Genomic DNA, 57,671 nt, shown 5'->3' with positions numbered 1-57,671 from the left:
CCCAGAATTCGAAGTGAAATTACAAGTACAGCTTGCTTTACATCGAATTGAGAATGGTGAGGAAGCACTAGGTTCAGTTTGGAAACAAATGACTGAACGTAATAAAATAGAAAATGACAAAGGAGAAACAAACTAATGAATGCATATGATGAGTACATGAAAGGGATTGTAAAACCAATGAGAGAGGAATTAACTTCAAATGGTTTTACAGAATTAACTACTGGGGAAGAAGTCGAGTCATTTATGAATGAATTAAATGATACTGCTTTTTTTGTAATCAATTCAGTTTGTGGTTGTGCTGCTGGACTTGCTAGACCTTCTGCAGTTCAAGCTGTTATTGAATCAGAAAAGAAACCTGCTAATGTTATGACAGTATTTGCTGGACAAGATAAGGAAGCTACTGCAACGTTAAGAGAATATTTAGCTGACTTCCCACCATCTTCACCATCTATGGCAGTATTTAAAGGTAAAGAGGTAGTTGGATTTATTCCTCGTGAACAAATCGAAGGCTCAACTCCTGAAGATATTAAAGCAAGAATTCAATCGATATTTGCACAAATGTAAAAAGAGGATTTTTCCTCTTTTCAGTGTATAGACAAAATCCAAAAATTTGACTTTCAGACTGATTGCTAGCGCTTGTCTTTCGAGGCGCGAAGCCTGGTGAGGAGCGGAGTTACCCTTACGCGGTAATGAGCACCGCTCAACAGGCGAAGCAACGAAGAAAGTGAGCGTTTGTCAACAGTCTGAAAAGAGGATTTTTCCTCTTTTTTTCTTAATTAAGGAGACATATGATTATTACAACTTGCTTAAGACCAGATGTTTATTTAGAAAAGGAAGCAGAGATCATTGCTTCAGACTTAAATGGACAGCTAATTCTCCGGAAAGAATTTAGCATTGAAGAAATCTATGATAAATTTAAAAAACCTATACTTGTTTTAGGTAAAAATAGATTAGAATGGTATGAGGATGATCAAGCAATTCCATATTTTTTTCACCCGAACTCCTCAGTTTTTAGAATTAGACGATTGATGAAGGGTGAACATGATCCGTTTTGTGACGCTTGCTTATTAACAAAAGGTGATTCTCTACTAGACTGTACACTTGGAATGGCTTCAGATAGTATTGTTGCAAGTTACGTTGTAGGTGACCAAGGTAAAGTTTTAGGCTTAGAGAAAAACCAGATTATTGCGTACCTAACTAAGAAAGGTTTAAAAACAAATAAACAGAACATTATAGATTGGTCGAATATCATTAACAAAATTGAAGTAAAAAATATAGATTATAAAACCTATTTGAAGACACTTCCAGATCAATCTTTTGATATCGTTTATTTTGATCCAATGTTTGAAAAAAATATTGAAGCCTCTTCTGGTATTGCAGCATTGAAAAATATAGCATCATATGATGACCTAACATATGAAGTAATCAATGAAGCTAAGCGCATTGCCAAAAAAAGAATAGTGATGAAAGATCATTTTAGAAGTGAAAGATTTAAAAAATATGGATTTAATCAATTAATTCGCAAATCATCAGAATTTCATTTTGGTTATATTGAAATTAAAGAAGAACATTAAGAGTAAACAATACATAATTAGGAGGTCAATATGAAGCAATACTTAGATTTATGTAAACACGTATTAGACAATGGCATGACAAAGACAGACCGTACTGGAACAGGAACAATTAGTACATTCGGTTATCAAATGCGATTTAATCTTCAAGATGGCTTTCCTTTAGTAACAACAAAGAAAGTTCATTTAAAATCAATTATTCATGAATTATTATGGTTTTTAAAAGGCGACACAAATATTCAATACTTAAAAGAAAATGGTGTTCGTATTTGGAATGAGTGGGCAGATGAAAATGGTAATTTGGGCCCTGTATACGGTGAACAATGGAGATCATGGAAAGCTGCTGATGGCTCAACAATTGATCAAATTACTGAAGTAATTAATCAAATAAAAACAAATCCAGATTCTCGAAGAATGATTGTTTCTGCGTGGAATGTTGGAGAACTTGATAAGATGGCATTAGCACCTTGTCATTGTTTTTTCCAGTTTTATGTGAATGATGGAAAACTTTCCTGTCAGCTTTATCAGCGTTAATTCTGAGCGCCTTTACAGAGTAATCTGTACCGAAAACCTTGCTAAACGGGGAAACTCTTAAATTAAGACAATCCCGTGCTAAATTTATTCTTTTGAGACGATAAAGAATAATAAATGCCTAACGACTATCCATATATGGAGTAGGGTGCAAGTGATTGGCACCCGAAATGCAAGGGACCTTATATGAGGTCGTGATATAGTCTCATCTGCATGGTGACATGTAGCAGTTCTTTTAAAGAACGGGCCAAGCGTAACGAACTTGGTTGAAGATTTTGTCAGCTGACATTTTCCTAGGAGTTCCATTTAATATCGCATCTTATGCGCTATTAACAATGATGATTGCTCAAGTATGTGATTTAGAATTAGGAGATTTTGTGCATACATTTGGTGATGCACATATATATACTAATCATCTTGAACAAATAAATTTACAACTTTCAAGAGAGCCTCATAAATTACCAAAAATGAAGTTAAATCCTGAAATTAAAAATATTTTTGAATTTAAATATGAGGATTTTACATTAGAAGATTATGAGAGTCATCCTGCAATCAAAGGGGTAGTAAGTGTATGATTGCTGCATTAGTTGCGATGTCAGAAAACAATGTAATCGGCTTAAATAATAAGATGCCTTGGCATCTTCCACAAGAGCTTGCTTATTTTAAGAAAGTAACTACTGGGTATACAATTATTATGGGAAGAAAAACCTTTGATTCGATTGGTAGACCACTTCCAAACCGAGAAAATATCGTTGTGACAAGACAAAAGGATTTTCAAGCAGAAGGTGTTACAGTCATTCATGACGTTATAAGTTATGTTGAAGAAAATAAAAATAAAGATTTATTTATTATTGGTGGGGCTGAAATTTTTAATTTAACATTCCCATATTTAGATACACTTTATATTACTGAAATTGAACATAACTTTGAAGGCGACACTTTTTTTCCGAATTTTTCTAAGGAAGAATGGAATGTTAAATCAGTTTCTGATGTACAAGTTGATGAAAAATCAAAAATTAAATTTAGATATTTTGTTTATGAAAAAAAGTATTGACATCTTGAATTAAAGATATTATTATGTGGTTAAGGGATTTGATTATCCCTTGATTTTTTAAAATAAATCTCGAATTAAAGATAAACGAAACTGAGAGGAAGATGTTTAAGATGAAAAAATTACTTTATATTACTGCAAATCCAAATGCAATTGAAAATTCATTTGGTCTATCTGTAGGGGAAGCATTTATTAATGAATACAAAAAAGCAAATCCTGAAAATGAAGTTGTTCATTTTGATTTATTTAAAGAAAATGTTCCTATGTTAGATGGAAATGTATTTGATGCATGGGGCAAATTAGGAAACGGTACTGCTTTTGAAGAATTAAGTGCTGATCAACAAGCTACTTTAGCTGCTATGAATCGTAACTTAGAAATTTTCACTCAAGCTGATGAGTATGTATTTGTTACTCCATTCTGGAACTTTAGTTTCCCATCAGTTGTAAAAAACTTTATTGATAATATCTCAATTGCTGGCAAAACATTTAAATATACTGAAAATGGTCCAGTTGGTTTACTTGAGAATAAAAAAGCATTACACATCCAAGCAAGCGGTGGCGTATATTCAGAAGGTCCTGCAACTGGAATTAACTTCTCTAGCCCATACTTAACAAGTATCTTAAACTTTGTAGGTGTTACTGATGTAACTACATTATTCGTAGAAGGTATGGCTGCAATGCCAGATAAAGCACAGGAAATTAAAGCGAATGCAATTGAAAAAGCTAAAGTTCTTGCTGCAGAATTCAGTGGAGAAAAAGTTTCGAACTAAAGATTCACTATATTAAGGAATCGGCAAAAGCCGATTCTTTTTTTTTGATTCTCGTTTTATTAAATATTCAGGATGGATAATACTTTTCAAGTAGTTGGGCATTTTGTATAATAATTAACATACTCAATTATCGGAGGATTAATATGTTTCGCACAATATTTGCTGCAACACGCATTGTAGTTGGTGTAATTGAAGCAAAGCTAAAATTATCATCAGTAAAAAAAATACCAAAAGAATTACCTGTACATGAGCAAGACCGTATAATGCACCAATTTCCTGATTATTTCGGGAAGATGATGATTGGCTGTACTGGTAGTAAAGTTAAGGTTGAAGGGATTGAAAATATTCCTAGAGACGAAGGAGTCCTTTTTGTAAGTAATCATCAAAGCAATTTTGATATTCCACTATTATTAGGATATTTAAATAAGCCTATTGGATTCATTGCAAAAGTCGAATTAAAAAAACTGCCGATTGTACCAGACTGGATGGAACAAATGCATAGTGTATTTATGGACAGAAAAGATCGTAGACAATCACTTAAAGCTATAAAAGAAGGCGTTGATAAGCTTAAAAACGGCCATTCATTAGTTATTTTTCCAGAAGGTACTAGAAGTAAGGGTAGTCAAATGGGTGAATTTAAATCAGGGAGCCTACATTTAGCGACGAAATCAGGGGTTCCAGTTATTCCTGTAAGAATTGAAGGGACTTATAATATTTTAGAAGCTAATGGTAATCGAATTAAACCAGCAAATGTTACACTTAAAGTATTTCCACCAATTTATCCTGAACAAATTGGAATAACAGATGCTAAAGAATTAACTAACTATATTAAAGAGATTATTGAATAATAAAACTTAAAGCGCTCATTTAAAATGAAGCGCTTTTTTTAAACAACAAATTTAAATATACAAAAAAACATAGATGCACTACCTAATAATACAAATAAATGCCAAATTGCATGACTATATGGCCAGCGTTTGACTAGAAAAAAAATTGTTCCAATTGAATAAAATAGCCCTCCTAATAATAAATAGAAAAATCCTATTCCAGATAGTCCTACATAAATAGGCTTAATTGCAAACATCATTAACCAACCCATAATTAAATAAACAATGGTTGAAAATAATTCAAACCTATTAACATATATAAATTTAAAGATTACACCTGAAGCTGCCAAGCCCCAAATAATTGTAAATAAGTACCAGCCAATCCTACCCCTTAAAGTTACGAGTAAAAATGGAGTATAAGTACCAGCGATTAATAAATAAATTGCCGAGTGATCTAAAATTGTAAATAGTCTAATTAGCTTTGGGTCTCTAACGCTATGAAGTAATGTTGAGCAAATATAAAGTAGTAACATAGACAAACCAAAGACTGTAAAAGAAATTAAATGCCAAGGTGTCCCTTTATTCATAGCCTTACTAATTAAACAAGATAGTGCTGGGATGCTAAGTATTGCACCAATCCCATGAGTAATAGCATTTGCTAATTCTTCTTTCATTGCTCTACTCATAAAAATGCCTCCTATTTTAATTGAATCATTTTCATCCATGAGAGTATTATGAACAAATCTAGAGATTTAATGTTTTCAATATTTAATAGCTGTATGTATGTTTTGATAGATTATTTTAAACAATTACAAAAAGCAAGAATGATTCATAAAACAGACAGATATGGTAATCTGAATTTATACAAAATTATCTAATTGGAGGTATATATGTTACTCATAAAAAACGGTGAAATCTTTACCCCAAAGTCAATAGGTAAAAATGATATTTTAATTTCGAATGAAAAAATTGAGTATGTCCATGAAGAAATTGACATTAACTTATCTTCGGTACCTATACAAATATTGGATGCATCTGCCTACTATATTGTGCCTGGCTTCATTGATGCTCATGTGCATCTTATTGGTGGCGGAGGTGAAGGTGGCTTTAAAACAAGAACACCAGAATTATTGTTGTCTGATTGTATTAAAGGAGGAATCACCACCGTAGTAGGAGTAATTGGTACAGATGGAACAACAAGAACAATGACTAGCCTAATAGCAAAATGTAGAGCGTTAGAAGAAGAGGGAATAACTTCATTTGTCTATACAGGCTCGTACCAAACACCTGTCAAAACGTTATTTTCTAAAATTGAAGAAGACATCATCCTAATTGATAAAATTATCGGTGTAGGTGAAATAGCAATTTCGGACCATCGATCATCTCAACCTACAAAGGAAGAATTTGCAAGAATAGCTGCACAAGCTCGAAATGGGGGCTTGCTTTCAGGAAAGTGCGGCGTTGTAAATGTACATATTGGAGATAGTAAAAAAATGTTATCAATGATCGAGGAGATTGTTGAAGAAACCGAATTACCAATTACTCAATTTTACCCAACACATATTAACCGCAATAGCTATTTATTTGAAGCAGGAATTAACTTTGCTAAAAAAGGAGGTTTTGTTGACTTTACAACTAGCTCAATCCCACACTTTTTGAATAATGGTGAAGTGAAATGTAGTGTAGGATTGAAAAGAATGCTCAATTCAGGTGTTAGCATTGAACAAATCACGTTTACATCTGATGGGCAAGGTAGTCTACCCGATTTTGATGAAAACGGAATACTCCGAGGCATGAAGGTTGGAAGAGTAAGCAGTTTATATAACGAAGTAAAAGACGCAATTTTAAATGAAGGCATCAAGATTGAAGACGCAATTAGCGTAATCACTAAAAACCCAGCCAATATTTTAAAATTACAAAAAGGACAAATCAAAAATGGATACGATGCAGATTTCGTCTTCCTAAATAAAGCCACGCTAGAAATTGAAGCTGTCATTTCAAAAGGAAAAATAATGATGCAAGATAAAGAAGTATTAGTAAAAGGAACATTTGAATGAATGTTTAAGTAGTAGAAATATTAAACGATCAATGTGAAAGCGTATTTCGTTCTTATTTGAGCTAAAAACTGATTAAAAAACAACGGTTAGTTTACTCTAAGTAAAGGCTATCTGATAAGAATTTATTGCAGACAATGTTGCTCGACTCCTATGGGATAAGCGGGAAGGCTAAAGACCCCACAGGAACGAACGTGACTTAGGGGACTCAAGAATCTCGCCCCATGGAAAGCGAGCATCGCATCTTGTATTGGAAATCAACAACACTTAACTCCTTTTACGAAAATTTGATAATTAATAATAAGAATATTTTTAGCAACGAAAGCAGGAGGTATTACTTCCTGCTTTTAAAAATTTCAGATCCAAAAACCCTCAATTTCCTAATCCCTCTTCTTTTCAACGAATAAAACAATAATCGAAAATTCATACTAGAAATAATTGTATTCGAATGAGGTGAATGATTTTGTATATAAAAAAGACTGCATTAATCTTAATTTCGATAATTGCAGTCGTCATTTCGGCTTGCAGTAATAATCAAGAGTCTAGTAATACTTTCAAAATAGGGATTGTCTCAAATTCAAATGGTAAAAATAATAGTTATTTAAACTCAATTGCTATGAAAGGTATTTCTAAATTTGCAAAAGAGGAAAATTTAAAAAAAGATAAGAATTATAAATACATTACAACAAGTAGTACTAAAGGTTTTGAAAAGAAAATTACTAAAATGGCTGATGCAAATTATGATTTGATTATTGGTATAGGTAATAATTTATCTTCTGTATTGAACAAAGTTGCAGAAAACAATAAAAGTACTAAATTTGGTGTGATTGATTCAAGAGTTGACCAACCAAATGTAATTAGTATTAATTTTACTGAACAAGACGGAAGTTTTTTAGCAGGTGTAGTAGCAGCAATGAAAACAAAAACAAAAAAAATTGGATTTATCGGTGGGGACGACAATGAAATTATAAACAGATATAAGTATGGATTTATTTCTGGAGTAAAATCAGTAAATAAAGAAATTGAAGTTCTAACAGCGTACTCAAATACCTTTAATGACGCTAAAATAGGTTCAAGAATAGCAAATGACTTTTTTATGAAAGACGTTGATATAATTTTTCCAGTAGCGGGTTTAACCAGTAAAGGCGTATTTACTACTGCAAAAAAGATTAGGAGATCAAATCAAAAAGAAGTATGGGTAATAGGAGCTGACCGTGATGAGTATAAACACGGTTTACCTGAAAACGTAACTCTTATCTCACTTGTGAAAAAAATTGATCAGGCAGTATATGATTTAGCTAAACAAACAAAATCGAATGAATTTCATGGTGGTAAAACGTTAATTTATGGTTTAAATGAAGATGGTATAAAATTAATACTGGCGGATAATAATGTAGAGGACCCAATTTTAGTAAAGGTTAATGAGTATAAGGATAAAATTCAAAGCGGTGCTTTAGTAGTACCTAGTAATAAAGAAGAGTATTTACAGTTTAAAGAAAAATTAATTTAATTTAATAATAATAAATTGAACAGATAACATAATTATGTAAACTAAAACTAAATAAGTTATTAAAATTTATTAAAATTCCTTGAAATTATTTGACGAATGATCAAATTTTTGACAATATTACTATATAAGGAAAGTTTGGTACTTACTTATTAATAGTGGATGGAAGTTGGGGGAAAATAATGGCTAACATAGGCTTTCCAGGTTTAATTTTAATTTTAATTTTAGCGTTAATTATATTTGGACCAAAAAAATTACCTGAAATCGGAAGAGCATTTGGTGATACACTTAGAGAATTTAAGCGTTCTACACAAGGATTAACAAATGATCTTTTAGAAGACAAAGACGAAAAGAACGGCAAATAAATCAGTAAAAGACTCGGTAAAGGTACCGAGTTTTTTTTTTGAAAATTCTCCATCTATCCATTTTATTCAAAAGCCTCATCTTTTCCATCGCTAATTTAAAACTCTCCCTTATGTCAATAGGATTTTTAAACAAATATTGAAATTTTAATGGAACTTTAATATTTACTGTTAACTTATAGTAAAAATGATATAATGAATTTGCTTTGCAAATTTTGTAGAATTTTAGAGAAGAAAGATGTGAATTGATTGGCAAACATTAAGATTGTAACTGACTCAACGGCCGACTTATTAAAAGAAGAAATTGAAAATTTAAATATAACAGTCATTCCTTTAACAATTCAAATAAATGGTGGAACATATTTAGATGGGGTTAATATATCTCCAAAGCAATTTATTGATGAAATGCAACAATCAGTTGAATTGCCAAAAACATCTCAACCAGCTGTAGGTACATTTGTAGAAACATTTGAAAAATTGACAGCCGATGGAAGTAAAGTCATTTCAATTCACTTATCTAGCGGTTTAAGTGGTACTTATTCAACCGCAAGTGCAGCTGCAGGGATGGTTGAAGGTGATGTAACAGTAATCGATTCAGCTTTTATAACAAGAGCAATGGCTTTTCAAGTCATCGAGGCAGCACAAATGGCTGAAGAGGGATCCACAGTTGAAGACATAGTTAACCGACTTACAGAAATTAAAAATAGTACGTATTTATATATCATGGTAGATACTCTTGAAAACTTAGTTAAAGGTGGAAGAATTGGAAAGGGTAAAGCCTTCATTGGGTCATTACTAAATATTAAACCGATTGCATCACTTGAAGGTGGAGTTTATTCTCCAGTTGGTAAAGTGCGTAGCCATCAGCAAGTAGTAAAAACTTTAACTAAATATTTTGAACAAGACACACTTGGAAAAACGATAAAAGGTGTAGGAATTGCACATGCAGATGCTACTGAGCTTGCAGAGACTCTTAGAAAATCAATACAACAGTTAACAAACCTTGAATTAGATGAAACTGATTATACAACTCCAGTAATTAGTACACATACAGGAAAAGGTGCTATAGGGTTCGTTTTTTATGCTGAATAGATTTTATATTCAACATTTCATTTTTTAATATAAGAAAGAAGAAGCTTAATAAAGAATGGCTTCTTCTTTTTTATTGCCAACCATTGAGGGGTGAAGTGTTTCACCAAGTAAAGAAATTTTAAGCTTTTCGGGTTTTATTTTTTTCCTTTTCCATTCAGAACATAATCGCTCTAGAGCCTCTAATGGAGTATCATCTGCAAGTTTAAATGTTCCGTAATGCATTGGGATAAATAACTTTGCGTTTAAATCTAAAAACGCTTGAACAGCTTCTTCAGGTGACATATGGTTGTGTTTCATAAACCATTCAGGTTCATATGCTCCAATTGGAATAATTGCAGTATCAATTTGAAATTTTTTACCGATTTCCTTGAATCCTGAAAAATAAGCACTGTCACCAACGTGATATATACAATCATTGGACGTTTTGAATACAAATCCACCCCAATGTGACTTATTCCTGTCAAATAAAGTTCTCTTCGTCCAGTGCTGAGAAGGTACAAATGAAATAATGATCCCTAAAAAGTCTTTTGACTCCCACCATTTCATTTCATGTACATTGTTAAAGCCTTTACTAACAAATTTTTGTTTCAAGCCGATCGGTAAAATAAATCGTGTTTTTTTAGGGAAATGTCGTAATGTATTAAAATCTAGATGATCATAGTGACCATGAGAAATACAAATTATGTCAATTGGAGGTAATTCTGATATAAGTATTCCTGGTTTTGACAATCGTTTTTTAAGAGCCATTTGATTAGCATAAACAGGATCAGTTAATATATTGACTCCTTTTATTTGAATTAAAAAAGTAGAGTGTCCAATCCAAGTAATTGTTGTTTTATCACGATTTTCCTTTAAATAGGAGATTTTTTTATGACTACATTGTTGAATTACACTACTATAATCCTTTTTTGCCTTACTTCTTTCGATTCCGCATTTGATAAAATCTTTAAAAGTTTTACGATAACTCGTGTCTAAATTTTCATATTTTTTATTTGCCATTATCAGTCATCCTTTCAAGATTCTTTATCAATATGTTTAGTTTAACTTTACTTTGTAAAAATATCATTTGAAAAATTTTAAATATATATGTTAATTAGTTTAAATTATTAGAAAGAAACGATCTGTTTTTGATACAATGGACAAGTACAATGCAACATAGGGGGATAAGTATGAAGAGAAATACGGTATTTGTGACATTAATAATGATTTTATGTCTGGCATTATTAAGTGGCTGTGGAAATAAAATAGAAAATCCTTTAAATTGGGATTTAGAAAAATTTACATACACTAACCAGGACGGTAAAACTTTTGGAACAAAAGATTTAAAAGGAAAAGTCTGGCTAACAGATTTTATATTTACAAGTTGTGAAACAGTTTGTCCGCCAATGACAGCAAATATGGCAAAACTTCAACAAAAGGCTGCAGAGAAGAAGTTAAATGTAGACTTCATCTCATTTAGTATTGATCCTGAAGTTGATACTCCACAATTATTAACTACATTCGCAAATAAATTTAATGCTGATTTTAGTAATTGGAATTTTTTAACGGGATATTCTCAAAAACACATTGAAAAATTTGCATCTGAAAATTTTAAAACGATTGTTAAAAAACCTGAAAACAATTCACAAGTTATCCATGGTACTAAATTTTATTTAATTGATCAAAACGGAAAAATCGTTAAAGATTATAGTGGTGTAAGTAATGTACCATTTGATGAGATTTTATCTGATATTGAAACTTTGACAGGGAAATAAGCTTACGTTTAAGTAAAAGATTTTCTATTTATTTAATAAAAAACTGAGTTTCTAAAAGATACTCAGTTTTTTTATTTGAATTTAATTAATTGTTTTGACTGTTAAAACACCGACCTTCATCGGATTTACTTTTAGTTGTCGGTATTTAGTCTAAAAAGATTTGTTTTTGGTATTCAGGTAATTTTGTACCTTTTATGACAAGCATACCGTTTTCGTATTTTGCAGTTGCTGTTGTTGCATTAATTGGGTAAGGTAATTTTACAACTCTTTGGGATTGGCTATAAGAATATTTTTTATAGGAGTAATTTGATTGATCGTTTTGTACTTCAGTAGTCGTATCAGTTTTTAAGCCAATTGTTAGGATTGTTCCTTCAATGTCCATATAAATTTGTTCTTTACTTACACCTGGCATACTTGCCTGAATGATTAATTCCTCACCGTTTTCAATAATCTCTACACCGATTGAGGAAAAAACTCCATGCTTATGAAAGAATTTATCAATCTCATCAAAAAGACCTCTAATTGGCGACTGATCTATTAGATCATCCACCTTTTTTAAATAATGTTGAAGATCAATAGATGAATGACTTTGTTTTTCATCTTGAGCGTTGTTTTTTTCTTTTTCACTCATATTCATACCTCCTATCATTCTGACTAACGCAGTATATGTAAGGAGCCTAAACACTGTGCATGTTTAGATGTAAGGATTTTTTTATACGAATGTTGAAAATCAATTTTTGTCATGTACAATGGATGGAAAGATAAAACGTGAGAAGAGGAAGAAGAATGGAAATTCTGTTTGCAACAAAAGAAGATGTACTAGAAATTGTAACAATTTATAATGATGCAATTCTAAACACTACAGCAACATTTGATATGAAAATAAAAACAGAAGAAGAAATGAAAAAATGGTTTGCCAACCATAACGAGCTTTACCCAGTCATTGTTTCTAAAGAAAATGGTCAAGTAACTGGGTATTGTTCACTTACACAGTTTAAGGAAAAAGATGCATATAAACATACGGTTGAACTATCTGTATATATTCATCCTGATCATCGTCGAAAAGGACTAGCGAAGGCATTAATGACTGAGATGATTGAAACTGCCAAAAAATTAGGTCACTTTACAATTATATCTTGTATTACTAGCGGAAACGAAGTGAGCGAAAGATTACATGAGAAATTAGGATATAAAAAGGTAGGTCATTTTTATAAAGTGGGCAAGAAATTTAATCAATGGCTTGATATTGTCTATTATCAATTAATGCTATAACCGAAATATAAAATTTTAAAGGACTATAGTCATTAAGAAACACTTAATTTTACCTGGGAGATAGCTTGTAGATAAAGTACTAAATGCTTGAATATCAAACTTTTTGCAAGCGCTTGTTTGTCACAGCGCGAAGCCTGGAGAGGAGCGGAGTTACCTTAGACGGTAAGGGCACTCAGATAGGCGAAGTAACGAAGAAAACGAGCGTCTGGAGGGTAGTTTAACACTCAGGTTTACCTGGGTGTTTTTATTTTTAAAAAGGCCGTATTATTCATAATTTCTATACTATGAACGTAAAATGTAGGAGAAATGTCGGAAAGTGGGGGAAATGACCTTGAAATTAAAACGCGCATTGACCCAGAAATTAGCAAAAAAAATTCACAACTTTTTATTCCTTGGAAAAATTGTTACAGAAAGAGTAGTGGACCAAGAGAAGCAGAGCTTACTTTATTATGAAGATGAAGATCATATTCGTTTTTATGTAGAGTGCTTATCTCCAATTCCATCAAAGTTAAAAGCTAGTTTTTCAACTCAAGATGTTTTGTTTGTAGGGACAACTGCAAATAAAAATAATGAAAGTAAAATAAAACCACTAATTAAAAGTAAGAAAAAAGATGACATAATTGAAGGATTAAAAAAGATTTTTGATTCTAAATTAGTCATGTTTCGTCTTGAATATGCCAATGAAGTTGTTACAGCAGATCTAGTTGAGTTTTTTGATGGGAAAAGGGACACATCCTACCATCTTCTGCCTGTCATAGAACTTAGGGGAGAGGGAAAGCGTGATGAGGTCGAAAACCGCCTTATAAAAGGTTCTTTGCCAATTCATCTGCCAAAATATTTTAATGACTTTGATCAACCAGAATTTGTCTTTTATGAAAATAGACTATATGGCAACTTGTTTTTAAAGTCGATGATGAATGATATTAGTTATTTAGAAAAACAAAATGAAGTTACATTTCAAGATTATGATGAAGATGAACTTAAAAAGTCCTTTATTCATTTAAATCATTTAATTTATTTTATTCCCGAAAAACAGTGGGAAGAGTTGTGTAAAAACTTTAAAAAAGAATGCAAAGAACTAATTTATACGCAAGAATTTACTGAGAAACAAGCTTTTCCAATTGAATGGAGTAATGATACTGAAAATGCTTTTATTGAACGATTTTACCAAAATTGTTTGCAGCAAGGGTTGTTATATGAAAAAAAAGATATTATTAATTTTCATATATGTTGTAAATTTCAGGCTCTAACAATTTTAGGTGGTGTAAGTGGTACTGGGAAATCTCAATTAGCACGTATATATGGCGAAACATTAGGACTTGAATTTGGTAAGGAGTTATTATTTGTTCCAATTTCACCATCTTATCGCGAACATTATGATTTATTAGGTTATTTAAATCCAACTACAGGGATTTATATAGACTCTGAGACGGGATTAACGAAATTACTGATTGAGGCAGAACAATTTCCGCACAGGATGTATATGGTGATCTTTGATGAAATGAATCTTTCTCAAATTGAACATTGGTTTAGTAAATTTCTATCAATTTTAGAAATGCCTCAGGATAAGAGAGTGATTACTCTATTCCATGATCATAACGTAGTCATTAATCAATATTATAAGCCTAAAGTAAGAATCGGTAATAATATAATTTTTGTTGGAACAGTTAACTTTGATGAAACTTCAAGTGAGTTTTCTTTAAGACTGTTAGACCGTGTAAATATAATCTCACTTAGATCAACTTCATTCGTAAATTATGCAGAAAAGATGGATAATGAAAATATTTATGAAACTGTACCACAAATATATATTAATGCAGAAAACTATAGTAATTGGACAAAGAAAACTTTAAGTGCATCTGAGCTTACAAGTGATGAATTAAAGTTTTTTGATGAGTTTAATAAAATAGTTGAACATTCACTAAGTGAGCGAATAATCTCTCCACGTATGATTAAAGATTTATCAAACTATTTAGCTAACATACCTACTCTTCCTTCTCATATTCAATTCGAACGGAAAGAAGCGATCGATCTGTTTGTTAAGCAACGCGTATTAACTAAAGTTAGGGGATTATTTGCTAATTTAGAAGAATTAATTGGTACAGGTGAAGGGAATGAGCAGGAAGGGCTACTAAATATGGTCATGAAATCTAATTTAGGTAGATCAATTTCTGACTTTGAGTATTCTATGAAAGAATTGAAAAAGAAAAGAAAGCAGTTGGAGATTGATGGATATGTCAACTAATAATAGTCCAGAAATTTTTGAGCCACTATATCTCCCATTTACGATTGCAATTCTTGTCGGAACTAGGGGGAAAGAGGAAAAAATATCTCTTGATGCACTTACAATGAACCCAAAAGAGGCTTACTTATTTGCCTATGAAATACAGGAATTAAAAAGATTTTTATTTCAAGTCGATGGTGAGTTTGACGGTAAAATTACGTTCGTTTGGAATAATCTTTATCATTTTCAACAAGAAAACCTGGATGATCAGCAGTTTATTTTTACATCTGAAAAAAGAAAAATATTAATATATGAACATGGTAAAACCGAGAATGCCTATCCATGGAGATGCGGATATTATGAATTTTGTATTATTTATCAAGAACAACAATTTTATGGAATGATAAAAATAGTACCGAAAAATTTAGATTATGATCAATTAGAGTGGATGCATTCAACATTAAATCAACAAATCAATGGAATAATGAATGACTCGCAATACTTTAAAAAATCTTCCGCTTCATTTACTCAAAATGGAACAATGTATTTTTGGCCGATTATTCGATTTATCGAGTCAAATGAAGAAAGACTACTAGTTGCAATTCAGCAGTTTATAAGTAAATTAAAGCGGAAACAAAAAAAGGAATATGAATTAAAAAGACAGTTGAAAAAATTAGATTTTAATACAATTAGATGGACCTTATTGCATCCAGCCATTTCAAATGCAACTAATTTAACAATGCAGCCAGTTGTTCAAGAAGAAAATTATATCGATGAGATAAAGTATGCTAAACATAAAGTTCGTAAATTTCTACTTACAATTGAAACATTATTAACCTTTGTAAAATATGAATTAGTTAAAGACAAAAATAAAATGGATCAAATCGATTTTCAAGTCAAGGATATAGAAAAAATGATGCAGAATGTAGTTGGGAATGGCTCAATTACTGATCGAGAAAAAGCGAAATATAGACAGTCAAAAATGTTAAAAGAGTTAGAATTAGAAAAATTAACTAAAAGTGTTTCAGAAAAAGAACGCATTACGAATTCTTTGGAGAAACTTTATGAAGTTTATTTTAGAGAATATACAATTGGAATCTTTCGTATAGTGACGGATACTGATACTTCAAAATATCCAACTAGTCCATCGAAAGTATTTTTAAATTTTATTCATTCCTTAAGCTTGTTTGATAAAAAAGTAAAGGAGTATGGAAAAAAACAAATGCTTTTACCTGTATATAAGCCAACTTTTTTACTATATGAATACTTTGTCTTTTTCTCATTATGCGATATTTTCTTAAAGTTAAAATTTAAAAATGATTTTGAACCGTTAGCTGAACAGATTTTAATGCATATAAAAGACGATGAGTTAATGGATGGAGCATTTGTGTCACTTGAAAATAAAAGTTGGATCATTAATTTAGTTTATAACGAAATTATCGAGGGAAGTCCACAAGTTTCACTGTTAAAAGGAACAAATTTTTTTAGTGGTGAAGAGTCGAAAAAACCGGATATTAGACTAGATTTTTATCGAAAAAAAAATAAAGAATACGTTGCTTCGATCATTTTTGAAATTAAATATAGTCCAATGTTTAATATTTATCAACCAGTAGGGAATACAAAGGCAATGGAACAAATGTATAAATACTGGGGACTAAAGTATGTTGAACGTGTTAATGGGAAAATGACATATGTGCGAAAACCGATTAACGAAGTGATTTGTTTATATCCGGGTAGTAATGTTCATCGTAAAGTTCTTGAAGCGGGTTGTGGTACTTATATTCAGTTTTACCCTAAGAAAAAGGGCGAGGATTTTTATGAACTTGTAGGTGAAAGAGAGTTAGTAGAAATAATAAACAGAACACTTGAAGAACTTAAATAATCCAAAATTGAACTTTGCGGTTCGATTGTAATTGAAACTGAATTTAGACAGTCAACCAAACAAAATTTATGTGCCCTTTACCAATCGATGGCATAGGGCATAATTTTTAATTCGAAGATTTTTTTTGACATTTTGATACATTGTTTATATTGTAAATTACGAAATAATATTTCGGTTGAAAACCTACAATATCGTATTAATCTATACTAGAAAACTAATTATGAGATAATTTTGATTTCACAAATTATACATAATTGGTTATGTAAGCGTTGCCAAAAGCTAAATTTTACCATACAATAGAGCCATATATAAACAGGCCAATAAAATATTTTTTTAACAAAATAACTAAATAGAATTAAAGAGACAAAATTAAAAATTGGTATAAACGTTGTTTTATAGACGTAAGATAAGAATATTTATATAGAATTTTAGGGGTGAGTGAGAGTGTTTCGTGTTATTCATACAAAAGAAGAGAATAATTTATTTAACGAGCTTTGGGGAGATTTTTGTGAAGAAAACGAAATACCTTTCTTAGTAAGAAGTAATGAAGTTACTCGTTATGGAATTTGTAATTCGGATAAAAAGTTAATTGGTACCCTCGAGTTTAGTAAATATAATATTGAAAATGAGGATAAAAATAAATATTATTATAATTTTTCCGAAAACAAATATATTAAATACATTCAAAATGAAGAAATCTATGAAATTGGTAAATTATTAATTACAAGAGAAAATAGAGGAAAAGGATTTTTTAAACAAATATTACTAGCGTGTTATGATCATGCCAATCATACTAACGCTGATTGGTATATTGGTACAATAAATAAAAGGCTATATATGTTTGCTAGAAGTGCAGGATTTAAAATTTTACCGATTGATGAATATTTTGAAATAAGTGATGATATTATTGCTGTACCATTTTTATTGGATATTAAGCATGCTATTAAGTTATTAAAATATTCAAATGAATTTAAAGAAATATTAATGTATTATGATAAGTAATTGCGAAAAACTCAGGGATAAACCTGAGTTTTTCAATTTGCATACTATTCTTGTTCAAGAATACCTGCTGCCTGATTCGTTTGATTATAAGCTGTTTGACAAGCTTGAAGCGCTTGTTCGATTCTTTCATGGTTTTGGGGTTTTTCAACGGTTTCTAATGCAGATTGAAGACATTCAATTGCGTGTTTAAGTTCAGTAGTTGCATCCTGAGTATATTGTCGCGCATTTTTTTGCATGGAAATTCCTCCTTTCATACAAATTTATTTTTGACCAACATTCGGTTTAGTATGTAAAAAAAACGTAGAAGAAAATTCTTCTACGTTTTTAAATGCACGCCAAACCTTTGCATTCATTATTACCGCGCTTGGCTTTGTTCTAAAGTTCAATTCATGAACCTTTAAACATGTCTCTAGATTTTTAAACTCCGAATATCGATAAAATTGCAAATCGTTTTTTCGGTTTAAATGTAATAATCTTTTTCTGATCCTCTAAATCCGCTTTTAATAAGGCCACTTGTTCATTTAATTGTTCTACTTGATTTTCAAGGGTAACAACTACTTTCTTTAAATCTTCAATTTCACATCGATGTTCCAAAATTTGTACTGAAACGACTTCATTTGCTTTTGTTTCAACTTTTTCTTCAAGTTTTATTAATTTTTGAGTTAATTCTTTTATAATGTCAATATGATCAGTGTCATTTTGTTTTGGTTCGATCGTTTGCAACGAAGCTTCATAAATTTCTTTAATTTGTTCGATTTGTTCCTCAGTAAATAAATATCCATTATGAGTTTTCTCTACTTTTAAATTTCCTTTTTTTAAAAAAAATAATACTTTTTTATTTGTTAATTGCAGTTGTTCTGCCACTTGAGAAGTTGTATACATACGTTATTCCTCCTCCAAATAATTTATATATTAAAAATTCTTTATTAAATGTCACATTCCTTTGAGGTTGACAAAACTAGTGTTGACTCGGCAAAAGTTCTTAAAATACTTCGAATAAATAGCTTCTAACTATTCAAAATGGCTGAAAATGTAAACTTAATTACTTTTGTATTGATTTTTATCGAAACACGGTTTTTTACGGTGTTTTTAACAAAATATTCTACCGATTTTAGAATATAAAGTAGATATATAGCATATAATGCAAGACACTGTTCGGAGAAGGAAAACAGAAATAAGGTAAAGAATGGTAATAAGAGAGAAGGCATCTTTGAGTGTTAAAACACAAAATGCAAACCCTTTTCTAAAATCATTTCGATCCTGATTTAAGAATGCCTAAAAAAATTTTGATAACAAATTATTTATCTGAATATACTAAGATAAGCCTAATTTAAAAAATATTAATTATGAAGATGGCCTCACTTCCAATTGGAGGGATGACTCAATTGTTTGGAATTGGTACTAAGTTATTATTAGTTGTTGTATTAATTGCATTTACTGCCTTTTTTGTTGCATCAGAATTTGCAATCGTAAAAATTAGAAGTTCTAGAATTGATCAGTTAATTGGCGAGGGAAATAAAAAAGCAAGAGCTGTAAAACGAGTAATAACACATCTCGATGAATATCTTTCTGCTTGTCAACTTGGTATAACTGTTACGAGTTTAGGTTTAGGTTGGTTAGGTGAACCAGCTGTAGATGAATTATTGCATCCATTACTTGACGATTTGCATTTACCTACTGCAGTAAGCGGCACGATCTCTTTTTTACTTGCTTTTGGAATTATTACATTTATTCATGTTGTAGTTGGTGAATTAGCACCTAAAACAATCGCTATTCAAAAGGCTGAGCAAATTACCTTAAGGTTTTCTCCAGCTTTGATTCTTTTTTACAAAATTACCTATCCGTTCATTTGGTTGTTTAATAATTCAGCAAGGATGGTCTTAAAAATATTTGGACTTCCTCCTGCTTCAGAACATGAAGTTGCTCATTCAGAAGAGGAATTAAGAATTCTACTTTCTGAAAGCTATAAAAGTGGCGAAATAAATCAATCTGAATTTAAGTATGTGAACAATATATTTGATTTCAATATGCGAGTAGCAAAAGAAATAATGGTTCCTCGAACCGAAATGGTTGCAATTGATTTGCGTGAAGCTTTTCATGAGAATATTCACTTTATGAGTACAGAAAAATATACGCGTTTTCCTGTTGTAGATGGAGATAAGGACCATGTCGTTGGTTTAATAAATTTTAAAGATGTTTTTACTGATTTTGTTCTTCATAAAGGCGAAGCAGAGGTAAAAACACTCGAACAATATATTAGACCAATCATTCAAGTTATTGAATCAATATCAGTTCATGATTTACTTGTTAAAATGCAAAGAGAACATATACATATGTCGATATTAGTTGATGAATATGGAGGTACATCTGGCTTAGTAACAGTTGAAGATATTTTAGAAGAAATTGTTGGGGAAATTCGAGATGAGTTTGATGTTGATGAGAAAGAGGATATAAGTAAAGTAAGCGAAAATAAATTCATCATTGCAGGTAAAGTTTTAATTAGTGAAATTAATGATGTTTTTAGCTTAGACATTGATGATACAGATGTTGATACAATTGGTGGATGGATTTTAACTGAAAATTTTGATGTGCAAGAAGGAGATTCGATTAAATATCAAAACTGTACATTTAAAGTCCTTAAGTTAGACGGACATTATATAAAATTAATTGAATTAACACGTGAATCGATTAAAAAAACTGAACTTGAAGAAGAAAGCGCAACTTAAATTGTAATAACAATTAAGCTGCGCTTTTATCTACATTATAAGAAATTTCACATACCGAATTAGTTAAAAATTAGTTGATTTATAAAGCTCATCTTTAATAAATATTTCATTTTTATCAATTGCGTCATTATGCGTAACGACAAGCCCGATTGGAGTAGGGACGGGTAAATTATTGACTAGTGAAAAGGGAATATTTTTTTTCTTTGCCATTAAAAGATATTTCGAAATTGTATTATAGGGAAGTGTACCGTTTAATAATAAAGTAACATTTTTCATATTGATTGATTTTTCAACGATTGGATAAATTGAATTTGCCATCACTTGACTTGTAGTTAACGCAATTTCAATTCTTTCACGAATTGTTCCTAAAAAAATATTTCGTTCTTCAATTTTTATTTGCTTTTCACCATAGATACCTTTAATTAAATAATCTTCAACTTTATTTCCAGCCATCGAAATACCTACTTTCAGTTTATTAATTTAATTGTATCTAACTTTATTCTATTCTACACACCCTATTATTGACATTTTTGCATACTTTTAGTTTTATTATAATTAGAACAAAGTGACAATCGTAAAAATTTAGTTACTGAATGAAATGAATGAAATATTCATAAATTTAATTTACAATTTAATCAGAATATTGTAAAAAATATTACTTTGTCGTAATAAATTCGACAAATTTTTATTTTTTTACTTAACGAATATTTAAAAATTTGTTACTATTTAATTAATAGATTTTTTATTGGAGGTGTTCCTTATTGATATGTCAATAGAGAGTAGGTATAGCACTTTCATACAGGAAAGTATGCCTACATTAACAAAGAATTGGGTCGCCCAAGCGGTAATAAGCGATAATGATCCATTTAAATCCGAGATTATCATTAATGGAACTAAATTGATTGACTTTACATTATTATTTATTGAGGGCAAAATAAATGAGGATCAAGTCAAAGATTTGGCACATAAAATAGCCCTTGAACGAGCTAAAGCAAGTGCTAACATCGGAGATTTTGTGTATAACTCAAATATAGGTAGAAGTGAATTATTTAAACATTTGTCAGAATTTGAAGAAAGTATTAGTCTACTTCAACCACTCATTAATAAAATTAATTACGTTTTTGACCAGTTTATTTATTTTACTGTAAAGCAATATTCATATCTCATTACACAGGATATAGAAGAGAAAAAACAATTTATTGACGAGACTCACAAAGAGAGACTTACAATCTTAGGACAAATGTCTGCTAGTTTCGTTCATGAATTCAGAAATCCACTTACTTCAATTATTGGATTTGTAAAATTACTTAAAGGTGATCATCCACAATTAAAATATTTAGACATCATAGATCATGAATTGCATCAATTAAATTTTAGAATTGATCAATTTCTTCATGTCTCGAAAAAGGATCATGATCAGATAGTGGAATCCTTTTTAATTAATGATTTATTTAAAGAAATCACTGAATTCTTATATCCGAGTATTGTAAATTCGAATGTCATTTTACAAGAAGGAATATCTCAAAAAATTTACATACCAGGTTTCAGAAATGAACTACGTCAAGTTTTACTTAATATATTAATGAATTCAATCGATGCCTTGGCTGAAAACGATGGTCAAAAAACGATTCATTATCAAGTTTCAGATTTAGAGGATATGATTGAAATTCAAATAAGAAATAATGGTCCTAAAATTAGTGAAGAAAGCATACGGACAATTTTTGAACCATTTGTTACGACAAAAAATCATGGTACCGGAATTGGCTTATTTGTATGTAAACAAATCATTGAAAAACATGATGGCAATATTAAATGTTTTTCTGATGATGAATGGACTGCATTTTACATAACGTTGCCGAAAGAGGCATAAAAAAATACCTTGTCAAATAAATTACTAAAATTTCGTAAAAGGAGTTTAGTGATGTTGATTTCCACTACGGGATGCTCTCGCTTTCCATGGGGCGAGATTCTTTAGCCTCCTCGGCGAGCCCCTGCGGGGTCTGGAGCCTTCCCGCTTATCCCATAGGAGTTTTAGCACCCCTTTAGTTCCAATCAACTTATTCATCAAAGAATAAAACAATTACTAGAGTTTGTTGATAGTATAAAACCGTTCAATCATATTAACATGTAAACTCACTTTTAGATCAAAAAAATGAATTATATTACCAATAAGATTCACTTAATATACGTTTGACCATTTTATATTTCAACACTCTGTAAAAAACTCGGATGATTAGTCCGAGTTTTTTATTTTATATAAAAGATATTTATCTAGTGAACGGTCTAAAATAATGTAATAACGTCAAATTTGGGGTTCTCTTCAACACACCCTACTGAAATTAAATCATATACTATATTTTCTTTAAACTTTGATTTATAGAGAGGAAATATGATCATTTTCGTACCCGTTAATCGTATTTCCAAATTAACTGTCATAGGCGATATAGGCAGATATTCTGAGGCTTTTCGGTATGGGACATTTGGGAAAACAACATCGCCTTCACCAGCCTTTACTGCAAAATCTAGATTTGGTGAATTAGGGGATAAATTAATAAAACGGATTTTAGCTTCGCCTTGAGGCAAGGTGTGATTATCCATATATGAAAACAGGGAAATTTGGTCTAAGTTATAACCAATAGCTATCGTATAATTTTGTTCAGCAAGTAAAGATATTTGTTCTGAATGAATTGGTTTTGATTGATCATTAGTTTTAAAAATTTCAACAAAGTGTACCCCTGATGGTAAAGCTAAATAGTGAGTTGATTCTTTAAAAGTTAAATTCGAAATAAATTTTGTACGATTAATATAAATGTCTAAACTTATTTTTTTAGGTAAAACATTAACGAGTCTTATAAAAGCTAAATTTTGCTTTATTATTTTGTCCTGTTTAATACTTATTGGTGCATCATTTTTTATTAGCCTTTGGAACGAATCAAATCGATTAAAAGTAAATTGAAACAAATTGTCCTTTTTTTTTGAATAGGATGAAAAATGATTAAAAATATTAGGGTTTCTTCGATTTTTTTGCACGACTTTGTTCAAACTACATACCTCCTATGATTACCATCCTACTTTCCCATTTAAAATAGTATTCATTAACGAGAATATTATGAATTGTTTTATATTTAAATCCCTTAAAATAGTTATTGCTTTTTAGAGTCAAAATTTAATAGAATACTATCAATATAGTTTTTTACAATTAAATAGTAGCTAATTAAGTTTATTCACTTTAAATTAATTGAGTCAGTATAAAGACAACGTCCTAAGACTTGTTTTTTCGTCTGTGCCCTAAAAAATAAAGTAATTCTTAATACGCTCGTATAATTTTGGAAATAACCGGTCCAAAAGTTTCTACCAAGCTGCCGATATAGTTTGACTACGAGAGATATGACATAGCATATTCTCTCCTAAATATTTAGGAGGAAACAAACATGAATCTACATGAAATGAAAACGTCAACAAAAGCTGAGAAGGCTGATTTTTTAATAATAAATGGGAAAATAGTAAATGTTTTTACGAAAGAAATAATAGAAGATTCAATCGCAATTACAAATGGAATAATAGTTGGAATAGGTGATTATGAGGCTAATGTAGTAATAGATGCTGAAGGGAAATATATATCACCTGGCTTTATTGATTCCCATGTTCATATTGAATCATCAATGGTTTTACCTAGTGAATATGCGAGAACTGTACTACCACATGGAGTAACAACTGTTATTTGTGATCCACATGAAATCGCAAATGTTTCTGGAGTGGATGGAATTAAGATGATGTTAGACGCTTCAGAAAATATTCCGTTAGATGTTAGAGTTATGTTACCATCCTGTGTACCTGCAACCTCATTAGAGCGTGGGGGAGCCATACTTTATGCAGAGCATTTAGAGCCTTTTATGACACATCCGAGAGTACTTGGCTTAGCTGAAGTAATGGATTATCCTGCAGTTATGTCGATGGAAAAACAAATGATCGATAAATTAAAATTAGCTCACGCTTATCAAAAGCCGATCGATGGTCATTTAGCTGGGTTAACTAAAAATGAAATTAACACATACTCGTATGCAGGTATTTCAACTGATCATGAATGTACAAATGTCCAGGAAGTATTGGAAAGACTGAGAGCAGGGCTATATGTTGCTTTTAGAGAAGGGTCCGCTGCAAGAAATCTAAAGGATTTATTACCTGCAGTAAATGATCGAAATGCACAGCGAATTATGTATTGCACAGATGATAAACATTTAGACGATATCATGAAAGAAGGTTCGATTGATTTTTGTATTCGAACAGCAATCGAATATGGAATTGACCCAGTGACTGCCTATTCGATGGCAACATTAAATCCAGCAACATGCTATGGTTTAAAGCAAAAAGGTGCAATTGCTCCTGGATATGAAGCAAGCTTAGTATTTTTAAACGACTTAGAATCAGTAGAAGTTGCAGACGTATGGTGTAAAAATGAGTTTATCGTTAAAAACAAACAAATTAGTAAACTAATTAAAAATGAAGAGTCTAATTTAATTAATTCAAAAGTAAGCTTAGGGGATCTAAAGATTGAAGATCTTGAATTAAAAACAGACTTAAAAACACTTGCAAATATAATTGAAATTAATCCGAATAGTATCGTAACAAACCATTTAATTGAAAAATTATCAAGTGAATATACTCATTTTATTCCAAGTGTCGTCGAAAACTTATGTAAAATAGCAGTATTAGATCGCTATCATTCTGAAAAAGAGATTGGTCTAGGAATTGTTAAAGGTTTAAATTTAATTGAGGGAGCAATCGCTACAACCATTGCTCATGATTCACACCAACTAATCGTTGCCGGTATGAATGATCATGATATGTATCTTGCAATTAAAACAATTGAAGAAATGAACGGTGGAATAGTAGTCGTATCATCTGGAAAAGTAATTGCCAAATTATCATTACCGATTGGCGGTTTAATGAGTAATAAATCTGCTGAAGAAGTAGAAGCAGGTTTACACCAAATTGAAAAATCATTACTTCAAATTAGACCAATCAATACATTTAACGCGTTCTTAACATTATCATTTCTAGCGCTACCTGTTATTCCGAGTATAAAACTAACTACTAAAGGTTTATTTAATGTAAATGAATTTAAATTTATTCCGGTTTTTCCTGGTGAATAAATAGAATAAAATGTAGACTCCTAGTAAAGGGGTCTTTTTTTGTTAATTATATAAAGTGGATAGGTAAATACTTGTATTTAACGAAGTAGAAGGAATTTTTTATAGAGGAGTATATTGAATGTCAGATGTGATTTTTAATCATTTTAAAATAGTACCACTTTTTAAAGATCTTTCGGATGAAGAGCTTCAATCGATAGTGGATATTTCACATATGAGATTATATAAAGCAAGATCATTTTTCTTTTTGCAAGGTGACAAACTTGATCGCGTGTTTTTTATACACTCTGGTAAAATAAAAATACATATAACTGATCAGTCGGGTAGAGAACAAATTGTTTCGGTACCACGAACTGGAGAGATGTTTCCACATGTTGGCTTATTTCGAAAAGGAACCTTCCCAGCACATGCTGAAGTGCTTAAAACAGCAGAGTTAATTATCACACCAGTCGCTGAATTTGAGCAAATTCTGATTAAATATCCTGTACTATGTATTAAGTTGATAATGTTTCTCGGAGAAAAAATAATTTGATCTACAAGCTAGATTAGTTGAACAAACACTACATAAATACATATGATCAAGTAATCATGTTATTACTGAGACTATGTAAATCAAATGGGGTATCTTTAGATAAAAATCAATATAAAATAACAACTCATTTTACGAATCGCGAACTTTCTAATATGATTGGTTTATCCAGAGAGACAGTAAATCGTACTATAAATCAATTAAGAAAAAAGGAATTAGTTAAAGCTGATTCAGAAGGGTTTTTTGTCATAAAAATGGAAGAATTGCAAGCGGAACTTAACTAAAGAAGGAGAATGAATTGTCATGCTCCTTTATATTTTTATAAACTAGGTTTAATTTCTAACAATTGCTCGTTTAAACAATATATTATTTTCTAAATGGATATGTTGGAATGTATCAGCCTCTAGAGCTTCAAGTCTTTGATAAACAAGGCGGTAAGTACCACAAGCTTCTTTTGGTGGAATATAGTCATTTGTAATTTCACGTAATTCTTTTAAAATATCTCCAGCAGAACTGTGCTCATTTTCTAATTCGCCAACGACATTATTTAATTTCATGTAATTTTCATCAGTTGGGTTTTGTTCATATTCTAAAATCAATTTAAAATCCGTTGTTTCTTCCTTCCAATTATGTGCCTCTAATTCAGTTTTTAAATCAAAGAACAACATGTGTAATCTTACTAAATGAGGTTGCGTTTCTCCGTGAACACGCATTACTTTTGTTACATATGGACTTAATAGAGGTAATTCCACATTTAAAAAACGATGATGATTGTTCACGATATGTTCGATTAAATCACTACTAGAAGCTTCTTTAAAATCAATTACTACTTCGTTTGATAATTTTTTTTCGTGATATAAGGTATTTAGTTTTGATAGAATTTAATCTTTTGAAAGTTTTTTTTCTTCAATCACTTCGATTAAAGGTCTATTTCCACCACAGCAAAAATCAATTCGATAAGTTTTAAATAGATCACTTGCCTTTGGGAATTCAGTTACAATCTCACTAATTTTAGAGAACTCATTAAATGGTTGATTCATTTTAATACCTCCATAAGATTTTTGTTGTTTTGTTTTTCTAAAAAAAGAATACCAAATAGATTGATATAAATTTGTGATATAAATCACAAATTGAGATTTTTTAGGAATAAGAATATTAATTAATAAAACACAAACAAATAATACTATTAATACAATTATTTCAGTAAGTTAAGCCAACGATAAAATGACTCAAGAAAAATACTTGAGTCATTTTACTATTTTGAATTCATTTGTCAATTTGTAATCAAGATTATACTTGTATGATTAATATAATTAAAATCTACGAAATTTTATATTGAAGAATTTTTGAAGATATATTTGTATTAAGGGCAGTATATAAAAGTATTTATGACGATCAATTCTAAAGGTTAAGGAGAGATTTAAATGGAAGATAAAATTGATTTTTCAGAAAAAATACATATAGGTGAATTAATTGCTGTTTCTAATGTTTACGGTTTAACTCCATATACGCTTCTTTTAGAGCTTGAAAAAGGTAATATTGAAGTTTTCCTTTCTTTAGATGAATTTAACTCAAAATACAGTGACACAACAGATTTGGACTGGTGTCAATTGAATAACGGTAAAGTTTTTTCCAAAAAAGATTGAAGTGTAAAACGGTAATTGCTTTGGAATTTTAATTAAATACAAAAATAAGTTGTCATTGAAATAATTTTCATTACTATAAATGTTTTTACACCTATAGATTCCGGTTCATCAATTTAACAATCAATCTTAAGTGGTAAAAGTTATAAGAGGTAATAGAGAAGTAATTTGCGAAACAAAATTTGATTTGAATTGATTGCTTCAGTTACATTAGATAGAATTTTACGTAATACTTAATATTGTATTTAACTTCTTTTATTCAATACGATCTCACCGAACATGGCCAATTGATCATTATTTAAATTATCTCGATCTATATTTGGTAGAACAACTGATATCAGAAAATTAACTTCGCTGTTCAACCGAGTGATCTCTTCTAATAAATGAATTTGTATTCCTTTCATTTCGTTGATTACCTCAAGATACAAATCTTCTTTATTACAATTAAATTCATTATTTTTACTGCTCATATCAAACACCTCCAAAGAAAATTATTCGTTGCAAATGCTTCAATATCCTTTATGTATACTGCTTTTTTAATTTCAAAAAATTAATTTTTACAATCTATTAGATTAATTGAATTTTTTTAAGCTTTTTACATGTTATAAAATAAAAAAAACTCAGCCAATAATTTTAAATTTTGGCATGAGTAGGATTATTTAATAAATACAACTAATTCATTCCCCAATATTTTCTTCAAACCACTCCTGAAGCTCTTTTAATGATGTAAAGGAGAAAATTTCTTCTCCGTTTTGACCGTTATCAATACCAGTGTTTCCTCTTAAAGTAATTTGTCCTTCTTCTCCAGAAATTAAAATTGCATAAGGGTGGTTTATGTTTATATATCTTGCATCTAAATCATTATCAATCCAATTCTTACTATTCAAAAATGCTTCAAAATGATCCATTTATATTCCTCCTGTCGGTGATATTGTTCCAATTTTTAACAAAAAATAGACCTAAAATAATTATGGAAAAAATTAGGTTACCAGTAACAAAGATAAACTTCATATATTCGGATGAATGTTGCTTTTGGTCATTCTTAGTACAATTGAGATTAGCCATTATGAAACCGATGTAATTTTTTGAATGCACAATTCCATTATTTCTGTTATTATTTCCCCAATTTTGAAGAGTGTTTCAAAATTTTAAAAATAAACGATAGTTGAATGTATAGGACAAACTTGGTTCCGGGAAGGCTTAAAAGTAAGGAGGCGGTTAGTATAATTACTTTCGAAGTTTTATCACTAATGATTAGCTTTGGTATGTTTGTGATCGCCATTTTAGAGTTTAAAGATAAGGATAAGAATAAAAATTCTTGAACACGCTAAATAAGGCGTGTTTTTTTTATAGATAATTTCTGACAAATAATATTTGAGGATTTCACTTAAGTATCGTAACTATTGTACAATTAGAATAAGTGAAAAAATCAAGAAGGTGAAAAAGATGTATGATATTACAATTATCGGTTCAGGTGTAAGTAGCATTTTTTTAGCATATACATTATTACAATCAAATCAAAAAGTATTAATTTTGGAAAAAGGAAAGTCTTTAGAGGAAAGGGCCTGTGCTACAGACAAAGGCGGAATATGCAATTGCGATGTTTGTGGTAAATATTATGGCTTTGCAGGACTTGGTAAATCAGAAGGGAAATTTAACTATTCATGTGAATTTGGGGGAGAATTAGCTCAAAAGGTAGGTAGAGTTGATCTTGAACAATTAATGAAAGAGGTTGACGATCTATTATGTCTTTTTGGAGGAGGTTCTGTACAAAAATATTCAACTGTAAATGAAAAATTGGCTAAAAAAGCCGAGGATTGCAAGTTACATATGTTAACGACTGAAGTTAGACATCTCGGTACACGTCTTTCAACAGAAATATTCGAACGACTATATAACGCATTATCTAGTAGGATTGATATTCGCTTTGAAGTTGATATTCTAGATATTAAAAAGGAGAATAATCTATTTTTTTTGGATACTAACTTAGAAAAATTCGAATCTAAAAATGTAGTATTTGCAACTGGCAGATCCGGAACAGAATGGTTAAATGATCAGTGTACTTCACTTGGAGTTAAACAAGGTAGAACTCGTTTAGATTTAGGGATCAGAGTCGAAATGAAAGAACAACAGCTTCGTTCAATTTTACAAGATACATTCGAAACGAAACTCTCTTTTGAATATGATGAATTGATTTCAACTACATATTGTATGAATCCAAAAGGTAGAATCGTTCGTAAGTTTCAAGAAGGATTAGTTATGCCTGATGGACAAAATTTTAAGGAAAAAGAATCAGGAACTACTAATTTAAATTTTACTTTGTTCACACCTAAATATTTTCCATCACTGAAAGAAGCAAATCTTTACGCTAATAAAATTATAGGGAAAATAAATAATGGTTTAGATCGTATCGTCGTTCAACGATTAGGTGATTTACTAAAGGGTGAGTCTACAACGATTGTGAAAATGGAAAAAAACAGTATAAAGCCAACATTAGATGCCGATTGCGGTGACCTTAAAAATGAAGTTCCTAATTTATATTTGAATATTTTACAAGGATTTTTGAATCAATTGGAAGAATTTATTGGAGAGACAATTGATGAGGATACACTTCTTTACGGAATGGATGGAAAGTTTTATTCACCGATTATAGAAACCAATTCAAACTTTCAAACGAGTTTAGAGGGGTTATTTGCAATTGGAGATTGCTCTGGAGTTACCCACTCCTTATCCCAAGCAGCGGCTAGTGGGATTTATTTAGGTAAGGTTTTGGCAATTAAGGATCAATATATATCTTGTTTTAACTAGATTTTAAAATTCACATTGTGGGTGATTAGATGAAAAATAGAATTCATTTATATTTAATTAGACATGGTGAAACTTATTTAAATCGTTATAAAAGAATGCAAGGATGGTCCGACAGTCCATTAACAGAAGAAGGAAAATTAGTAGCCATTGAATGTGGAAATAGATTATCAGATATCCAGTTTGACCGTGTATATACTAGCGATTCTGGTAGAACTGTCGAAACGGCAGAACTAATTTTACAGCAGAACAGTTACGAAATTCCTGTAATTAGAAAAACAAAAGCATTTCGAGAGTCCTTTTTTGGTAGTTTTGAAGGCGAATTCTCAGCGGTTGCCCTAGGTAAGGTTGCAAACGATCACGGTTATACTTCCTTTAGAGAACTATTAAGAAATCGATCCCTAGAAGATATTACAAATTTTATAAAAGAATCTGATCCATTCCATCATGCCGAGAGTTACTACGAGCTATGGGATCGAATTGAAAAAGGGCTAAATGAACTAATTAGCGAAAATAATAAAAACGATGAGAATGTATTAATTGTCACTCATGGAAATACGATTCGCAATATTGTAAAAAAATTTTCAGAGGAATTTAATATTGAACTAGAAATAAAAAACGCTAGTATTACAATCTTGGAATACTCATCTGATACATATAAAGTGATTTCTATTAATCAATAATTTACTAAGTAATCTTCTCAATTAATGATCAAGTTTTCGTAAAAGGAGTAGAGTGATGTTGATTTCCATTGCAGGATGCTCGCTTTGGGGCGAGATTCTTTAGCCTCCTCGGCAAGCCTGCGGGGTCTCAGACTTCCCGCATATCCCATAGGAGTCGAGCATCCCTCCATTCCACTATACTAATTCATCAAAAAAAGTTTACGATAAAAACCTAATCAAATAGCCTTTACTTAGTGTAACATAACAGAATATTAATCAGTTAGTAAGTCAAATGAGTTTGAACATCAACTTATAAACTAATCATTAAAACTATAAAACTAAAATTTGCTCTTATTATTTTAATTTCCGGAAAAAATGCATTTTAACCTCAATAATATTCCACTAAATATGTTTTCCCTATAGACCCTTTTATCTGAAAAAAGAGAAGGAATACAACCTTCTCTTTTTTGTGAAGTTCAAAATATCATTTATTTTTCAATTTTTTATTACCATTACTATTTTTACTATTTATTACTGGGGCAGGAGCTTTAAAAAATTGTTTGATTGTTTGTCTGTTCTTAGAAAAATTTAATTTTAGAACTGCTCCTGAATGTTCAACAGTTTCGTTTGTAAAGCCAGCATCTACAGGAATGCTTAACCGATCAATTTTTTCAATTGGTTGAGAAAATGCAATGGAAGCAAGCGAAAGTATTTCATCTAATTTTAAGTCAGTTGAAACATATTTTGTTGTTTCGTCCAGTAAAAGAGGTACTCTAGCGATTCCACCAAAAGTATTTAACTTTTCTTTAACGGCACTAACGACTTTTAACAATACTTCTTGCTGCCGTTGAACTCTTCCGAAATCATTATCATGATCATGTCTAAAACGTACGTATTTTAAGAGCTGTTCACCGTGTAGTTTATTTTTTCCAGGTTTCATTTTTAAGTTCATATCATTAATTATTGATTGACTAACATTAACTGTTATACCTTCTGGAACAAGTGTATCTACAATCCCAACAAAACCTTTAAAATCGATTATAACCGTATGGTCAATTGGAATACCGAGATTATTATAAATTGTTTCTTTTAAGAGTTTTTCTCCACCTAAATAATAGGCCTGATTAATTTTTCCGTAACCATACTTATATCCTTTAATTTTAACATATGAATCCCTTAATATTGAGGCAACTTTTAAAGTCCTGTCTTCAACATTATATTGAACTACTGCAATACTATCTGAACGTGAATTTTTTTCACCCCTTGAATCAACTCCTATAACAAGGAAAAATAATGAGTTTTTTAAAAGTTTATTTTTAAAACTCATTTTTTGCTCACTAAGTGGATTTGATGGGCTTTGGCCATGATCTGATGGTTTAATTTGACAACTGGTAAGAAAAAAAACAAGAAAAGAAAGAAGGCATATTCGCAAGAACTTTGACATGAATCTATTACTCCTTCTATATGTTAGTTGGTCTATTTATGTATTTTAGTTTATATTTCCCCTCTAATATTTTGAAAATACATAACAAAAAAGGAAAAATGAGATATACCGTATTTTTCCATAAATAGAAATAATAGTGGATTGTTATGAAATGATTTTTAGTATAAAATAATTTTTGTTAAATATTTCACAATCAAGAACGAAGAAATTAGCAAAATGATTTATTTTTTTATAACTATTTGTGAAATAGTTCACATTGTAAATCACATTTGAAATAATATTAATTATTTTATATGGCAATATTAAAAATAATAATGTTTGTGAAGTTATTTAACAAAATAATTAGGTTGGATGCTAGATTTTGAAGGTTAAATCTAAGAACCTAAACAAGGGAGTAAACCAAATGTTAGTAGATAGTTTTAATCCATTTAATAATCTTGCAATTTCAGCACTAGTTGCGGCTGTACCGATTCTTTTATTTCTTTTATGCTTAACAGTATTAAAAATGAAAGGTATTTATGCAGCGTTATTAAACCTTGGAATTACGTTTATGATCGTACTAACTATCTTTAAATTACCAATTGGCGAATCAATCGGAAGTGTTACCCAAGGAACCATTCAAGGATTATGGCCGATAGGTTATATCATTGTAATGGCTGTGTGGTTATACAAAATAACAGTTGAATCTGGGAAGTTCGATATTTTACGTAGTAGTATAGTCGGTATTTCGAGTGATCAACGGATTCAGTTTTTATTGATCGGATTTTGTTTTAATGCTTTTCTTGAAGGGGCAGCAGGTTTTGGAGTACCTATTGCTATTTGTGCGGTATTATTAGTTTCTGTCGGCTTTAAACCATTACAAGCAGCTATGCTTTGTTTAATTGCAAATGGTGCATCTGGTGCGTTTGGAGCAATTGGAATACCAGTGGGAATTATTGATACATTTGGATTACATGGTGTAACTTCAATGAAAGTTTCAATCATGACTGCACTAACATTACCGATTATTAATTTTACGATTCCATTTCTATTAATTTGGCTAATCGATGGATTTAAAGGAATTAAAGAAATTTTACCTGCAATTTTAGTAACGTCAATTACTTATACAGTTTCTCAAGCAATTATGACAATCTTTTTAGGTCCAGAGTTAGCAGATATTATTCCTTCATTATTAACAATGGGTGTTTTAGCATTATTTCTTAAAAAATGGCAACCTAAAAATATTTTCTTACTAAATGGGAAAGAGTTTAAAATTGAATCTTATTCAATGGCTGATGTGATTAAAGCATGGTCACCATTTTATTTACTAACAATTTTCGTATTAATTTGGAGCTTAAAATCATTTAAAGGTTTATTTGCTGTTGGAGGAGCACTAGCTTCTACTGTAATAAAATTTGTTGTTCCAGGTTCTACAATAAACGTTAGCATTGATCTAATCGGAGCAACAGGTACTGCAATTTTATTAGCAGGAATTGTCACTATTTTCTCCACTAAATCAATAAATGTAGGGAAGGGTTTTGCTCTACTAAAAAAAACAATCTCTGAATTTTGGATACCGATCATAATGATTTGTGCAATTATTAGTATCGCAAAATTAATGACATATGGAGGATTAACAAGTGCATTAAGTCAAGCAGTTGCACACACTGGAGATGCATTTCCATTCTTATCTCCAATTTTGGGATGGATTGGGGTATTTATGACTGGTTCTGTCGTAAATAACAATACTTTATTTGCTCCAATTCAAGTTTCAGCTGGTAATATTTTAGGTACAAATCCTTCGTTATTAGTATCAGCAAATACTGCAGGTGGGGTAATAGCAAAACTAGTTTCACCTCAGTCAATCGCAATCGCAACAGCTGCAGTAGGTGAAACCGGTAATGAATCAAAATTAACAAAGATGACTTTAAAATATAGTTTTGGATTACTAGCATTTGTTTGTATTTGGACATATATATTATCATTTATTTATTAAGTTTTAGAGTCTTGAGAGAATTTTTCTCAAGACTTTATTCTTAAAGTTGATTTTTCGAAAATTTGATTACTCATTCATAGACCCATAAGTTTAACTCTATTAGACCATGTTTAGATCAAAAAATCGATTAAATTTTGCACTAAATATGGTCAAATGCCTATGTAACAAGGATTGTAGACCTTACATATACTTTATTGTGATTTCTAAAAGTTAAGTGAAGGAGGCAATCTTTATGAAGGGATATTCACCTTACTACGGCGGAGGCTACGGTTGTGGCTGGGGATGTGGCGGAGGATTTGCGTTAATCGTTGTATTGTTTATTTTATTAATTATCATCGGTGCGTCTTTTGTAACTTTCTAAAAACTATTGAGCGTCAGCCACAGAAACCGACTAACGATTAGTTAGTCGGTTTATTTCATTTTACACAGAATTCATACTGTTTTTTTTAGTTTTACTCTTTTCACCAACTTTTTATTTAGTGCATATAAAGAAGTAGGTATATAACTAGAAAATTTTACTTAATTTAGTAAGTTTAAATTGTCCTATTAAACAAGGAGGACCATAAATGAAAAATCAGCTATATAAACCTCAAAGACATTGGAAAGATATTCCTCTATGGAAAGATGTTACGGATGAACAATGGAACGATTGGCTATGGCAATTAACGAATACAGTCAGAACATTGGATGACTTGAAACAAGTGATTGATTTAACGGAAGATGAAGAAGAAGGGGTAAGAATATCAACTAAAACAATTCCATTAAATATTACTCCTTACTATGCTTCTCTAATGAATCCAACCAATCCACGCTGCCCCATTAGAATGCAATCTGTACCAATTAGTAAAGAATTAAATAAAACAAAATATGATTCGGAAGATCCACTAGGAGAGGATGATGATAGTCCAGTTCCTGGATTAACTCATCGATATCCAGATCGAGTGCTTTTTTTAGTTACAAATCAATGTTCAATGTATTGTCGCTACTGTACAAGACGTCGATTTTCAGGTCAAATTGGTATGGGAGTACCGAAAAAACAATTAGATGAAGCAATCGCCTATATTCGTGAAAATGAAGAAGTAAGAGACGTACTGATTTCAGGTGGGGACGGTTTATTAATTAATGACAATATTTTGGAATATATTTTAAAAAATTTAAGAGCTATTGATCATGTGGAAATTATTAGAATTGGCACGAGAGCACCAGTAGTATTTCCGCAAAGAATTACTGAAAACTTATGTGAAATATTAAAAAAATACCATCCTATATGGTTAAATACACATTTCAATACGAGTATTGAAGTAACCGAAGAAGCAAAAAAAGCATGTGAAATGCTTGCAAATGCTGGCGTTCCAGTTGGGAACCAATCAGTTATTTTAACAGGGATTAATGACAGCGTACCGATTATGAAAAAGTTAATGCATGACTTAGTAAAAATAAGAGTCAGACCATATTATATTTATCAGTGTGATTTATCAGAAGGAATTGGTCATTTTAGAGCACCAGTTGCAAAAGGCTTGGAGATCATTGAGGGGTTACGTGGTCATACTTCTGGTTATGCAGTACCTACATTTGTAGTAGATGCACCAGGCGGAGGAGGTAAAATCTCACTTCAACCAAACTATATCGTCTCACAAAGCAGTAAAAAAACCGTACTAAGGAATTTTGAGGGTGTCATCACATCCTATCCAGAGCCTGAAAACTATAAAGAGGATACGGCAGAAGAGTATTTTTCACTAGTTTACCCTGATTATTTAAATAAGGCAGCTAAGGTTGGTATTGCTAGTATCATGAATGATCAGGTGCAAAGTCTTATTCCTTCAGATTTAGAAAGAATGAAAAAGAGAGAACAATATCAAACAGATCCATCTCATAGTTCATTAAAAAATAAACGAGAAAAAAGGGATGAACTAAAAGAGAAAAAGTTTCAATCACAAATTCAAAAAATGGATGGAAGTGTAAAGAAAGATGAATAATACTTTAAAATGTGATTGGTGCGGTGAGGAGAATGTACAGGAAACAAAAGCAGTGGTACATTGGGAATTACCGGATGGTTCCCGAGCAATCACAATTACAGGAGTACCATCATTTCATTGTGATCAGTGTAAATTTACCTATCAAAAGGAAGAGATGGTCAAATCAATAGAAGATCAGTTATTTCTCATTTCAACAAAATTACTTCCGGTTTCAGTCACATTTGATGAATTAATGAAGCAGCCGAGATTATTAAAAAGAAATTATTTTGACTTCTCGTCATAGAACGAGTATTTTTAAAATATAAAATAACTCTGTTATTGTATAAAGCATATTCAAAAAGTAATAATATTTTTAGAAAAAGAGACAAAATAAATAATAAAACTGAGGGAGAATCATGAGAAAGTCATTTTACCATTATATGATGAAGCATAGAAACTATAAAATTCCTAATGAAATTGGAATATTGGCAGATCATCTTTTTAATGATCACTCATTTCCAAAACATTCTTCAAGCTATGACGAAATTAGCTCGTATTTAGAGTTTGATGGCACTTTCCATCAATCGATGAGCGTTTTTGATGAAGCATGGAACTTATATTTAGAAGATCAATAAGATGTGACTTAGTTTAACTAAGTTGCATCTTTTTTTAATTGCAAAATATCCCACTAATTAATTGATTCTACCATTTTTGAAACTAGCTATTAATTTCTTACCTACAAAATAGGCTAATCCCTTTTTTTATTTACTATGAAAATGACAGACAATTATCTATTGGTTGCATAGTATACAGTAAAAACGAATTAGTCACGACGTATGGAGAAGGAGGTAAGAAGTATGACAAAGAAAAAACAACCAAAATATAACGTAGATGATATTGTCGTGATTACGTTATATGGTACTGTCGGTAAGATAACAAATATAAACTTTCTATTTTTATTGGGAATTCATCACTTACGTAAAATGCAAAATGCTAAGGTGATTATATGTTAGCAGCTATCTATCTTAGACTTTCAAGAAATGAAGAGCAAAAAGATGTAGATGAAGTTCTACTGAATCATAAAAATGCTTTGATTAAGCTTGCCAATCAGCATAATTTAAACTATATCATTTATCAGGAAATTTCGAGTGGTGTAAATACGGATCGTGAACAATTAAATTTATTGCTTAAGAAAATACATGAATTTGATTATTTAATTATTATGGATATAGATCGTCTTTCGCGTGATAATGCTCATGCGGAACAAATCAAGCAAGTATTAATTCTAAATGATATTAAAATATTAACCCCACAAGGTAAAATAGACTTATCCCAGGAAACGAATGAAATGTTATTTTCATTTCAGGCGGTATTGGCTAATTTTGAGTATAAGCAGATAAAGAAGCGGTTATCAAGAGGTAGATTAGCAGCTGCGGAGCAAGGAAAATGGGTAATGAGTAATAAGACCCCACTCGGATATTGTAAAAATTCGGAAAAAAAATTAGAAATCATTGAAGATGAAGCGAAGATCATTCGACTAATATTCGATAAATCGCTAGAACGTGTTTCAGTAAATGAAATAGCACGGCAATTAAATAGGTTAAATTGGAGGAGTAGACAAGGTAAAATCCTTACTACATCACATATTAGCCAATTACGTACAAATCCTGTATATTATGGAGCCATACAGGCTAAAAGACGTATTCATAATAAAATTATTGATGAAGTTTTTATTGAAAATGCACATGAGGCTATCATAACAAAGGAGCAATTTTTTGCCGTCCAAACCATGTTGGAAAATAATAAAAATGTTTATTTTCAAAACCGAAAAGCAATTCGTAGATTACAAAATTTAATATACTGCAATTGCTGTGGGCGGAAGCGATATATTCAAAAAGATAATTCAACTATTGATTTTATAAAATCATGTTCATATAAAATATCAAACAATCAATGTAAAGATCGCGGCTATAAATATCAATTTGTAGAGGAATTTGTTTTAAAAAGCATTAAAGAAAAAAAATCAGAGCTAGTGGACGCGCTAAAAATGCTAGATTCTCAGAGAACAATCGAACTAGAACAAAGATTAACGACTGAACTCGTTTCATTAATTAAACAAAAAGATAAAATTAAAATACGACAAAATAACGTTAGAGAAATGAGAATGGATGGAGAAATTACTAAAAAGGAATATGAAGAACTAAAAAGTGAACTAATCGGCCAAATGAATCAAATGAACGAGCAAATTGAACTCTATCAGACTCAATTAGAGAATTTAAAAAACAAAAACGATGATCGTCTAAAAATAGAGAAGATCATTGAAACGCTAGACAATTTAGAAGTCATCGATCCTGAAATATGTAATCAATTTTTAAAATCATTTATTAATAAGATTTGGTTTAGTAGTAATATGGATTCAAGTCATGATACTACTCGGAGTAAGGAGATTGCCACTATTAAAATAGAATGGATCTAATGCATCAATTAACATTCTATGAAACAAAAAATTCACGTTAAACAACCATGTTCGGTTTTGAGATTCTTAAAGTTAAAATAAAAAGTTCAGTTTAGCATCTTCGAAAAGATTGAACTGAACTTTTTTGTTGTAATGCAATTTTTAAAAACTTATCTGTTATTAATCAATCGAACTAATTCATTAAAATATTTTTCAGCTTCCTTGGTACTTCTGGCACATTTTAACCTTTTCATTAAAATATTGTAATGAAAATCAACTTCTTCATTGGTTGCATCATTAGTACTGTCATCTTCATTATTTAGTTCTATTCCATCGACAACACCCGTATCTGTTTGATGCATGTTTCCCTTGTTATTTGATGGGGCACTTGCTTTTTTGTTCTCATTTTTCTCTTTCTCCATTTCTTCAAGCGTTGAACTAAAATCAATGATTTTGTTATTAACGTTTTTATCAACCAATTTTTCTAAATAAGCACCGCCACTAACTCCACAAATAAATGCATAAATGATAATAGATACAGGAGTTTGATCATCTGTCGTTAGTACAGCAATAAGGTATGATATACAACCTGCCATAGCTCCAAGAATTATTTCACGCTTAGATCCAAGTGAATATCTTTCTCTACCATCAGAATCATTAAACCGATAACTTCTAATGTAGCCCTCATTAGCTAATAATATATTGGCATAACCACCGATTGCACCAATTAATATTGATAGAAAGGTCAGAAATATATCATTAGATGATAATGTATCCAGCCAATTCTCGTACATATTGGTACCCTCCCGTTTTTGTTAAACTATATGGAGGGTGTTTTTAGAATAGTACACTTAGATGCAATACTTTATAAAGGTCATATTTTAGGTGTTTATAAAAAACTTTATCAGAGAAGCAAGGTGAAATAGGTTGATCTAGTTTGTTATTATATTAAATCTCAACAAGTTCTTGTTTATTTAAAAAAGAGCGAATCGTTTGATTAAATTTTTCTGCAGCTTCCATTTTGGTTACATGGCCAGTATTTTTGAAAATAACTAATTTTGAATGTGGGATACTTTTATGCATTACTAATTGGAGCCATACTGGCGTAATCGGATCATACTGACCACCAATAATAAGCGTTGGTACCTTAATATTTGGTAACAATTCTCTATTATCAACCTTAAAACAGGCTCTCATTGACCTGTCATATCCTTCTGGGTTTGGGCGATAATATTGTTTAAATTGTTGTAATGACTCTTTTTCCCATGAAAAAAGGCATGTTCTTGCTGTCATCTCATTTATTTGTTGGGGTGTGAAAATTTTTGAACGAAACTCTTTATAATGAATAAACCATAATCCTAGTAATCTTGGAGCAAAATGAAATGTACTAACTAAGATTAAAGAGCGACATCTTTCAGGTGCTTGGCGGTACATTTCTTGTGCAACAGTCCCACCCATAGATAAGCCTAAAATATGTGCGCTTTCAACTCCTAACACATCCATTAAATCAAGTACATCTTTTGCGAAGTTCTTAATTGAAATGCCTTCAGTTAAATCATTTTCACCATGGCCACGCAAATCTGGAATAATTAATTCGAATTCATTCGCTAGTTCATATTGTTTAAACCAGCTTTCTTTTACTTCTCCAAGACCATGAATTAATACGAGAGGTTCTCCAGTACCTAACCGGTCATAATACAGTTTGATCCTTTCGGTTTTTATAACGTACAACTTTATCACTCCTTTGTATTTTTTTTACTAAAATATTTAACGAATAAACGCTATGTTTGAAGTTTTTTGAAAATTTATAATAAATTATATTTACTGTGTTGACGCTATATTCATCTATGTGTAAAATACACCTATTAGATTTTTTATAGAGGTGTTACCAATGAACAATGATAAAGATAAAAATATTACCCCTTCAAAAAATTTTATTATGCCTTTTATTCTTCTACTTCTTAGTCGGATGACACTTCATGGCTATGATCTAATTCAAAAGCTCCACGCATTCGGGTTTCAAACACTTGACCAAGGAAATTTATATCGATTATTAAGACAATTAGAGAAAGAAAATCTTGTACAATCAAAATGGGATACGAAAGGAAGCGGACCTGCTAAGCGCTGTTATTCAATTACAGAAGCTGGGAAGGCTTACTTAACAGGTAACGCAAGACAACTCGAACTTTATCAATCAATGCTTGATCAATTTTTCAAAATGTACACTAGTTTTCTTGAGCTCTACATTCCTCCATTACAAAGAGAGGATAAAATAGAGAAAAATTCGAATCCCAAAAAGGAGGAAGAAGTTTGACGACACAGAAAGCTTCAAAGCCAAAGGCGGAAGTTCCAAAAATTAAAGATGAGAAAGTAGAAAAATATTTTATGGATCCTTTTTTTAATACGCTCTGGGATCAATATGAAAGTAATTTGACATACATAAAGAGACAGTAGAGAACAGCGGTTAAATTCGTTTATTTAAAAGAAACAAGGAAATTTAATGAGGAATATCGTAATGTAGTAAACGGTTTATTCGAAGAAATAAAGTACTTTACTAATCATATAAAAGCAAATACATCAAGAATTAAAAATCCAAAAATAGATGAATCTTCAGAAATTCAATCAAGTGTTAATCTATTTGAAGAAACGGTAAATAAATTTGGTGAGTTATTATCTACTCCGTTCAAAGCCTCAGTTGAGTTAATTGAAAAGGTAGAAGAGCAATATGAACAGTCTGGAAAATACTACATAGAGGGTTTTAAGGAAAGAGAGCGGGTATGGTCATCATTAAATGAACATTACTTGCAATCCTTAAGAGCAGCACATACAAACTTTAACCATCGTATTGAGGATAGCTTTAAAATGCTTACATCTTTTAATAAATAATTAAATTTTAGCCCTTTTCTTCGCACTGAAACAACTCCTTAAAATCAGAAGAGCTGTTTTTTTATGCCTTTTATGTTTTACTTTTAGCCAGTTTGGTCGATTACAATACCTACCTCAGTGAACTTTAGACTAGACCTTTGAATAGTCTATAGAGGGGTGTTTCTTCATGGGTCAATTTAAATATGAAGAAATTGGAACGTTAAATGCAAAACTCGCTGCAGAAGCATTACTAAAATTAACTTTAAAAATAAAAAATGAGGATATAAAAATAAAAACATCTGATAAGCCAATCACTTAAAACTTGGGTCTGTGTGATACAGACTGATTGCAAGCGCTTGTCAACAGTCTGGCCACTCACTTAAAAACTGAGTGGTATTTTTGTCTTATTAGCCAATAAAAATAGAAAGTTAATAAATATTAAACTGATGGACGGCGTTTTTGTTTATGAAGTCAATAATCATGACGGACTTTATGTTGAGAATACTCTTCAGCTTCTCAACGAATATGATGGGAAAAAACTTGAAAAAGAATGGATAGAAGTAAATTATTCATTTTCTTTCGGGGATCTTGTTCAAGTCAATGGCTATGAAAAAGAAATATTTCGAATTGTGGGGTACCGTACAGAGGTTTGGCGATATAAAAATGATGCTTGGGAAGATACAATTTACGAATTAGCGCGTATTACTGATGGAGAATGGTTAGAAGCCGATGAAACAGATTTAACTCTAATTGCATCAGCACAAACTGCAAATGCAATTCTAAAAAAACTAAGAAATGATAAAAATGGCATTACAAAATTAGACTTAGAAAAACTTCGCTCAATGAATGATTTTAATAAAAGCAGAAATAAAACAACAAAACAAGAAATAATTGATGGATTATTAGATATATATAATGATTACGCTGTTTTATATTCAATCTTCCAAGACGAAGAATATAAAATTGTGATGGATCTAGTGCTTAAAAATTTAAATAAATTCTCAGAGAAGAAAACAAATTGAGAGAGAGGATATTCTACAATAATTGTAGAATTATATGAATCATAAAAGGTATGCCTATCCCTATTAAAATATAAAATGCAATTGTCGTCAGCTTTTCAACAGCTTCTTCAAACAGTTCATCATTAACCATTATTTCTTTTAAATTAGCTAGCTTGTCCATCTTTATCATTGTAATCTCGCTCCTTTAACATGTTTTAATTGAATATATGCTTGTCAATGTTGTATTATGCTAAAGGTTACATATTAATATTTTTTTGTGCTTGGTAAGGTTTTTTTCATATTTTCTCATTTTTCACATAATAACTAGTAAGGGGTGATGCTAGTGAAAGAAATTGAGGTAGTTATTGATACGGAAGAAATAGCAGAATTTTTCTATCAACAGCTCATTCAGCGGGGGTATGTTCCAGAGGAAGAGGAAATTGAGGAACTAGCGGATATTACTTTTGAGTACTTACTGGAAAAATGTATGATTGATGAAATCGATGAGGAAGAAGAATAGTCATGAAAGTGGCGACGGGTGCTCTCGTCGTTTTTCTTTTGTGTATCCAAAGTACAAGCAATTAAGATGCATTAACTGGAATTTATATTGGAGGATTATATGAAAAAAAATAATTGGATACTAATTTTTACTTCTATTTTTCTATTTGTTATTTTAGGACTTATTTATGATTCCAAAATGATTCGGAGTTTGGACAATTCAGCGTTTAAATTCTTTGAATTCATTCGAACAGATGCGCTAGATTCATTTTGTTATTTTTTAAGAGATTTTGGTTCTTCAAAAATGTATTTAACATTTGCAGTCATTGTTTTAGTTTATTCAATTATACGTAAGCGCATTTGGACTGGTCTATCGTTACTTATTACATTATTGACAGCTAGAGTGGTTGTTTCCTTTTTAAAAGATCTATATAAAAGACCACGACCAAGTTCAATGTACTATGTGGAAAGTGGATTTAGTTTCCCAAGTGGTCATGCAGTAATGGCAACATCCTTCTTTCTAACTTTAGGCTTTATTTTAATTGTCATTCAACCTGCAATGATGAAACACAAAAAAATGATTCAATTTATCGTTCTTTTAATGATATTTTTAATATCAATGAGCAGAATATACCTACACGTACATCATTTCTCAGATATTATTGCTGGCTGGTTAGTAGGATATGCATGGTACAGTATTTGTAAAAATGTATTTATTAATTTACATGAAAGAAAACAGCTTTAATTGAATAGGATAAAATTACACCTATAATCGAAATGATATAGGTGTTTCTTTTTGTTCCCGGTTAATTGGAAAACCAACAATCATCAATGAAATTAAGCACAATAAATCACCTCATGAGATATATATGATCTAAATCAAGTCCAAATTGCCTATAAATGATAAAGACAAGTAAACCAGGAAATAGAATATGCATACGAAAAACCACAAGGTTCAATTACCTTGTGGTTCAATTTATTTTATATAAATTTTAGGGATAATCCCAGACTTATCAAGATTTAACCTAACTTGATATTATTCAAAAGTTGATAAAAATTCTTCAACTGATTCTGGTGTTTTGGCATTTGCGCTATGCAAGTGTCCAATTTTTTCACCATCTTTAAATACAAGCAAACTCGGGATTCCCATTACTTGTTGTTCACTTGCGATTTCTGGAAATTCGTCGCGATCCATTGTGTACCAAGTAAATGAAGGGTGCTCTTCAATTACGTCTCCGATAAAAGCATCTAAACGTGTACAATCAGGACACCAAGTTGCATAAAACTTCACCACGATTGGCTTTTCACTTTTAATTATTTCCTCGTATTTTTTTACTTCTTCTATTTTTTCCATAATTGCCTCCTAAAGCTTTGATAGGTTTATTTTGAATCATATTAATTAGTATTTCAATTATTTTAACCTAATAATGCATTTTTAGAATTAATGTGATTAAAAAGCATACAAATGTTCGTATGTTGATGTAAAATATAAGATAGAAAAGTTGTTCTATAAATTTAGTAACAATGAAAGTAAAGAAAATGATGAGGTGTATTTAATGAAGTTTATTCATACAGCAGATTGGCACCTTGGTAAAATTGTACATGGTGTACATATGACAGAAGACCAACGATTTATATTAGAAGAGTTCATTTCAATAATTAAAGAAGAAAAGCCAGATGCTATTGTTATAGCAGGCGATTTATATGATAAAAGTATATCTCCAACTGAGGCGATTGAACTATTAAATGAAGTATTCCATAAAATTGTTATTGAATGTAATACGCCCATTCTTGCGATTGCTGGAAATCATGATAGCGCTGAACGAATTGAATTTGGTAGCCGTTTTATGGAAAAAGAAGGCTTATATTTAGTAGGGAAATTTCAAACTCCATTTAAGAAAGTTATTTTGAATGATGCTGATGGTGAAGTTCATTTTTATTTAATTCCTTATGCCGAACCAAGTATTGTACGTTATATTTTACAAAACGATGATATCCATTCACATGATGACGCTATGAAAGCAATTATAAATAAAATAAGAGATGAAGAATTAGACCCATCAGTACGAAATGTATTTGTTGGACATGCATTCGTAACAAATAATGGTGAGCCTTCAGATGAAGAGACAGAAGGTGAACGTACACTCTCTATTGGTGGAGCTGAATACGTATCACATCATAATTTTAAACATTTTAACTATACAGCCCTAGGACATTTACATCGAGCACATTTTGTAGGAAATCAATCAATTCGTTATTCTGGATCTCCATTAAAGTATTCACTTTCTGAAGAAAACCATAAAAAAGGCTGCTTAATTGTTGAATTAAAAGCTGACGGTGAGCTATCAGTAGTTAAGAAAGATTTTCATCCAAAACGAGATTTAAGATCGATCGAAGGAACGATTGAGGAAATCAGACAGCATTCTGTAAATCATGATTATGTATTTGTAAAATTAACTGATGAGCATATGGTCGTACATCCGATGGAGCAAATTAGAACAGTTTATCCAAATGCAATGCATGTTAGTCGTAAGCGAACGACATTACAAACAGATAAAACAAATCAACTGAGTTTAGTGGGAAAACAATCAAAAAATCAACTTGAGTTGTTCCAATCTTTTTATAAAGAAATGAAAAATGAAGATTTGAAAATTGAAGACGAACAATATATGAAAGAGATTATTCATGAAATCTTTGTAAGGGAGGAATAGATTTGAAACCATTAAAAGTAGTACTTCATGCATTTGGACCTTACAAGGATAAGGTATATGTTGACTTTAGTCGACTAAATGAAAAAGGACTATTTGCAATAACTGGTCCAACCGGTGCAGGAAAAACAACAATATTTGATGGAATTTGTTTTGCACTTTTTGGAGAAGCGAGCGGTGAAAATAGGAATGACCAAACATTGCTTCGAAGTCATTTTGCCGATGATGATCTATATACTAGTGTTGAATTAACATTTGAATTAAAAGGAAATCATTATAATATTTTTAGACAAAAAGGTCATCAAAAGAAACAAAATAAAAGTATTACCGGTGATAAAATTGAGTTTTATAAAATTGAGAATGAAGAAAAAGTACCTTATTGCCAGGAATTTAACAAAACTTCAATCGTCAATAAAAAAGTAGAAGAATTATTAGGGATTAATGCAGATCAATTCAAACAAATCGTATTACTTCCTCAAGGTGAATTTAGAAAATTATTAGTTTCCGATACAAAAGAAAAGGAAGAAATTTTGCGGAAAATTTTCAGAACTGAACTATTTGAAAAAGTAACTGAAACTCTAAATTTAGCTAGAAAAAACATGGAAAGTAAATTTACTAATTTAAAGCAGAAAATCGTTATTAAATTAGAAGTGATTGAAAAATTGTTAAGCGAAAAAGGAATTCAAATTACCGATGATTCTCAAATTAATCTTCATATTGTTAATGAGATTTTGACTGAACATATATTAAGTTTAATGGATGATTTAAAAAGACTTGAAGAAAATGAGAAAATCCAAAAATCACAATTAGAAGTTAGTCAACAAAAGCTATTTTCAGCAGAAGCCCATAATAAAAATATTGATCGATTAAATGAAGTCATTGAATTATTAACAATGTTAAAAAGTCAAGAGTTAGAAATAGAAGATAAAAAAGTAAAAATAAAATTAGCCACAAATGCTGAAAAAGTATTGCCTATAAAAACTGAACTTGAGAAACTAAAAAATTCACTTCAAGTAACGAACGGTAAATTATTATTCGAAATAGAGAGTTTAAAAGAAACACTTTTTAATATTGAAAAAATCTCTGCGGAAGTAGTGACATTACCTGAAGAGCAAAAAAAATTAGGTAGCTTAGAAAGCCAATTGAGTAATTTATTAGCGTTAAAAGAAGATGTCGATCAATTTCAAAATCATAAGGTAGCGTTTCATAATAAATCAAAACAGATTCTATTATACGAAAATGAAGAAAAGACATTACAAGATGATTTAAAGAAAGAGAACGAAGAATTAAATCAGTTAAAACAGCAACTAAATGATTTAGAAGGTATTCATGATCAATGGGCTAAGCTCTCCTTATTAAATAAGGAAATTTCATTAAAAGGTGGGTTTGCTAAACGAATCTTTTTTGCAAAAAAAGAATTAGAGCAAAAACGAGATGAATATCAAATAAAAAATTTGGACCATTTAAAGCTGAAAAATGAATTGGACAGAATTGAAAGTGAAATGCATCAGCAAAAAGCCGCTTTTTTAGCGAAAGATTTAAAGGATCAAGAACAATGTCCAGTTTGTGGAAGCACCCATCATCCATCACTTGCTAAATTTAATGGGACAGTCAATGAAGAAGAAGCAGAAAAATTGAACATGCAAGTAAATCAATTCCAGACTGAACTAGCAACAATTCAAGGGGAAATTAAGAGTAAAGAAAACTCATTAAAAATTGATGAACAATCATTTTTTGAGGAGCATGGGCAATTTGAATTTACAAATGATGCTCTTAAAGCTCTTGCTAATGAGTTTAAAGAGAATGAATCAAATTTAAAAATTCTGACTGAGAAAAAAGCTGTTTTTGAGAAGATTAATAATGTAATAAAAACAAAAGAACAATTAATTAGGGATTTAACCGTAAAAGTTACTGAGAAGACTGAGGCATTGAATAAGTTTACAAATGAACTAAATGAATTAAAAATTCACATCATACAAATTGAATCAAAATTACCTGAATCGTTAAGAACTCTTGAGAAATGGCAATTGGAAAAAAATGAAATTGAAAAAAATATAGCAATTTTAAAAGTTAAAATTTCAAAAATTGAAGAAGAATATAGAATCTTAACTGAACAGAAGACGGTTAAAGAGACTACTCGCACTCATCTTGAGAAAGAAGTTTTAAAATTAAATGAAGAGATTCGAACAACAACGCTTCTTTATCATGAAAAAATAGCTAAGTACGAATTTAACGGAGAATCAGAGTTTATAAGTGCAATTGATTATATACAAATGATTGAACAATATCGAAATGATTTATCAATGTTCGAAGAGAATCTTCAAAGATTAAGTACAGAAAAAGAGTTGCTTGAAAAACAAGTTCAATCGATGGAAAAAGTTGATGTAAGTGAACTTAAAATGAAGGTACAAGAAATTACTCAGCATTTAGACGCGATCGTTAATGAGATGATTCGTATTCAAGAATTAAATAAGCGATTAAGTCAATTGAAAATTGACCTACAAATCTATCAAGAGGAATTTGTAGAAACTGAACAAAAATTAGCAGGTTTAACGGATTTATATAAAGTTACAAAAGGAGATAATGATAAAATGATTTCGTTTGAGCGATATGTCTTATTGGATTATTTTGAACAAATTATTGAATCGGCAAATATCCGACTTGACCATTTATCAAATGGCCAATTTCAATTGCAACGAAAAGATGCAGTTGAAAAAGGAAGGAAACAAAGTGGTTTAGGATTGGAAGTATATGATTCCTACACGGGTCTTGCTAGGGATGTAAAAACATTATCTGGTGGAGAGCAGTTTAATGCATCACTTTGTTTAGCACTAGGTATGGCAGATATCATTCAAGCACATAAAGGTGGCGTATCAATTGATACGTTGTTTATAGATGAGGGATTTGGATCGCTAGATGATGAATTATTATCAAAAGCAATTGATACACTTATTCAGCTTCAAAAATCAGGCCGGTTAATTGGCGTTATTTCTCATGTGCAAGATGTAAAGGATGCAATGCCTGCAGTAATTGAAGTTCATAAAACGAACAAGGGATATTCAGAGTTATCAATTTTAATTAAATAAAGTTGTAAGATAGCCGGAAACTAATCGAATGTTTCCGGTTTTTTATTTTTCCTAAAAAGATTTCGACTAGAAATTTTTCGAGTGAAATATATTTATTTATAAGGAATCAAGCTTTTGAAAAACAATCCAGACAATTAATAACTAAATTTTCGTAAAAGGAAAAAGTTGAGGTTGAATTCCACTAAGAATGAATACCTAATATACGGTTTCCTATTGACCGTTTTATGGTTTCAACTCTTTGACTATATTTAACTATAAATACATTAGAAATTAAAATGCTATTTTATGATCCTCTCAATCAACCTGTTTATTGGTGGAATTTGGCAATAATTGACATAGTATTGCAAATTTAAACAAGAATAGATATAATAATTAAAAAATTTAAATATATAAAATTTTCAATATATTTAATCTGATCAGAAATTTACTTACATAAAACAAAAATAATTGGGGGTATTGAAATGAAAAAGGTTAAAAAACTATCGTTTGCATTTGCTGTGACGACAGCACTAATTTTATCGGGTTGTGGTAAGGAAGCGAAAACAAGCGGAACAGCAGATAAGCCATTACGAGTTGTAACTGATGCTGCCTATGCACCATTTGAATATCTTGATAACGGTAAAATAGTAGGATTCGATGTTGATTTTACAAATGCAGTTGCGAAAGAAGCTGGGGTGAAAATTAAAATTGTGAATACTGGATGGGACCCATTATTTGCTGAAATTGGTGGCAAAACTGCTGATATTGGTATGTCTTCTATTTCGATTAATGCAGATCGTGAGAAAACATATGATTTTACAACTCCTTATTTTCTTTCGATTAATAAAATTCTAGTTCCAGAAGGTAGTAGTATTAAATCAGCCGCAGATTTGAAAGGTAAAGTTGTAGCAGTACAAAATGGTACAACAGGACAAGAAGCTGTTGAAAAAATGTATGGTAAAAACAATAAAAATCTAAAAAAATTCGAAAATAACAATTTAGCAATTTTAGAGCTTCTTAGTGGAGGAGCTGATGCAGTAGTCGCGGACAATGGTGTTCTTGAAGCGTATGCAAAAAATAATCCGGATAAAAAGCTAGTTGTTATTGATGATAAAAATAGCTTTGAACCTGAATACTACGGCCTATTACTTCAAGATGGAAGTAAATTAAAAGGTAAACTTGATAAAGCAATTAAAGAAGTAGTAAACAATGGTACTTATGAAAAAATTTATAAAGAGCACTTTGGATCAGAGCCAGATCTTGAAACATTAAAAGCAGAAGAAAATAAATAGGAAATTAAAAATTGCGTAACAGGAAATTATGTTACGCAATTTTATCTAAATGGGGGAAAAGAAATGGGATTTGATTTTGGAATTATAAAAGAATACATACCGTTTTTCCTTAAAGGAACTGGATTAACAATTGGCTTATCTTTTGCAGGAATATTCTTAGGTACAATAATCGGATTATTTATTGGATTAGGTAAAATGCAATCAAATAAATGGTTAGCTCTACCTTTTGTTTGGTATATCAATTTCTTTAGAGGTACACCGTTATTTGTACAAATTTTATTAATTCACTTTGGGGTAGTTCCGTATTTTATAGGGGAGACAAACGCAATAGCAGCCGCAATCATTGCACTATCATTAAATGCAGCAGCATATATTGCTGAAATCTTTCGTGCTGGAATTCAATCAATTGATAAGGGGCAAATGGAGGCTGCTCGTTCCTTAGGAATGACGCATGTACAAGCTATGAAACATGTGATTTTACCTCAAGCTATAAAACGTATGATACCTCCACTTGGAAATGAATTTATTGTCTTAATTAAGGAATCTTCAATTGCAGCTATTATTGCTGCACCTGAGCTTATGTATTGGAGTAGGGCAATGCAGGGGCAATATTATAAAGTATGGGAACCGTACATATCTGCTGCTGTAATCTATTTGATCTTAACTTTAACATTAAGCTTTGTTTTAAATCGCATTGAAAGAAGGTTGACTACGGGATGATTAAAGTAGAAAAATTAAAAAAATCATTTGGTTCACTAGAAGTATTAAAAGATATCAACATTACCATTCAACCACGTGAAGTATGCGTTGTAATCGGTCCTTCTGGTTCAGGTAAATCAACCTTCCTTCGATGTTTAAATATGTTAGAAACAATAACAGCGGGTAAAGTTTTTATCGAAGACGTCGATCTTACCGATAAAAAAACAAATATAAATAAAATTCGTACTGAAGTAGGCATGGTATTCCAACATTTTAATCTATTTCCACATTTAACAGTTTTAGAAAATATTACGCTAGCACCTAAAAAAGTAAGAAATCGAGCGAATGATTTTGCAAAAACGAAAGCACTTGAACTATTAAAAAAAGTCGGGCTTTCAGATAAAGCAAATGTATATCCTGACTCACTATCTGGAGGGCAAAAACAACGTGTTGCGATTGCAAGAGCACTTGCAATGGAACCAAAAATTATGTTATTCGACGAACCTACATCCGCTTTAGATCCTGAAATGGTCGGTGAAGTTTTAGAGGTTATGAAGCAACTTGCTAAAGAAGGAATGACAATGGTCATTGTTACACACGAAATGGGCTTTGCTCGTGAGGTTGGTGATCGCGTAATCTTTATGGATCAAGGGTATATAGTAGAAGAAAACAGTCCTGTGCAAATATTTGATTTCCCAAAACACGAGCGCACGAAAAGTTTCTTAAGTAAAGTATTATAAAGAAGATATTAAACAGATGAGGTTATCCCGACTTTTCAAGGGAACCTCATTTTTTTATGTCAAAGTACATTTGGTATTCAGTCTGAACTGCAAATAAATCTTTGCTAGTCGCAAATAAGGAGTTCAACTGTGCAAATAAAAGATGAAAAGTTGCTAAATAAGGACTAACTGCAAATAAATTTTGAGAATCGCAAATAAAAATGGCAAAACAGCAATTAAAAATGACAGAACAGCAAATAAAATCAGCAAAACTGCAATTAAATCCTTAAGAATCGCAAATAAGATTAAAAATTACCCGTACCAGTTAGGGTATTATGACTTGTTTAATGAACAATAGTAGATTATTTTAAATGGAAATCTAGAAAATATGCTCTAATTCTTTCTATATCACTTAAAAAGTTGATAAAAACAAGCTAATTATGAGTTGAATAGATCAAATTGGTCATCTAGACCCCCAATAGTTTGAAGAGAAAAGCTCTCGATTCCTATTTTATTACTCGAAGTGTTTTCTTTTCATTCTTTTCTAAATATTATGCTAAAATTTATTTATGACAAAAAAGGAGTGTAGGACAATGGAAATTCAAAGAATTCTAGTGACTAGCCGTATTCATCATAAGCTTAAAGATCTAATTGAATCACATAATCTATCAAAAGAGTTTCGTTTTTTACCTGAAGATGAAGTAACAACAGAGGATTATGAGTGGGCTGATACATTTGTTGGTTTTCGTCCAACACCAAATTTTGAATTTGGAAACATCAAGTGGGTCCATTCATTAGCAGCGGGTGTAGATAGTTTCATGAAAATTAAATGGAAAAATGATGTGCTTTTAACGCGAACGATAGATGTTTTTGGTCCAAAAATGAGTCAATATTGTTTAAGTTACATACTCCAGGATTCACAATTACATGAACAATTTTCAAATTTACAGAATGAAAATAAGTGGGAATTTCATATCCCAAAATCTTTAGAAGACCAAAAAGTAGTCATTTATGGTACAGGGGAAATCGGAGGACATATTGGTAAGGTATTATCAAGCTTAGGAATGAAAGTATATGGAGTTTCTATGAGTGGTAGTCAAAAACCATATTTTGAAAAAATAGTTCCGTTCCAAGAAGCATCTACAATTTTAGATCATACCGATTGGATTATTAGTGTTCTTCCATCTACGAATGAAACTAAAAATATATTAGATATGAATACATTTAAACATTTAAATAATGTAGGATTTATAAATGTTGGTAGAGGTGCAACTGTATGTGAGGACTCTTTAAAGGAAGCTTTGAATAATGGGTATATTAGAAAAGCTATTTTAGATGTTTTTGCTGTTGAACCACTTCCAGCCGATTCAGAATTATGGCAAATGCCGAATGTAAAAATAACTCCACATATTTCGGCAGTTACTTTACCAAATGATGGTGTTAAGTGTTTTGTCAATACACTTTCATCATTAGAAAATAACGAGAAACTAAGAAATATAGTGAAGATTGAAAAGGGATATTAATTTTATGAAGTAGAAAGGGCATTATTTGCCTAAAGTTTGTCAGGAGATGAATAGTTAAATTTTTCATTTCACATTAAGAAATTATAAATTTGCAGCTATGAAGGGGATTCAACGTAGTTGCAAATTTTAGGAATTAAGTATAAGTGCAACTACGCCTCTGTCTTCGCCTTAAAGCTCGCCAATCGTCGAGTTTTCTTTATTATCACAAACATGTTAGGATATACAAGTAACAAATTGATTAAAAAGGAGAATACAAAAAATGGCAATTATTGACGTTTCAATCGTACCAATTGGCACAGAAACACCTAGTGTAAGTGCGTATGTAGCAAATATACATAAAGTTTTAGAAAAGTATAATGGCGAAGTAAAATTCCAGCTTACACCTATGAATACAATTATTGAAGGCGAATTACCGTTATTATTAAAAGTTGTACAAGAAATGCATGAGGTACCATTTGAAAATGGAATTTCAAGAGTAGCAACGACTATTCGAATCGATGATCGTCGCGATAAGAAGAGTACAATGGAAGGTAAGTTAGCTTCTGTTCAAGCAAAACTTGAACAAAACTAATTTTGACTTGATAAAGTGACTTGATAGGTTTAACAACTTATCGTCACTTTTTTTTGTGATTTGAAAATAATCGCGTGATTATTTCGAATATTCTCTTGAAATTCCAAAATTTAGTTGATAAACTAAACTAATCAGTCAGTTTAAATATATTTATTAAGTAAAGGAATGTCTTCAATGCCAAAAGTCTCAGATGATTACAAAGAACGCAAAAGAGAGAGTCTTCTTGAAAGTGCTTTAAAATGTTTTGGAGAAAAAGGTTATCATACGACAACAATGGATGATATTGTTGCATATTCCAAAACGAGTAAAGGGCTAATTTATAATTATTTTAAAAGTAAGGAAGAACTTTATTTAACTTTAATGCAGGAAAGAACAGTTCAAACATTTGAAAAAATTAATGAACGATTTCAAAAATTTAGTTCATCAAAAGATAAGTTAAAAGAGCTATTTCAAATGTATAGTGAAATTTCTTTAACAGAATTATGGCGAAATATGATTAGAGTCCATATGGAGTTTTGGATTAATTCAGCTAGGCATGAAAATCTCCAAGCCATTATGATTGAAAGATACAAAAATCAATATCGTTTATTTTTAAGTGAAATTATTAAACAAGGAATAGCATCTGGTGAATTTAAGAAAACAATCGATCCTGATATTATTTCTAGTTTGTTTTGGGCTAATATTGATGGCATTTGCTTACATTATTCAGTTGTAGAAGAAGATGAAATTTACAAAGCACAATTTAAAGCCGCAGAAGAAATGATTATGACTTATATAGTCATTCAAAATTAAGATTTTGGGTAGAGAAGGTGAATACTTTCCTACCTAAAATTTAAATTCAGAAAATTTTTTATGTTAAAAATAAAGTAAACAACATACACTATTCATAGAATAAAATAAACTTAATAGTCAGTTTTAATTAGGAAGGAGGAATCAAGATGATTTCAGTCCAAATTAGAATTATTTGTTTGTCTATGTATTGATAGAGGTGTAGTTTTTAATTTTGGTAGAATGAAGGGATTATAATGGGAAAGAAAGTCTATTTTTTATATACAAAGGCATTCTCGGATATAGGTAGTATGATGGAATTGGTTGTAATGAATGCAGTGATCTACTCGATGACGAAAAGTACATCATGGCTGGCTGCGGTTCTAGCACTTCGTGTGTGTGGTGGGATATTAACAAGTTTATTTTCTGGTGTAATTGCTGATCGATATAATCGAAGAAAGCTAATGATATTCAGCGATATTACTAGAGGAATAAGTATTCTTACCTTATGTATTTTCCCTTCACCTTTAATGTTTGCGATTGTAGCATTTATCATTGGCGCATTAGGAAGCTTTTTTTCAGTCAGCTTTAGTGCGGATTTACCTCAAATATTTGGTGAAGAAAATATTTTAAAAATAAACGCTTTTATTTCACGCCTTGCTGCAATTAGTATGGTTATTGGATTTTTAGGATCAGCATTCTTATCAACGGTTGTAGATTATCGTGTAATAATCGGAATAGATGCCCTTTCTTATTTCTTATCCGCATTTGTTCTAATCTTTTATAAATGGGAAAATGCGGTTAAAAAAGGTGTAAACAATCAATGGAAACAACTATTTAATGATTTGAAAGAAGTAAAAACTTATGTACTAATGAAACCGCTATTAGTATTTGTATTCATTGTATTTTTATTTCAAACATTCTCAGCAAGCTCTCATAATGTGGGAGTACCAATATTAGCAGAAAAAATTAGCACAGAACATGCAACATTTTACCAAGGACTTATTTGGGGAACTTGGGGTATAGGAGGAATCCTTTCGACTTGGTTAATTCCTAAGGTCTCTTGGTTAAAAAAACATTATCTTTTTATGTATTACGGAACTTCCGTTCTAACATCAATCGGCTTCATATTATTTTTATCGAATCAAATTTTATGGGTAGTATTTTTCTTCGCATTTTTTACAGGCTTTTTTGATAATGCAGCAGGTACTTATTTTTCAACAATGATTCAAAAAACTGATAATTCGATAAGAGGTAGAATCTTCGGAGTCGCAAATTTGTTAAATAGGCTTGGTTTTACGATCGGTTTTGTAGCTGCATCACCATTATTATCATTTTTATCAATGCCACATCTTGTTTGGTTGTTTCATGGTAGCCTAATCATTATGATTTTATGTGTAACCAGTTACTTACTATTTAAGAAAAAAATTGCTTTTAACTATGATCAAATTCAACAAAATGAAAATGAGCTCATCATTTCTAAATAAAAAAGGACGTGACTTAATGGAAACAAATTTGAAAAAAAGTATAGAGCTAGAAAAAATAAATTATTTCAGATGTAGCGAAGTAGACGTTGAATTAGCTTATCAAGCATTTTCAGTAGGTTTTTCAGATTATATCGTTAAATTCAATTATTCTAAGGAACAGTTTGTAAATTTGTTTTTTGGTCCAGAAGGTAACAAACCTGAGCACTCTTTCGTGGCAATTTATGAAAATGAAGCAGTAGGTGTGATTTTAGGCGGTATTAAAATGTATGAAACGATTAAAACAATGCGATGTGGAACTTTGGCTATTAGTCCAGACTATAGGGGGTTAGGTGTTAGCCAAAAGTTATTTGAACTGCACAAAGAAGAAGCAGCGAAAAACGGATGTAAACAACTATTCCTAGAAGTAATTGTTGGAAATGATCGTGCAATTAATTTTTATAAGAAACTTGGATACGAAAAGATTTATGACCTTTCTTATTTTACTAAATCAGATTTAACAAGTTTACAACAAATACAATTAGATCCTAGTACAGAAATAAATAAAGTTGAATTTAAAACTTTCAAAGAAACAATTACGAATTGGGACTATCATATAAACTGGCAAAATGACATTGATTATTTAGAAAAACTAACTAATTTTAGTTACTTTCTAGCTAGAGTTAACGATGAAAATGTTGGTGCTTTAGCAGTTAATGAAAATGGTAGAATAAGTCTCCTAATAATTGATAAAGTTTACCGTAATCGAAAAATAGCAACTAGCTTATTGCAATCTGCGGCTAGTGAACTAAATTTAAAATCTTTCTCAACATCAATACCAAATAATAATAGCCTTGAAGGTTTCTTGCATAAACTAGAATTTAAGAAAGAAAAAATAGCTCAATATGAAATGTACAAATTGATTTAGAATCAGAAGGAAGGGGTGGCAGTACCCTTTTCTTCTCTTAAGAATTTGTACTTTTGCCTATATACTTGACCTTGCTCCTAAATGAGCTAATCTCCGTACATTGGATAGTATGGAGGTGATTTATAATGTATGATTATCGTCAACAAATCGAGCAACCATATTATCCATATTCCGGTGTACCGCAACAAGAAGATGAAAGATTTTTCCCATTCTTCTTTCCGTTTTTATTGGGTGCAGCAGCATTTGGCCCATGGGGATGGGGTAGACCATGGGGCTGGGGAAGACCTTGGGGATTTTATCGTCCATGGGGCTGGGGCCGTCCATGGGG

At 30.9% G+C, this 57,671-nt stretch carries 59 protein-coding genes, 6 pseudogenes and 1 riboswitch (1 of these 66 running past the window's edge); of the genes and pseudogenes, 50 read left to right on the top strand and 15 right to left on the bottom strand.

Annotation, left to right across the window (positions count from 1 at the left end; all coding sequences use genetic code 11):
• The 8 genes and pseudogenes from COI44_RS16885 to COI44_RS16850 all read left to right on the top strand — a co-directional run.
• A protein-coding gene (locus COI44_RS16885) for a conserved virulence factor C family protein (RefSeq protein WP_098428963.1) crosses the window boundary here: on the top strand, nt 1–136 show its end. The gene continues 1,019 nt to the left of window position 1, outside the view; the window shows 136 of its 1,155 coding nt (coding positions 1,020–1,155); its start codon lies beyond the left edge, outside the window; its stop codon occupies nt 134–136.
• Nucleotides 136–564, top strand: a complete 429-nt coding sequence (locus COI44_RS16880; RefSeq protein WP_025672116.1) for a BrxA/BrxB family bacilliredoxin — start codon at nt 136–138, stop codon at nt 562–564. The genes COI44_RS16885 and COI44_RS16880 overlap by 1 nt, the downstream gene beginning before the upstream one ends.
• A 224-nt stretch (nt 565–788) precedes the next feature.
• A complete protein-coding gene (locus tag COI44_RS16875) occupies nt 789–1,574 on the top strand; it encodes a class I SAM-dependent methyltransferase (protein WP_098428962.1) in 786 nt (261 codons plus the stop codon).
• Between the two features lie 30 nt (nt 1,575–1,604).
• Nucleotides 1,605–2,102 (top strand): annotated as a pseudogene (gene thyA, locus COI44_RS16870) (thymidylate synthase); the annotation flags it as partial.
• Between the two features lie 278 nt (nt 2,103–2,380).
• A pseudogene (thyA, locus tag COI44_RS16865) lies at nt 2,381–2,677 on the top strand (thymidylate synthase); the annotation flags it as partial.
• Nucleotides 2,674–3,156, top strand: coding sequence for a dihydrofolate reductase (locus COI44_RS16860; protein WP_098428961.1), 483 nt, complete (start codon nt 2,674–2,676; stop codon nt 3,154–3,156). The pseudogene thyA (COI44_RS16865) and the gene COI44_RS16860, both read left to right, overlap by 4 nt.
• A 110-nt stretch (nt 3,157–3,266) precedes the next feature.
• Nucleotides 3,267–3,923: an FMN-dependent NADH-azoreductase gene (locus tag COI44_RS16855; RefSeq protein WP_098428960.1), complete on the top strand. Its 657-nt coding sequence runs from the start codon at nt 3,267–3,269 to the stop codon at nt 3,921–3,923.
• 143 nt (nt 3,924–4,066) lie between these two features.
• Complete coding sequence (locus COI44_RS16850; RefSeq protein WP_098428959.1) at nt 4,067–4,771, top strand: lysophospholipid acyltransferase family protein; 705 nt, start codon at nt 4,067–4,069, stop codon at nt 4,769–4,771.
• 38 nt (nt 4,772–4,809) lie between these two features.
• Here COI44_RS16850 and trhA read toward each other — a convergent pair whose 3' ends face one another.
• The gene (gene trhA / locus COI44_RS16845; protein WP_098428958.1) at nt 4,810–5,436 is read right to left on the bottom strand and encodes a PAQR family membrane homeostasis protein TrhA; all 627 of its coding nucleotides are present in this window, start codon (nt 5,434–5,436) and stop codon (nt 4,810–4,812) included.
• Between the two features lie 204 nt (nt 5,437–5,640).
• Between trhA and iadA the strand changes: the two genes are divergently transcribed.
• The 4 genes from iadA (at nt 5,641) to COI44_RS16825 (ending at nt 9,765) form a co-directional block, all read left to right on the top strand.
• A complete protein-coding gene (iadA, locus tag COI44_RS16840) occupies nt 5,641–6,807 on the top strand; it encodes a beta-aspartyl-peptidase (RefSeq protein WP_098428957.1) in 1,167 nt (388 codons plus the stop codon).
• 460 nt (nt 6,808–7,267) lie between these two features.
• A complete protein-coding gene (locus tag COI44_RS16835; RefSeq protein WP_179887160.1) occupies nt 7,268–8,314 on the top strand; it encodes a BMP family lipoprotein in 1,047 nt (348 codons plus the stop codon).
• A gap of 176 nt (nt 8,315–8,490) precedes the next feature.
• Nucleotides 8,491–8,676: a twin-arginine translocase TatA/TatE family subunit gene (locus COI44_RS16830; protein ID WP_025672166.1), complete on the top strand. Its 186-nt coding sequence runs from the start codon at nt 8,491–8,493 to the stop codon at nt 8,674–8,676.
• Nucleotides 8,677–8,922: 246 nt separating this feature from the next.
• The gene (locus tag COI44_RS16825; RefSeq protein WP_098428955.1) at nt 8,923–9,765 is read left to right on the top strand and encodes a DegV family protein; all 843 of its coding nucleotides are present in this window, start codon (nt 8,923–8,925) and stop codon (nt 9,763–9,765) included.
• A gap of 45 nt (nt 9,766–9,810) precedes the next feature.
• Here COI44_RS16825 and COI44_RS16820 read toward each other — a convergent pair whose 3' ends face one another.
• Complete coding sequence (locus COI44_RS16820) at nt 9,811–10,764, bottom strand: MBL fold metallo-hydrolase (RefSeq protein ID WP_098428954.1); 954 nt, start codon at nt 10,762–10,764, stop codon at nt 9,811–9,813.
• Nucleotides 10,765–10,934: 170 nt separating this feature from the next.
• Here COI44_RS16820 and COI44_RS16815 point away from each other — a divergent pair, with 170 nt between their 5' ends.
• Nucleotides 10,935–11,519, top strand: coding sequence for an SCO family protein (locus COI44_RS16815; protein WP_098428953.1), 585 nt, complete (start codon nt 10,935–10,937; stop codon nt 11,517–11,519).
• Between the two features lie 145 nt (nt 11,520–11,664).
• Here COI44_RS16815 and COI44_RS16810 read toward each other — a convergent pair whose 3' ends face one another.
• On the bottom strand, nt 11,665–12,150 hold the full coding sequence (locus COI44_RS16810) for an Hsp20/alpha crystallin family protein (protein WP_179887159.1): 486 nt from the start codon (nt 12,148–12,150) through the stop codon (nt 11,665–11,667).
• Between the two features lie 155 nt (nt 12,151–12,305).
• Between COI44_RS16810 and COI44_RS16805 the strand changes: the two genes are divergently transcribed.
• The 4 genes from COI44_RS16805 to COI44_RS16790 all read left to right on the top strand — a co-directional run bounded on the left by COI44_RS16805 (nt 12,306) and on the right by COI44_RS16790 (nt 17,899).
• Nucleotides 12,306–12,791, top strand: coding sequence for a GNAT family N-acetyltransferase (locus COI44_RS16805; protein WP_098428951.1), 486 nt, complete (start codon nt 12,306–12,308; stop codon nt 12,789–12,791).
• A gap of 331 nt (nt 12,792–13,122) precedes the next feature.
• Nucleotides 13,123–15,036, top strand: coding sequence for a hypothetical protein (locus COI44_RS16800; protein ID WP_098428950.1), 1,914 nt, complete (start codon nt 13,123–13,125; stop codon nt 15,034–15,036).
• Nucleotides 15,026–16,897 (top strand): hypothetical protein, encoded by a 1,872-nt coding sequence (locus COI44_RS16795; RefSeq protein ID WP_098428949.1) that lies wholly within the window; start codon nt 15,026–15,028, stop codon nt 16,895–16,897. The genes COI44_RS16800 and COI44_RS16795 overlap by 11 nt, the downstream gene beginning before the upstream one ends.
• A gap of 444 nt (nt 16,898–17,341) precedes the next feature.
• The gene (locus COI44_RS16790) at nt 17,342–17,899 is read left to right on the top strand and encodes a hypothetical protein (protein WP_025672000.1); all 558 of its coding nucleotides are present in this window, start codon (nt 17,342–17,344) and stop codon (nt 17,897–17,899) included.
• A gap of 44 nt (nt 17,900–17,943) precedes the next feature.
• On the opposite strand, the gene COI44_RS16785 is transcribed toward COI44_RS16790, so the two are convergent.
• Nucleotides 17,944–18,135 carry a hypothetical protein gene (locus tag COI44_RS16785; RefSeq protein WP_056466342.1) on the bottom strand — a complete coding sequence of 64 codons (192 nt, stop codon included), beginning with the start codon at nt 18,133–18,135 and terminating at the stop codon, nt 17,944–17,946.
• 181 nt (nt 18,136–18,316) lie between these two features.
• The gene (locus tag COI44_RS16780) at nt 18,317–18,781 is read right to left on the bottom strand and encodes a MerR family transcriptional regulator (RefSeq protein WP_098428948.1); all 465 of its coding nucleotides are present in this window, start codon (nt 18,779–18,781) and stop codon (nt 18,317–18,319) included.
• Nucleotides 18,782–19,284: 503 nt separating this feature from the next.
• Between COI44_RS16780 and COI44_RS16775 the strand changes: the two genes are divergently transcribed.
• Nucleotides 19,285–20,625 carry a hemolysin family protein gene (locus tag COI44_RS16775; RefSeq protein WP_286163956.1) on the top strand — a complete coding sequence of 447 codons (1,341 nt, stop codon included), beginning with the start codon at nt 19,285–19,287 and terminating at the stop codon, nt 20,623–20,625.
• Nucleotides 20,626–20,688: 63 nt separating this feature from the next.
• On the opposite strand, the gene COI44_RS16770 is transcribed toward COI44_RS16775, so the two are convergent.
• On the bottom strand, nt 20,689–21,078 hold the full coding sequence (locus tag COI44_RS16770; protein ID WP_098428946.1) for a YueI family protein: 390 nt from the start codon (nt 21,076–21,078) through the stop codon (nt 20,689–20,691).
• A gap of 313 nt (nt 21,079–21,391) precedes the next feature.
• Between COI44_RS16770 and COI44_RS16765 the strand changes: the two genes are divergently transcribed.
• Nucleotides 21,392–22,495 carry a histidine kinase N-terminal domain-containing protein gene (locus COI44_RS16765; protein ID WP_098428945.1) on the top strand — a complete coding sequence of 368 codons (1,104 nt, stop codon included), beginning with the start codon at nt 21,392–21,394 and terminating at the stop codon, nt 22,493–22,495.
• A 413-nt stretch (nt 22,496–22,908) separates the two neighbouring features.
• Here COI44_RS16765 and COI44_RS16760 read toward each other — a convergent pair whose 3' ends face one another.
• Nucleotides 22,909–23,667 carry a DUF4397 domain-containing protein gene (locus COI44_RS16760; RefSeq protein WP_098428944.1) on the bottom strand — a complete coding sequence of 253 codons (759 nt, stop codon included), beginning with the start codon at nt 23,665–23,667 and terminating at the stop codon, nt 22,909–22,911.
• 254 nt (nt 23,668–23,921) lie between these two features.
• Nucleotides 23,922–24,024: riboswitch (purine riboswitch) on the top strand.
• A 32-nt stretch (nt 24,025–24,056) separates the two neighbouring features.
• Between COI44_RS16760 and ade the strand changes: the two genes are divergently transcribed.
• Complete coding sequence (gene ade / locus COI44_RS16755; protein ID WP_098428943.1) at nt 24,057–25,778, top strand: adenine deaminase; 1,722 nt, start codon at nt 24,057–24,059, stop codon at nt 25,776–25,778.
• Nucleotides 25,779–25,896: 118 nt separating this feature from the next.
• A pseudogene (locus tag COI44_RS16750) lies at nt 25,897–26,588 on the top strand (Crp/Fnr family transcriptional regulator).
• 48 nt (nt 26,589–26,636) lie between these two features.
• On the opposite strand, the pseudogene ric reads toward COI44_RS16750, so the two are convergent.
• A pseudogene (gene ric / locus COI44_RS16745) lies at nt 26,637–27,344 on the bottom strand (iron-sulfur cluster repair di-iron protein).
• 384 nt (nt 27,345–27,728) lie between these two features.
• Between ric and COI44_RS16740 the strand changes: the two are divergent.
• The gene (locus COI44_RS16740; protein ID WP_098428942.1) at nt 27,729–27,950 is read left to right on the top strand and encodes a hypothetical protein; all 222 of its coding nucleotides are present in this window, start codon (nt 27,729–27,731) and stop codon (nt 27,948–27,950) included.
• 242 nt (nt 27,951–28,192) lie between these two features.
• On the opposite strand, the gene COI44_RS16735 is transcribed toward COI44_RS16740, so the two are convergent.
• On the bottom strand, nt 28,193–28,417 hold the full coding sequence (locus COI44_RS16735; RefSeq protein ID WP_098428941.1) for a hypothetical protein: 225 nt from the start codon (nt 28,415–28,417) through the stop codon (nt 28,193–28,195).
• Between the two features lie 207 nt (nt 28,418–28,624).
• Nucleotides 28,625–28,855, bottom strand: coding sequence for a hypothetical protein (locus COI44_RS16730; RefSeq protein ID WP_098428940.1), 231 nt, complete (start codon nt 28,853–28,855; stop codon nt 28,625–28,627).
• Nucleotides 28,856–29,116: 261 nt separating this feature from the next.
• Between COI44_RS16730 and COI44_RS24875 the strand changes: the two genes are divergently transcribed.
• The 3 genes from COI44_RS24875 to COI44_RS16720 all read left to right on the top strand — a co-directional run bounded on the left by COI44_RS24875 (nt 29,117) and on the right by COI44_RS16720 (nt 31,435).
• A complete protein-coding gene (locus COI44_RS24875) occupies nt 29,117–29,269 on the top strand; it encodes a putative holin-like toxin (protein WP_353616018.1) in 153 nt (50 codons plus the stop codon).
• Nucleotides 29,270–29,393: 124 nt separating this feature from the next.
• Nucleotides 29,394–30,755 (top strand): NAD(P)/FAD-dependent oxidoreductase, encoded by a 1,362-nt coding sequence (locus tag COI44_RS16725; RefSeq protein WP_098428939.1) that lies wholly within the window; start codon nt 29,394–29,396, stop codon nt 30,753–30,755.
• Nucleotides 30,756–30,784: 29 nt separating this feature from the next.
• Nucleotides 30,785–31,435: a histidine phosphatase family protein gene (locus COI44_RS16720; RefSeq protein WP_098428938.1), complete on the top strand. Its 651-nt coding sequence runs from the start codon at nt 30,785–30,787 to the stop codon at nt 31,433–31,435.
• Nucleotides 31,436–31,898: 463 nt separating this feature from the next.
• Here the strand turns inward: COI44_RS16720 and COI44_RS16715 are convergent, their stop codons facing one another.
• Nucleotides 31,899–32,741: an LCP family protein gene (locus tag COI44_RS16715; protein ID WP_179887157.1), complete on the bottom strand. Its 843-nt coding sequence runs from the start codon at nt 32,739–32,741 to the stop codon at nt 31,899–31,901.
• Nucleotides 32,742–33,261: 520 nt separating this feature from the next.
• Between COI44_RS16715 and COI44_RS16710 the strand changes: the two genes are divergently transcribed.
• From COI44_RS16710 to COI44_RS16685, 7 genes are all read left to right on the top strand, one after another.
• On the top strand, nt 33,262–34,833 hold the full coding sequence (locus tag COI44_RS16710; protein WP_098428936.1) for an L-lactate permease: 1,572 nt from the start codon (nt 33,262–33,264) through the stop codon (nt 34,831–34,833).
• Nucleotides 34,834–35,065: 232 nt separating this feature from the next.
• Nucleotides 35,066–35,194 (top strand): YjcZ family sporulation protein, encoded by a 129-nt coding sequence (locus COI44_RS16705; RefSeq protein ID WP_098428935.1) that lies wholly within the window; start codon nt 35,066–35,068, stop codon nt 35,192–35,194.
• Between the two features lie 205 nt (nt 35,195–35,399).
• On the top strand, nt 35,400–36,809 hold the full coding sequence (gene kamA / locus COI44_RS16700) for a lysine 2,3-aminomutase (protein ID WP_098428934.1): 1,410 nt from the start codon (nt 35,400–35,402) through the stop codon (nt 36,807–36,809).
• Nucleotides 36,802–37,092, top strand: coding sequence for a YokU family protein (locus COI44_RS16695; RefSeq protein WP_091021129.1), 291 nt, complete (start codon nt 36,802–36,804; stop codon nt 37,090–37,092). The genes kamA and COI44_RS16695 overlap by 8 nt, the downstream gene beginning before the upstream one ends.
• A 112-nt stretch (nt 37,093–37,204) precedes the next feature.
• Nucleotides 37,205–37,423, top strand: a complete 219-nt coding sequence (locus COI44_RS16690; RefSeq protein ID WP_025671848.1) for a YozE family protein — start codon at nt 37,205–37,207, stop codon at nt 37,421–37,423.
• A 222-nt stretch (nt 37,424–37,645) separates the two neighbouring features.
• Nucleotides 37,646–37,801 (top strand): hypothetical protein, encoded by a 156-nt coding sequence (locus COI44_RS24240; protein WP_176547360.1) that lies wholly within the window; start codon nt 37,646–37,648, stop codon nt 37,799–37,801.
• On the top strand, nt 37,795–39,264 hold the full coding sequence (locus COI44_RS16685; RefSeq protein WP_098428933.1) for a recombinase family protein: 1,470 nt from the start codon (nt 37,795–37,797) through the stop codon (nt 39,262–39,264). The genes COI44_RS24240 and COI44_RS16685 overlap by 7 nt, the downstream gene beginning before the upstream one ends.
• A gap of 149 nt (nt 39,265–39,413) precedes the next feature.
• On the opposite strand, the gene COI44_RS16680 is transcribed toward COI44_RS16685, so the two are convergent.
• Together COI44_RS16680 and COI44_RS16675 are read right to left on the bottom strand one after the other, a co-directional pair.
• Entirely contained in the window at nt 39,414–40,037 is a 624-nt protein-coding gene (locus tag COI44_RS16680; RefSeq protein WP_098428932.1) for a hypothetical protein, read from the bottom strand.
• A gap of 154 nt (nt 40,038–40,191) precedes the next feature.
• On the bottom strand, nt 40,192–40,974 hold the full coding sequence (locus COI44_RS16675; protein ID WP_098428931.1) for an alpha/beta fold hydrolase: 783 nt from the start codon (nt 40,972–40,974) through the stop codon (nt 40,192–40,194).
• A 160-nt stretch (nt 40,975–41,134) separates the two neighbouring features.
• Between COI44_RS16675 and phaQ the strand changes: the two genes are divergently transcribed.
• The 5 genes and pseudogenes from phaQ (at nt 41,135) to COI44_RS16660 (ending at nt 43,130) form a co-directional block, all read left to right on the top strand.
• Nucleotides 41,135–41,557, top strand: coding sequence for a poly-beta-hydroxybutyrate-responsive repressor (phaQ, locus tag COI44_RS16670; RefSeq protein ID WP_098428930.1), 423 nt, complete (start codon nt 41,135–41,137; stop codon nt 41,555–41,557).
• Entirely contained in the window at nt 41,554–41,697 is a 144-nt protein-coding gene (locus COI44_RS24235; protein WP_179887155.1) for a hypothetical protein, read from the top strand. The genes phaQ and COI44_RS24235 overlap by 4 nt, the downstream gene beginning before the upstream one ends.
• A gap of 36 nt (nt 41,698–41,733) precedes the next feature.
• A pseudogene (locus COI44_RS24870) lies at nt 41,734–42,129 on the top strand (hypothetical protein); the annotation flags it as partial.
• 166 nt (nt 42,130–42,295) lie between these two features.
• Nucleotides 42,296–42,427, top strand: coding sequence for a hypothetical protein (locus COI44_RS24660; RefSeq protein WP_286163953.1), 132 nt, complete (start codon nt 42,296–42,298; stop codon nt 42,425–42,427).
• A gap of 127 nt (nt 42,428–42,554) precedes the next feature.
• Nucleotides 42,555–43,130: a hypothetical protein gene (locus COI44_RS16660; RefSeq protein ID WP_098428928.1), complete on the top strand. Its 576-nt coding sequence runs from the start codon at nt 42,555–42,557 to the stop codon at nt 43,128–43,130.
• Between the two features lie 13 nt (nt 43,131–43,143).
• Here the strand turns inward: COI44_RS16660 and COI44_RS24230 are convergent, their stop codons facing one another.
• Nucleotides 43,144–43,299: a hypothetical protein gene (locus COI44_RS24230; RefSeq protein ID WP_176547362.1), complete on the bottom strand. Its 156-nt coding sequence runs from the start codon at nt 43,297–43,299 to the stop codon at nt 43,144–43,146.
• Nucleotides 43,300–43,452: 153 nt separating this feature from the next.
• On the opposite strand from COI44_RS24230, the gene COI44_RS16655 reads away from it, so the two are divergent.
• Nucleotides 43,453–43,629, top strand: coding sequence for a YozD family protein (locus COI44_RS16655; RefSeq protein ID WP_069032035.1), 177 nt, complete (start codon nt 43,453–43,455; stop codon nt 43,627–43,629).
• A gap of 99 nt (nt 43,630–43,728) precedes the next feature.
• Nucleotides 43,729–44,352, top strand: coding sequence for a phosphatase PAP2 family protein (locus COI44_RS16650; RefSeq protein WP_098428927.1), 624 nt, complete (start codon nt 43,729–43,731; stop codon nt 44,350–44,352).
• A gap of 291 nt (nt 44,353–44,643) precedes the next feature.
• On the opposite strand, the gene COI44_RS16645 is transcribed toward COI44_RS16650, so the two are convergent.
• Nucleotides 44,644–44,961, bottom strand: coding sequence for a thioredoxin family protein (locus tag COI44_RS16645; protein ID WP_098428926.1), 318 nt, complete (start codon nt 44,959–44,961; stop codon nt 44,644–44,646).
• 202 nt (nt 44,962–45,163) lie between these two features.
• On the opposite strand from COI44_RS16645, the gene COI44_RS16640 reads away from it, so the two are divergent.
• The 11 genes and pseudogenes from COI44_RS16640 to COI44_RS16590 all read left to right on the top strand — a co-directional run.
• Nucleotides 45,164–46,318 (top strand): exonuclease SbcCD subunit D, encoded by a 1,155-nt coding sequence (locus COI44_RS16640; RefSeq protein WP_098428925.1) that lies wholly within the window; start codon nt 45,164–45,166, stop codon nt 46,316–46,318.
• 2 nt (nt 46,319–46,320) lie between these two features.
• Complete coding sequence (locus tag COI44_RS16635; RefSeq protein ID WP_098428924.1) at nt 46,321–49,401, top strand: AAA family ATPase; 3,081 nt, start codon at nt 46,321–46,323, stop codon at nt 49,399–49,401.
• Nucleotides 49,402–49,862: 461 nt separating this feature from the next.
• Complete coding sequence (locus tag COI44_RS16630) at nt 49,863–50,672, top strand: basic amino acid ABC transporter substrate-binding protein (RefSeq protein ID WP_098428923.1); 810 nt, start codon at nt 49,863–49,865, stop codon at nt 50,670–50,672.
• Nucleotides 50,673–50,735: 63 nt separating this feature from the next.
• Nucleotides 50,736–51,392, top strand: coding sequence for an amino acid ABC transporter permease (locus COI44_RS16625; protein ID WP_098428922.1), 657 nt, complete (start codon nt 50,736–50,738; stop codon nt 51,390–51,392).
• Nucleotides 51,389–52,111, top strand: coding sequence for an amino acid ABC transporter ATP-binding protein (locus COI44_RS16620; RefSeq protein WP_098428921.1), 723 nt, complete (start codon nt 51,389–51,391; stop codon nt 52,109–52,111). The genes COI44_RS16625 and COI44_RS16620 overlap by 4 nt, the downstream gene beginning before the upstream one ends.
• 572 nt (nt 52,112–52,683) lie before the next feature.
• Nucleotides 52,684–53,613, top strand: coding sequence for a D-2-hydroxyacid dehydrogenase (locus COI44_RS16615; protein ID WP_098428920.1), 930 nt, complete (start codon nt 52,684–52,686; stop codon nt 53,611–53,613).
• A 259-nt stretch (nt 53,614–53,872) separates the two neighbouring features.
• A complete protein-coding gene (locus COI44_RS16610) occupies nt 53,873–54,184 on the top strand; it encodes an MTH1187 family thiamine-binding protein (RefSeq protein ID WP_097978604.1) in 312 nt (103 codons plus the stop codon).
• A 174-nt stretch (nt 54,185–54,358) separates the two neighbouring features.
• The gene (locus COI44_RS16605) at nt 54,359–54,976 is read left to right on the top strand and encodes a TetR/AcrR family transcriptional regulator (RefSeq protein WP_179887154.1); all 618 of its coding nucleotides are present in this window, start codon (nt 54,359–54,361) and stop codon (nt 54,974–54,976) included.
• A 233-nt stretch (nt 54,977–55,209) separates the two neighbouring features.
• On the top strand, nt 55,210–56,439 hold the full coding sequence (locus tag COI44_RS16600) for an MFS transporter (protein WP_098428918.1): 1,230 nt from the start codon (nt 55,210–55,212) through the stop codon (nt 56,437–56,439).
• 16 nt (nt 56,440–56,455) lie between these two features.
• Nucleotides 56,456–57,343, top strand: coding sequence for a GNAT family N-acetyltransferase (locus tag COI44_RS16595; protein WP_098428917.1), 888 nt, complete (start codon nt 56,456–56,458; stop codon nt 57,341–57,343).
• Nucleotides 57,344–57,468: 125 nt separating this feature from the next.
• Nucleotides 57,469–57,671, top strand: a pseudogene (locus tag COI44_RS16590) (hypothetical protein); the annotation flags it as partial.

Origin of the sequence: Bacillus sp. AFS088145, from assembly GCF_002564465.1 — a bacterium.
Taxonomy (GTDB): domain Bacteria; phylum Bacillota; class Bacilli; order Bacillales; family Bacillaceae_G; genus Gottfriedia.
This window is presented reverse-complemented; position numbering and strand designations above follow the sequence as displayed.

Excerpts from the sequence above, each read along its gene's own strand:
- COI44_RS16730 (WP_098428940.1), bottom strand. The coding sequence starts at position 28,855 with ATGGATCATTTTGAAGCATTTTTGAATAGTAAGAATTGGATTGATAAT.
- COI44_RS16795 (WP_098428949.1), top strand. The coding sequence starts at position 15,026 with ATGTCAACTAATAATAGTCCAGAAATTTTTGAGCCACTATATCTCCCA.
- COI44_RS24240 (WP_176547360.1), top strand. The coding sequence starts at position 37,646 with ATGACAAAGAAAAAACAACCAAAATATAACGTAGATGATATTGTCGTG.
- COI44_RS16725 (WP_098428939.1), top strand. The coding sequence starts at position 29,394 with ATGTATGATATTACAATTATCGGTTCAGGTGTAAGTAGCATTTTTTTA.
- COI44_RS16850 (WP_098428959.1), top strand. The coding sequence starts at position 4,067 with ATGTTTCGCACAATATTTGCTGCAACACGCATTGTAGTTGGTGTAATT.
- COI44_RS16695 (WP_091021129.1), top strand. The coding sequence starts at position 36,802 with ATGAATAATACTTTAAAATGTGATTGGTGCGGTGAGGAGAATGTACAG.
- iadA (WP_098428957.1), top strand. The coding sequence starts at position 5,641 with ATGTTACTCATAAAAAACGGTGAAATCTTTACCCCAAAGTCAATAGGT.
- COI44_RS16605 (WP_179887154.1), top strand. The coding sequence starts at position 54,359 with ATGCCAAAAGTCTCAGATGATTACAAAGAACGCAAAAGAGAGAGTCTT.
- COI44_RS16610 (WP_097978604.1), top strand. The coding sequence starts at position 53,873 with ATGGCAATTATTGACGTTTCAATCGTACCAATTGGCACAGAAACACCT.
- COI44_RS16765 (WP_098428945.1), top strand. The coding sequence starts at position 21,392 with ATGTCAATAGAGAGTAGGTATAGCACTTTCATACAGGAAAGTATGCCT.
- COI44_RS16860 (WP_098428961.1), top strand. The coding sequence starts at position 2,674 with ATGATTGCTGCATTAGTTGCGATGTCAGAAAACAATGTAATCGGCTTA.
- COI44_RS16810 (WP_179887159.1), bottom strand. The coding sequence starts at position 12,150 with ATGAGTGAAAAAGAAAAAAACAACGCTCAAGATGAAAAACAAAGTCAT.
- COI44_RS16645 (WP_098428926.1), bottom strand. The coding sequence starts at position 44,961 with ATGGAAAAAATAGAAGAAGTAAAAAAATACGAGGAAATAATTAAAAGT.
- COI44_RS16615 (WP_098428920.1), top strand. The coding sequence starts at position 52,684 with ATGGAAATTCAAAGAATTCTAGTGACTAGCCGTATTCATCATAAGCTT.
- COI44_RS24875 (WP_353616018.1), top strand. The coding sequence starts at position 29,117 with ATGTATAGGACAAACTTGGTTCCGGGAAGGCTTAAAAGTAAGGAGGCG.
- COI44_RS16820 (WP_098428954.1), bottom strand. The coding sequence starts at position 10,764 with ATGGCAAATAAAAAATATGAAAATTTAGACACGAGTTATCGTAAAACT.
- COI44_RS16815 (WP_098428953.1), top strand. The coding sequence starts at position 10,935 with ATGAAGAGAAATACGGTATTTGTGACATTAATAATGATTTTATGTCTG.
- COI44_RS24660 (WP_286163953.1), top strand. The coding sequence starts at position 42,296 with ATGGGTCAATTTAAATATGAAGAAATTGGAACGTTAAATGCAAAACTC.
- trhA (WP_098428958.1), bottom strand. The coding sequence starts at position 5,436 with ATGAGTAGAGCAATGAAAGAAGAATTAGCAAATGCTATTACTCATGGG.
- COI44_RS16640 (WP_098428925.1), top strand. The coding sequence starts at position 45,164 with ATGAAGTTTATTCATACAGCAGATTGGCACCTTGGTAAAATTGTACAT.
- COI44_RS16880 (WP_025672116.1), top strand. The coding sequence starts at position 136 with ATGAATGCATATGATGAGTACATGAAAGGGATTGTAAAACCAATGAGA.
- COI44_RS16735 (WP_098428941.1), bottom strand. The coding sequence starts at position 28,417 with ATGAGCAGTAAAAATAATGAATTTAATTGTAATAAAGAAGATTTGTAT.
- kamA (WP_098428934.1), top strand. The coding sequence starts at position 35,400 with ATGAAAAATCAGCTATATAAACCTCAAAGACATTGGAAAGATATTCCT.
- COI44_RS16600 (WP_098428918.1), top strand. The coding sequence starts at position 55,210 with ATGGGAAAGAAAGTCTATTTTTTATATACAAAGGCATTCTCGGATATA.
- COI44_RS16650 (WP_098428927.1), top strand. The coding sequence starts at position 43,729 with ATGAAAAAAAATAATTGGATACTAATTTTTACTTCTATTTTTCTATTT.
- COI44_RS16620 (WP_098428921.1), top strand. The coding sequence starts at position 51,389 with ATGATTAAAGTAGAAAAATTAAAAAAATCATTTGGTTCACTAGAAGTA.
- COI44_RS16720 (WP_098428938.1), top strand. The coding sequence starts at position 30,785 with ATGAAAAATAGAATTCATTTATATTTAATTAGACATGGTGAAACTTAT.
- COI44_RS16705 (WP_098428935.1), top strand. The coding sequence starts at position 35,066 with ATGAAGGGATATTCACCTTACTACGGCGGAGGCTACGGTTGTGGCTGG.
- COI44_RS16630 (WP_098428923.1), top strand. The coding sequence starts at position 49,863 with ATGAAAAAGGTTAAAAAACTATCGTTTGCATTTGCTGTGACGACAGCA.
- COI44_RS16875 (WP_098428962.1), top strand. The coding sequence starts at position 789 with ATGATTATTACAACTTGCTTAAGACCAGATGTTTATTTAGAAAAGGAA.
- COI44_RS16710 (WP_098428936.1), top strand. The coding sequence starts at position 33,262 with ATGTTAGTAGATAGTTTTAATCCATTTAATAATCTTGCAATTTCAGCA.
- phaQ (WP_098428930.1), top strand. The coding sequence starts at position 41,135 with ATGAACAATGATAAAGATAAAAATATTACCCCTTCAAAAAATTTTATT.
- COI44_RS16715 (WP_179887157.1), bottom strand. The coding sequence starts at position 32,741 with ATGAGTTTTAAAAATAAACTTTTAAAAAACTCATTATTTTTCCTTGTT.
- COI44_RS16770 (WP_098428946.1), bottom strand. The coding sequence starts at position 21,078 with ATGGCTGGAAATAAAGTTGAAGATTATTTAATTAAAGGTATCTATGGT.
- COI44_RS16805 (WP_098428951.1), top strand. The coding sequence starts at position 12,306 with ATGGAAATTCTGTTTGCAACAAAAGAAGATGTACTAGAAATTGTAACA.
- COI44_RS24230 (WP_176547362.1), bottom strand. The coding sequence starts at position 43,299 with ATGATAAAGATGGACAAGCTAGCTAATTTAAAAGAAATAATGGTTAAT.
- COI44_RS16660 (WP_098428928.1), top strand. The coding sequence starts at position 42,555 with ATGGACGGCGTTTTTGTTTATGAAGTCAATAATCATGACGGACTTTAT.
- COI44_RS16595 (WP_098428917.1), top strand. The coding sequence starts at position 56,456 with ATGGAAACAAATTTGAAAAAAAGTATAGAGCTAGAAAAAATAAATTAT.
- COI44_RS16625 (WP_098428922.1), top strand. The coding sequence starts at position 50,736 with ATGGGATTTGATTTTGGAATTATAAAAGAATACATACCGTTTTTCCTT.
- COI44_RS16855 (WP_098428960.1), top strand. The coding sequence starts at position 3,267 with ATGAAAAAATTACTTTATATTACTGCAAATCCAAATGCAATTGAAAAT.
- ade (WP_098428943.1), top strand. The coding sequence starts at position 24,057 with ATGAATCTACATGAAATGAAAACGTCAACAAAAGCTGAGAAGGCTGAT.
- COI44_RS16685 (WP_098428933.1), top strand. The coding sequence starts at position 37,795 with ATGTTAGCAGCTATCTATCTTAGACTTTCAAGAAATGAAGAGCAAAAA.
- COI44_RS16785 (WP_056466342.1), bottom strand. The coding sequence starts at position 18,135 with ATGCAAAAAAATGCGCGACAATATACTCAGGATGCAACTACTGAACTT.
- COI44_RS16740 (WP_098428942.1), top strand. The coding sequence starts at position 27,729 with ATGGAAGATAAAATTGATTTTTCAGAAAAAATACATATAGGTGAATTA.
- COI44_RS16780 (WP_098428948.1), bottom strand. The coding sequence starts at position 18,781 with ATGTATACAACTTCTCAAGTGGCAGAACAACTGCAATTAACAAATAAA.
- COI44_RS16690 (WP_025671848.1), top strand. The coding sequence starts at position 37,205 with ATGAGAAAGTCATTTTACCATTATATGATGAAGCATAGAAACTATAAA.
- COI44_RS16680 (WP_098428932.1), bottom strand. The coding sequence starts at position 40,037 with ATGTACGAGAATTGGCTGGATACATTATCATCTAATGATATATTTCTG.